The organism is Chitinivorax sp. B (genome assembly GCF_005503445.1).
GTDB lineage: Bacteria > Pseudomonadota > Gammaproteobacteria > Burkholderiales > SCOH01 > Chitinivorax.
Window position 1 is genome coordinate 57,672 of the sequence record NZ_SCOH01000017.1, and the last position, 47,686, is coordinate 105,357.

Sequence of the window (47,686 nt, forward strand, 5' to 3'; positions counted from 1 at the left end):
TGTGCTGGAAGTGGAAGCGGATGAGTTGGCAGGTACGCTGGCCAACTTATTGACTGATGGCGGTTTCCGTTTCACCTTGCGTCAGCAAATGGCTGCCCGGTTACCCCATTACAACCATCGCAGCGAACAGACTGCCGCTGAGCGGGTATCAGAGCTGGTGGCGCGCCTGGGGCAATTCCATGCGACCGAACAGCACTACGTATGGCAGCAATACCTGGAAGTGGAAGATATTGATGCCACCGGTTACCACGAGGGTGCACGGGGTGATCTGGTGGCCATGTTCACCAATACACCACGCCTGGTGCTCGATATCGGTTGTGCTGCGGGCGGTACCGGCCGGGTGCTGAAGCAGCTGTATCCGGATGCGCAGGTGTGGGGTATCGAAACCAACCGGGCGGCGGCGGAGGTGGCAGCCACCCGGCTGGACAGGGTGCTGGTCGGCAAGTTCGAGGAATTCGACCTGGAGCGCGAAGGCATCACAAAGGGCAGCCTGGATGGCGTGATTGTGGCTGACGTGCTGGAACATATGTACAACCCGTGGAAGGTGATGGAGACCCTGCGGCCATACCTGTCACCACGGGCTCAGGTCATCGCCAGTATCCCCAATGTCCGTAATCTGGCGTTGATGAACGACCTGGCCAATGGCCATTGGAAGTATGAAGCGTTGGGTTTGCTGGACATTACCCACATCCGCTTCTTTACCTATAAGGAAGTGGAACGTTTCTTCCGTGAGACCGGATACCGGGTGGTGCGCACCACCTATGGCATCGATACCCGCCTGAAGGATGTCTTCGAGCAGCATCGGGATCATTGTCCGACCAACCTCGACACGGGCAAGATGTTGTTGCGTGATGTGAGCCAGGAAGAACTGTATGAATTGTGCAGCCTGCAATTCTATGTGGTGGCCGTGCCATCGGAAGCGGCCGATGCCGATCCGGTAGCGTTGGATGCCGGACAGGTGCCGGCCTTACGCCATCAACAACTGTTGAAACAGCATACGTTATCCGTGGCGGAGGCCGAACAGTTCGAACTGCGCATGGCGCAATGGCGGGATCATCCATTGTTCCATGTGGCGGTGATTTTGACAGCCGAATCCGGTCCGCAACTGGGGCAAACCATTCAGTCGCTGGCGCAACAGGGCTATTACCGGGTAAGGATATCCATTCTCTCCGGCAGTGCAGCCCCTGCCGATTTCGTCGGCAATGAGCGCATTGAATGGTGCCAAGCGGAAGGCAGTGTCTTTGACGCGCTCAACCATTTGTTTGCACATACCGACGCGGATTGGTTGCTGGTATTGAATGCCGGCGATCAGGTGGCGCCTCACAGCTTGCTGTTTGTTGCTGAACAGGCGTATCGGCACCCGGCCTGGCGCTTGATCTATAGCGATGAAGACACCATTGGGCAGGATGGCAAGCCAGCGTTGCCTTATTTCAAACCGGATTTCAGTCCGGACTACCTGCGTGGTTATCCTTATATCGGTGCATTGGCGTGGTTGTCCAAACCAGCTTTCAATCGCATGCTGGGTTTCCAGGCTGCATTGGCAGGTGCTGAATGGTATGACCTGCAATTGCGTCTGTTGGCAGCCTTCGGACCAGATGCATTTGGACATGTGGCCGATATTCTGATCCATCGCTGGCCAAATCAACGTTTCGATGACCTCCCTACATTGCAGATCGTCAACGCCAATGCAACCGCGCTGCAAAGTCATCTGGCAGCAACCAATACTCCAGCGACGTTGGCGTTGGGCGCCGTGCCGGGTAGCTATCGATTGCGTTACCAGCTGAGCGATCACCCGCTGGTATCGATCATCATTCCAACCCTCGATAATCTGGCTTTCCTGCGTCGTTGCCTGGAAACAGTGCTGGAGCAGACCGATTATCCACGTTATGAATTGCTGATCATTGATACTGGTAGTCAGGATTCGGAAACCCTTACTTATCTGCAAGGGTTGGAGGCATTGGGTTCGGAAAGTGTTCGCGTCTATACCTTGTCGGGCCCATTCAACTTCTCGCATGTGATGAACCTGGCAGCGGCCGAAGCCCATGGTGAATACCTGCTGTTGCTGAACAATGATGTTGCCCCTTTATCGACCGATTGGCTGACCGAATTGATGGGTTACGCGGTCAGGCCCGATGTGGGTGTGGTAGGGCCGAGACTGCTCAAGCCGGATGGCACGGTGCAACAGGCTGGTTTGACATTGGGCCTGCTTGGCGCGGCCGATACTGCATTTTTCGGTATTCCGCATGATTCCAACCTGGGTTTCGGTCGTGCACAACTGGTGCAGAATGTTTCGGCCGTTTCAGGCTCTTGTCTGCTGATTCGCAAAGCAGTATTCGAGCAGGTGGGGGGCATGAATGAAGCCATCGCGATTGCCTATAACGATGTCGATTTATGCTTGCGAGTGCGCGAGCTAGGGTTACTGGTGGTGTATACGCCCTATGCGACACTACTGCATGAAGGTGGCGCTACCCTGAAGAATCCGGACCTGGCTGGTAATATTGGCACCAGGCTGGAAGCAGACCGGCGTGAACTGCATCTTCGCTGGCTGCCGCAACTGGCTCGTGATCCTTATTACAACACCAATTTGTCGCTGAACGAATATGGTGGCCAGATCGAAACCCGAGCCGGGCTGACCTGGAGCCCGCTGTCCTGGAAGCCGTTACCCCGCATTCTGGCGCACCCTGCCGATAATCAGGGCTGCGGCCACTATCGCATCATCCAGCCTTTGAGCCGCGCAGTCGATCATGGTTTGATTGAAGCGACCCATTCCTTCTCGTATTACACTCCGGTGGAGATGGAGCGCTTCGAAATCGATACCTGGTTGCTGCAACGTCAGTTGCAGCCACACCAAACTGAGATCATCCGTCAATACAAGGCATTGCATAAATGCCTGCTGGTGTTCGAGCTGGATGATCTGACCACCAATCTGCCAATGAAAAGTCTGCACCGCGAACATATCCCCAAAGACATCCGCAAGTGGCTACGTGAGGCGGTAGGGCTGTGTGATCGTTTCGTGGTGTCAACTGAACCACTGGCTGAGGCTTATCGCGATCTGAGCGCCGATATCCGGGTGGTCAAGAATGCCATCGACACGCGTCAGTGGGGTCATTTTTCACCTAAACGGCGTGTGACTGTCAAACCGCGTGTGGGTTGGGCCGGTGGGGTAAGTCATACCGGTGATCTGGAGCTGTTCGCCGGTGTGGTGGCGGCACTTGCCAATGAGGTGGACTGGGTCTTCATGGGCATGTGCCCCGACAAGCTGCGGCCGCATGTCAAGGAATTCCATCCTGGTGTGCCGATTGATCGTTACCCCACGGCATTGGCTGCGCTGAATCTGGACTTGGCGCTTGCACCACTTGAACTCAATCATTTCAACGAATGCAAAAGCAATCTTCGGTTACTGGAATACGGCATCCTGGGCTATCCTGTGATTGCAACCGATATTCTGCCGTATCAGGGCAACTTTCCGATTACGCTGGTAAAGAACCGTGACCGCGACTGGATTCATGCGATTCGTGAGCAGCTGACTGATCTGGATGCATTGGCAGCTCAGGGCGACAGGTTGCGCACCTACGTGTTGGAACATTGGACCATCGAAAAACATCTGGAAAACTGGATGTCTGCCTGGTTCAAATAATTTTTGGGGTTTTGGCTAAAGTAGTGTTAGCGAATGCCGATATTCGATTCAGAGACGTGAGCAACGTCTTATTGAACGAACTAGGCTGCACCTGAAAGGAGCACAACATGCAGGTCATCAACACGAACATTGCTTCACTGAATTCGCAGCGCAATCTATCGCGCTCGCAAGACAGTCTGGCAACCTCCCTGCAGCGCCTGTCGTCCGGTCTGCGCATTAACAGCGCAAAAGACGATGCTGCAGGTCTCGCAATTTCCGAACGTTTTACAGCCCAGATTCGTGGCCTTGACCAGGCTCGCCGCAACGCCAACGACGGTGTGTCGATTGCGCAGACCGGTGAAGGTGCGCTGGAACAAATGGGTAACATCCTGCAGCGTGTTCGCGAGCTGGCTGTTCAATCCGCCAATGCGTCGAACTCCGCCGGTGACCGTCAAGCACTGAACTCTGAAGTCACCCAACTGGTTTCGGAACTGGACCGTTTCGCGACGACCACTGAATTCAACGGACAAAAACTGTTCGATGGTTCATTCGGTTCGGCAATCTATCAGGTCGGCGCCAACGCCAACCAGACAATTACCGCGACCACGGCAAACTTCCGTACTGATCAATATGGTACTTACCAATTGGGTAACGCCACCACTGCCAACGCCGGTGCGTCCGGCACGACCAACGCAGTACAAACCGGGGCGGCGATCACCACCTCGGGTAATCTGGTGATCAACGGTTCCGATGGTTCTGCAACGGTCGCGTTGGCTGTTGATGATAGCGCCAAGACCATCGCCAGCAAGATCAACTCGCAAACCCAGACAGGGGTGCGGGCAACGGCTAAAACCGAAGCTACCTTCACTTTCGGTGCGACCGGTTCTTACTCGGTGTCGGTGTTCGGCAGCAACAGTACAGCGCAGACCATCAGCTTCAGTTTGACCTCGACCAATACCGCCGGTGGATTGTCGCAAGCAGTGCAGGCCTTCAACGACCAATCGTCGAAGACTGGTATCACAGCTCGCCTCAACAACACCAACGACGGTATCGTTCTGACGGCAGACGATGGCAGCAACGTCACCTTGGGGGCAGCAGGTACGACCTCACTGGGTGCGGGTTCGGGTACCATCCAGTTGTCGGGTGCAGCGGCTACGACTATCCTGACATCAGGTACATCGGGTGCCTTGACGGTAGCAGGTCAAGTGACACTGGATTCGTCGAAGTCCTACTCGATCAGCACCAGCGGTTCAGCCATCAACTCAGGTGTGATCGGTGCAAACTCGATTGCAGCCAGTACCACTTCGGTGTCGGCTCTGCAGAAAGTATCGAACCTGGACATCTCGACGGTGGTCAACGCCACCAACGCACTGCGCATCGTCGACAGCGCACTGGGTATCGTCAACGACCAACGAGCCAAGTTTGGTGCCTTGCAGAACCGCTTTGCGGCAACCATCTCGAATCTGCAGACTACGTCGGAAAACCTGTCGTCAGCCCGCAGCCGAATTCGCGATGCAGACTTCGCGACAGAAACCGCGAACCTGAGCCGTACACAGATTCTGCAACAAGCAGGTACCGCAATGCTGGCCCAGGCGAACCAACTACCACAACAAGTACTCCAACTGTTGCGGTAAGTCGATAGCGCTTAACATCGTCGTGCCCGGCCGGCTTGTCCGGTCGGGCTTTGTGCCGTAAAGGAGTGATAAGATGACCGTTCCTTCCGTCAGCCTACCGACTCAGGTCGGTTCGGCACAGCTGGATACGTACGCCGGCGGTGTTCGAAAGCAGGACAATGCAGCACAAACCAGCGTCAGCCAGGCCGTCAATCGTGCCAACGAACAGGCTGTGGCCGAGCAGACCAGGCGGCCCACGTCGGTCGAAGAGCTGAAAAAAGCCGCCGATAAGCTGAACAAAGTGGTCAATGTGTATGCAAGCGAGCTGAAGTTTACCGTGGACGAAGACACGGGTTTTGATGTCGTACGCGTGATCGATACCCAGTCGAAAGAGGTGATCCGTCAGATCCCCTCTGAAGAGATGCTGAAGATCGCTGAAAGTATCGAACACTTGCAAGGCTTGCTGGTACGCCAGAAGGCATGATCGTCTGCCGGCCGATCGCCGGCGACGACCCAGCATGACCGTCACTCAAGGAGATTGCCATGGCCATCGCATCCCCCGGCGTCGGCTCCGGGCTTGATATCGGCAGCATCATCTCGCAGCTGATGAAAATTGAGCAACAACCGCTTACCGCTCTCGCTAGCAAGGAAATCGGCATTCAGGCCAAACTGTCGGCCTTCGGCACCGTCAAGGGTGCGTTGTCATCCTTGCAAAGTGCGATTCGTGGCTTGGCTGATGCCGGCAAGTTCCAGGCCAGCAAGTCGGCAACCTCCTCCAGCAGTGAAACTCTTACCGCAACGGCTGCAGCCGGAGCGGCGCTGGGTAGCTACAATATCGAGGTCAGCAAGTTGGCGCAGGCGCAACGTTTGACCACTACCGGTCAGACTGCCAAAAACACCGTAATTGGTAACGGTACCTTGAGCTTCACGTTCGGCACCATTTCAGGTGGTACTTATGATGCCGACACGGGTAAGTATACCGGGGCCAGCTTTACCAGTAGCGGCAGCGCAGCCAAGACCGTTACCATTGATGCCACCAACAACAGTCTCGAAGGTATTCGTGATGCCATCAATAAGGCAGGTATCGGCGTCACGGCATCCATTGTCAATGATGGTAGCGGTACACCTTATCGTCTGACCTTGTCATCGAATAATCCGGGTGTCAGCAACAGTATCAAGATCGGTGTGACAGGTGATGCTGCGTTGCAAAACCTGTTGGCGCATGATCCGGCCGTCGATGCCGGACAGGCATTGCAGCAGACTGTCACTGCTCAGAATAGTGAGCTTAAGGTAGATGGCATTGCCATCAGCAAGCCCAGCACTACCATTACCGATGCGATTGAAGGCGTGACCCTCAATCTGTTGAAGACCAACGTCGGTACGCCGACCAAGATCACGGTTGCAACCAGCGGCAGCTCCCTCACGACTGCAGTGACTGCTTTCGTCAAAGCCTACAATGACATGAACAAGTTGCTGGATGAGATCACCGCCTATGATGCCAGTGGTGCCAAAGCCGGTGGTACGGTAGGTAAATCAGGTCCGTTGCAGGGAGATACCACAATCCGTAGTATGCAATATCGCTTGCGGCAACTGTTTGGTACAGAGATGGTTGGGGTTGATGCCTCGGTCAACTCGCTGGGCAAGGTGGGGATCGCGTTCCAGAAGGACGGGACATTGAAAGTGGATTCGGCCAAGCTGCAGTCCGCGATTGACAATAAGTTCAATGATGTGACTGCCCTGTTCGCTGCCACGGGCAACGCGACAGATAGTCTGGTCAAGTATCAGGGTTCCACCGCGTCCACCCAGGCGGGTACCTATACTATTAATGTCACCAGTTTGGCGACTCAGGGAAAATTGGTCGGAGGGGCGGTGACCAGTGGTTTGACCGTGACTGCCGGTGTGAATGACTCGTTGGCGGTGACCTTGGATGGCAAAGCTGCCACGGTGACGCTGACTGCCGGTACCTATACCAGTGTTGCCGAGCTGGCAGCCGAGGTTCAGTCCAAGGTCAACGGCAATACTGCTTTCTCAGGTAGCAAGGTGGCAATCACCGGAACTGGGGATGCGACCAGCTTTACGTTGACAGCTACATCCGATCTGTATGGAGCCAATTCAGCTTTTACGGTAAGTGGTACGGCAGCAGCCTTTTTTGGTGGTACGCCAACTGCGACCACCGGTGCCGATGTGGTGGGCACCATTGGTGGTGCGGCAGCCACGGGTAGTGGCCAGAAATTGACTTCTACGGCTGGCCCGGCAATTGGTTTGGCGGTCAATATTACCGGTGGCGCCGAGAATAGCGATCGCGGTACCATTAGCTTCTCGCGCGGTTTCGCCGCCCAGATGGATAAGTTGTTGGATGAATTCCTCGGCAGTAAAGGGGCGATTGCATCCCGTACCGAAGGCCTGAATGCATCGGTCAAGGATATCGACAAGCAGCGGGCCGCGATCAGCCGTCGCCTGGAAGATACCGAACAACGCTATCGCAAGCAGTTCACCGCACTGGATGTGATGCTGGCGAATATCAACAAGACCAGTCAATATCTGACCCAGCAGTTGGCAATGCTGAACCGTTAACCCACGCACGGCGACAACATGACCGGTTATCCACGTTCTGCAGTGCATGCTTATACCAAGCATGCACTGGAAAATGAAATCAACAGCGCCAGCCCGCACAAGCTGATTCTGATGTTGTTCGACGGCGCACTGGCATCGATTGCTCAAGCCCGGTTACATATCGAATCATCGCAGATTGCTGCCAAAGGCAATGCCATCTCCAAAGCGATTGCGATTGTGGAGGAAGGGTTGCGCCTGAGTCTGGACAAGAACGTTGGTGGTGAGCTGGCGCAGAATCTGGATGCGTTATACGAATACATTTCGCATTGCCTGCTGATGGCCAATATTCAAAACGATATTGCCATGCTGGACGAATCCAGTACGCTACTGATTCAATTGCGTGACGCTTGGCAGGCAATTGCACCTCAAGCAGGTACTAGCCCGACCGATCCTGTTCCACCCGCTCCGGATAACGGTGACCGTAACACCGCCAGCTATGGCAAGGTATGAATGCCGACGAATTACTCAGCTGTTATGCTGAGCTGCATACACTCAGTCAGGAGATGTTGCTGCATGCCCAGCAGGAACAATGGGACGAGTTGCTTGCGTTGGAGCAGGCACGCATTCCACTGTTACAGCAAATCGCTAACGTGGATCTGAGCGATTTCGACCTACCTGCGGCCACACGTGTCGCCTTGCAAGAACAGATTGCAGCCATTCTGGAGGCCGATCGGCAAACCGGCGAGCTGACCGAATCCTGGCTGAGTGAACTGAGGGGCATTTTCGCCAGTGCCAATAATGAAAGAAAGATTTCAGATACCTATCGCTAGCCACGATGTAGCTGATTGACAACGGTTGTGTCACATTGAGAAAAAGGCCTGTGCGGAGTAAGCTGAATCATGATCTGCTTTTTGATGGGTATCGGGCCGTACTTACATGGATGCCATTGTTGTTACCTGGCGTGAGCTACTGGTCGTCGGGGCCATTGTTATCGGGATATATGTTGCCGAGTGGTTCGCATTCATGCGTGCGAGCAGGCGCGCCCGTGAAAAACGTGAAACCATCATGCCCAGTCCGGCCATGCATGAGTTGCTGGGTCGTCTGGAATTGTTGGAGGCTGAAATACAGGCCTTGCGTCAGCGGGTGGACGCGCCCAAGCAGCCAACTGCAGCAGCAAAAGGGGCGGAGTTGGACAAGCCTGGCTCTCCTTATAGTCAAGCGGTGGAGCTGGCCAAGCAAGGACTAGATGCCGCTACGCTGGCCGCTCATTGCGGTATTTCCCGTGGTGAGGCGGAGCTGATCATCGCCTTACATCGGTTTGACTCGGTATGATTCACAATGATGCGCTAGGACAGCTTAATCAACTGGTCAGGCGGGTTTCGCCGACATTGATTGAGGCAAATCAGGAAAAGCCACCCGTCAGCAATGACCGGTCACAGCAGTTTGTTCCTGGTGAACGTATTCCCGCCCATGTACTGGCAGCTTTACCCAATGGGCGATTTGAAGTGCTGGTTAAAAACCAGCTACTCGATATGAATCTTCCTGGCAATGCGCAGCCCGGCGAGGCGCTGGACTTGACCTTCATTCGTGCCGAGCCGCGTCCCACCTTTGCATTGACCAAGGACATGGCCGCGCTGGTGGGTAATGGCGCTGGCGAGGTCAAATTCAGTGAAACGGCCAAGTTTCTGGGCGCCTTGCTGTCTCGAGGTGAACAATCCCCAGTTGCAAAACAAGTGGTTGATGCTTCGCCAATCATCGACACGTCGGCACCGGATACCAAGGCGATTGCGCAGACATTGAATCAGGCGGTGACACGTAGTGGGTTCTTTTATGAATCGCATCAGGCGGAGTGGGTAACTGGCCAGCGCAGCCTGCAAACCTTGCAAGATGAGCCGCAAGCTAAACTGGGCAGTGAACAGACTGTTGGGAAGGAGAGCACTGCTGCTCCGTCACGTGCTAAGGTTGAGTCTGCCTTGGTGGCACCCAGGGCCGAGCCTGCTGATGCAACCCGTGTCACTGGCCCGGCACGCGAGGCCACGCTGTTGTTACCGGATGCCAATACAATGACCGACAAAGCCAGCAGCCTGAATGGTGCGGAGCTTGCGCCTCAACTGAGGCAGATCGTGCAACAGCAACTGGGCATGCTCGATACTCGTCAGCTGATGTGGCACGGCATGGCATGGCCTAATCAGCCAATGGATTGGTCGATCGAAGAGCAATTGGCTGCTCAGCAAGGTGCAATGGAAGCCGGAGAGGATCGGGCATGGTATTCTCGCATGAAACTGAACTTGCCCAGTCTGGGTGAGGTGGTGATAGGTATCAGCCTGCGTGGTCAGGATGTCGCAGTCAACTTTCATGTGGCCAAGCCTGATACTGCAGATCGGATTCGTGAAGCCAGGGGTGAATTGAATCATCAACTGGAGGCTGCAGGGCTTCGTCTGGCTGGGAGTACAGTTGATTTGAACGACGAAGCTGATGCAAATGGATAAAGATCGTCAGCGTCAGATGGCTGTGGCTATGGCCTACCAAACCGGAATGAATGCGCCGAAGGTAGTGGCGAAAGGCCGCGGCGTGCTGGCGGAAATGATCATTGAGCGTGCACGCGAGGCCGGCGTGTTCGTACATGAGTCGCCAGAGCTGGTGTCGTTGCTGATGCAGGTTGATCTGGATCAACATATTCCACCCGAACTTTATCGTGCAGTGGCGGAGCTACTGGCCTTTATCTACTTTCTGGAGCAGGGTGGCACTGCTGATGCCCCTGTACTGTCATTGTCGGAAATGTCCTCAACTGTCGATGGCGAACCATCTGCCTGATCGCGTAGACTTCCGATTCATATTGATTTCGTTTTCCCATCCGTACTGATCCAATGGTGATAAACCATCCAGTCGCCGCCTGAGAGGTGGCACCACCCAGCTTTCTTCAATAAGGATTTCAAATGACACAACCTGTAGTCGGCTATATCGGCTTGGGCATTATGGGCCGCCCCACGGCTTTAAATCTGATCAAGGCAGGTTATGCCTTACACGTTTTCGCACGCAGGGCTGCGGCACTGGAACCACTTATTGCGGCAGGGGCCGTTGCCTACGATAGTCCGAAGGCAGTTGCGGCGGTGGCCGATATTATTTTCATCAATGTTTCCGATACGCCGGATGTGGAACAGGTATTGCTGGGTAGCGGTGGGGTGATTGAAGCAGGCAAGATGGAGCAGATTGTTGTCGATATGAGCACCATCGCACCCATTGCTGCCCGTAATATAGCTACCAAATTGGCAGCGCGGGGAATCGACCTGTTGGATGCCCCGGTGTCCGGCGGCGAGGCAGGTGCAATCGCCGGCACTTTGTCGATCATGGTTGGAGGCAAACAGACTGCCTTCGAGCGTGCCCTTCCCTTATTGCAGGTGCTGGGCAAGAATATTGTCCATGTTGGCGACAGTGGGGCGGGGCAAGTTGCCAAGGCGTGTAACCAGATCGTGGTGGCTGGCACGATTGCAGCAGTGGCCGAAGCAATGACCTTTGCCAGATGCAATCAGGTGGATGCAGGTAAAGTTCGTGAAGCTTTGATGGGTGGATTTGCAGGTAGCAAGATTCTGGAGGTGCATGGAAAGCGCATGCTGGATAATGATTTCAAGCCCGGATTCAAAAGTCGACTGCATCAGAAGGATATGCACATTGTGCTGGAGACGGCCCGCCAATTGGGTCTGGCATTGCCTATTAGCAGTCAGACGACGCAATTGATCAATGCATTGTTGGGATCGGGGGACGGCGAATTGGATTCATCTGCCATGATCAAAGTGATTGAGAGAATGTCTGGACAGTAATCTCTTGTAGTTGTTGTCACTGGCTGTCAATTCCTGGCGACTTTGAACGGGGGCGCCGTGACAGCTCTGCGTGTGCGATTTGCGGCATTACTTGAAGGTCACCGTACACACTGCAAGAAAGTGATCGGATGGAGGTAGTCGACCCTCGCGATGGGCATTGATCTTGCAACGGTTGATTTGGAATTTGGTGCTATCCACGTGAATGACACGAATGTTATAGCTCACGACGGTCATACCTGGTCCTGGATCGTTGTTCTTCTGGAATAGCCAGGTCTGGTTAGGTTGGTCGGGATTACAAGACCATTGCTGGATATTGGCGCCGTCTTTCGTACTGGCTGCCAGCACATCCATGCATAACTGGCTATGTAGGTTTTTGATGGCATGGCGCCCACTTTCAATCGTTGCTGCATTGCCAGTGCTGAATAAGGCGATGCTACTGAGTAGCCCGAAAATCGGCCACCATCTGGATGGACTGAATGGCATAGTTTTCTCCTTTGCTGAGATTGAATGCAAGGTTGCCATGGATGTATCTGACCTTGATCGGATTACGTTCTATTTTTTTGTCATAGGGATGGCAACATGGCTGAGATGTGCTGGAAAAGGACTTGCAAACTGTTGATTCATGCCACTTGAGTAGAAAATGAAAGCGTTGTTATTTAGTCGGGGGAATTTTGCCTGAATGTTTGAACTCATTCTTTACATGGAGCAATTTCAAGCAATGACGGTTGAATGTCTGGCGTGGGCGTTTGATGGCTTAAAGGCGCTAAATCTGGGTGTGAGCCGGGGTAAGCGAAAAGTGCGTTCCGGCGGTACGGAGTCAGTCGATTTTTGTTGAAATGATACTTTGATATATCTTTTGCTTTGAAAAGGCTTGGCAAGATGGCATAATGCTGTTTTACCCCCGATTAACTTTTACCTTAGAATTGAGGTCGATATCAATGCCTAGCGTCCGCGTCAAGGAAAATGAGCCATTCGAAGTGGCTCTGCGTCGTTTCAAGCGTACTGTCGAAAAAACTGGTCTGTTGACTGAGTTGCGTGCTCGTGAGTTCTACGAGAAGCCGACTGCTGAACGTAAGCGCAAACTTGCTGCGGCCGTCAAGCGTCATTACAAACGTCTGCGCAGTCAACAACTGCCGCCGAAAATGTACTGATCAGCCGCTTGAAGGCACAGAGAAAGGCCGCTAGTTGTTTAGCGGCCTTTTGTATTTTAAAGGAGAAAACAATGAGCCTGAAGCAACGCATTCAAGATGATATGAAAAATGCAATGCGCGAGAAAAACGCGCAGCGCTTGTCGGCCATCCGCCTGTTGACGGCTGCAATGAAGCAGAGGGAGGTCGATGAACGCATTGAGCTGACGGACGAACATGTCATTGCCATCATAGACAGGATGTTGAAGCAGCGCCGCGACTCAATTACTCAATTTGAGGCAGCAGGGCGGCAAGATCTGGCTGACAATGAAAAGTTTGAAATGACCGTGTTGCAAGAATACATGCCTGTTCAGCTATCAGATGCTGAGGTTGAAGCTGAGGTGGTCGCGGCAATGGCGCAGATTGGTGCGACGGGGCCCCAGGATATGGGTAAGTTGATGGGTGTGTTGAAGCCCAGGTTGGCGGGTCGTGCGGATATGACCAGGGTATCGCAACTGGTTAAGGTCAAGCTGGCGGGCTGATTCACACATTGTGGGGGTTGGCTGGTCATTGACCGCCGGAATCCGTTAGAATAGGCATATTGCGCAGCATTCTGTTGCGCAATTTTTCTTCCATTCTCATGTGGCCTGGTGTGTCCCGTATCCCTGATAGTTTCATCCAGGATTTGCTCAATCGTGTCGATATTGTCGATGTGGTGGATCGCTACGTTCCGCTCAAGAAGTCCGGCGGTGAGTATAAGGCCTGCTGTCCGTTTCACGGCGAAAAAACACCTTCATTTTATGTCAGCCCAGTCAAGCAGTTCTATCACTGCTTTGGTTGTGGTGCCAATGGCACAGTCATCACATTTCTGATGGAGCATGCTGGCCTTGGCTTTGTTGAGGCGGTAAAAGAGTTGGCTCAGGCTGTGGGTATGCAGGTCCCGCAGGAAGATGCCACCCCGGAAGAGAAGCTGGTTGCGAAAAAGCGTGCCGAAGTTGAGGCGCTGGATTTGCCTGGTGTCATGCGAGCTGCCTGCGTGTATTACCGCAATCAACTGAAGCATGCGCCACATGCCATTCAGTACTTGAAGAAGCGAGGGGTGTCCGGCGAAATTGCTGCCAAGTTTGGTCTTGGTTATGCCCCGGATGGTTGGCACGCATTGCAAGCAGCTTTTCAGGATTATGATTCCAATCCCGCGCTGATCGAATCGGGCCTAGTCAAGGAGCGAGAAGGGCGGCGGCATGATTTCTTCAATGATCGGGTGATGTTTCCGATCGTTAATCAGCGTGGTGCGATCATTGGGTTTGGTGGGCGGGTGATGGACAGGGGTGAGCCCAAGTACCTGAACTCACCAGAAACGGTGTTGTTTGAAAAGGGTCGTGAGCTTTACGGCTTGTATCAGGCTAGGCAGTCGATTCGTGATGCCGGCAAAGCGTTGGTTGTCGAAGGGTACATGGATGTCGTGTCGCTGGCTCAATATGGTGTGAGCTATGCTGTAGCGACGCTGGGTACTGCTACCACTGCGCATCACCTGCAGAAGCTGATGCGCCACACCGATCACATTGTATTTTGCTTTGATGGTGATAAGGCTGGTCGCAAGGCGGCTTGGCGGGCATTGGAAAATGCGCTGCCGCTGTTGCAGGACGACAAGCGCCTGGATTTTCTGTTTTTACCTGATGAGGAAGATCCTGATACCTATGTTCGCCATTTTGGGCGTGAGGCTTTCGAAGATCTGATGGCAAGGGATGCGCTGCCGCTGACGGCCTTTATGCTGCGTGAGCTGGCAGCTAAGTCGGACTTGCAGACTGATGAAGGGCGTGCGCGACTGATCAAGCTGGCGCAGCCATTAATTACTCAGATTCCTGCGCAGGCATTGAGCTTGATGCTGCGTAAGCGCTTTGCGGAGTTGTTGGGCATTGGTTCGGATGAATTGGATCGTCTGCTTGGGATTCGTGTTGCGCAGTCTCGTTATGGTAAGCCTAGGTCAAAGCCAGCATTGCCGCACTCTGGACGCCGTCAGGCGCCATCAATCGAGCGGAAGGTCATTGAGTGGTTTTTGCGTGCGCCAGGCTGGGCGCAGCATGTTGCATTGCCGCAGTGGGAGGGTGATCAGCCGGAGATGCAGGCGCTTTATGCGCTTTATGCTTATTTAGTAGCACACCCTGGATTGGCTAATGCCGCACAGGTCTTGGAGTGCTTTCGTGATTCCCCATATGAGGGAACGTTGCGACATGTTCTGGGGGCGGCAATGGATGAGCACGAAGGCTTTTCTGATGAAGAGGCTTGGGTTGAATTGACTGATGCTGTTTCCAGGCTTGAGAGGCGTGTCAATGAACAGCAGAGCAGGCCGTTTATGGCGGAGAAGAATTTGTCGCCAAGCAGCCTCTCTGATGAGGATAAGCAGATTTGGCGCCAGCTCTCCATGACTAAGTTGCGATCGGAAGGGTGATTTTCCCGGTCTGGTGGCATTGGATGAGTTTGATTGTTGGCGGGGTTGCCTAGTAGGTTGGGGCGTCAAAACAGCCAGATTTGGTGTCATTTTGCGAGGTTTAGATCGAAATATTAGTGTTCAATGAATCATTAACTAACAATTCGGTCTATAACTTGGATATAATCAACAGCTTTTTCAGTTTGAAAATCAGGAACGGAACCTATGGCGGCAGATCAAGAATTCGACAAGCCTGACATCCCTCAGCCCGAGAAGGAGAGCGCCCCCAGTGGTCGCGCCATGTCGCCGGCCGACGCCGAGGCACGTCGTGCTCGCCTCAAGACGTTGATTGTGCTCGGCAAAGAGCGTGGTTACCTGACCTTTGCCGAAATCAACGACCATTTGCCGGAAGACATGCTGGATGCCGAACAGATTGAAGGCATCATCAGCATGATCGCCGACATGGGCATACAGGTGTATGACGAAGCACCGGATGCCGAGCAATTGCTGATGTCTGACGCAACCCCGGCTGTTGCAGACGACGACGCCGTGGAGGAGGCTGAAGCGGCGCTATCCACGGTTGATTCCGAGTTTGGTCGCACGACTGACCCGGTACGGATGTACATGCGTGAAATGGGTACCGTTGAACTGCTGACCCGTGAGGGCGAAATCGAAATCGCCAAGCGCATTGAAGAAGGCCTCAAGCACATGATCCAGGCGATCTCGGCATGTCCGATGACGATCGCCGAGATGCTGCGCTTGGCCGATGCTGTCGAAAAAGACGAGTTGCGTGTCGATGAATTCATTGATGGTATCGTCGACCCGAATGCAGTTGAGGCAGAAGAAGCAGAATTCAAAGAGCCGAGTGACGAAGAAGAGTTGGCTGCGGCGGAAGAGGAAGAAGAGGACGAAGAAGGTGGTGGTGGCGGTGCCATGAGCGCCAACCTTGAATTGCTCAAGGCTGACATGCTGGCGAAGTTCGCCATTATTCGTCCATTGTATGAAAAGATGATCAAGGCACTGCAGAAGTCAGGGCCGGGCAGTAAGCAATATGCTGAGGTGCAGGAAGCCATTTCCGCTGAGTTGCTGAACATCCGTTTCACGGTCAAGCAAATCGAAGCAATGTGTGATGCATTGCGCAAGCAGGTTGAAGAGATCCGCAGTTACGAACGTGAGATCATGGAGATCTGTGTGAATCGCGCAGGCATGCCGCGCGAGTTGTTCATCAAGAGCTTCCCCAGCCATGAAGTAGATCATGATTGGGTGCTGGATCAGATTGGTCTCGCCAAGCCTTACAGTGAAGCCATTGACCGCCAGAAGCATGCAATTTTTGAAGCACAGAAGCGATTGTCGGTGATTCAGGATCAGGCAATGATCCCGATCAAGGAGTTGAAAGAGATCAATCGTCAGATGTCGACGGGCGAAGCCCGTGCCCGGCGTGCCAAGCGTGAAATGATCGAGGCCAACTTGCGTTTGGTGATTTCGATTGCCAAGAAATATACCAACCGTGGTTTGCAGTTCCTGGATCTGATTCAAGAAGGCAATATTGGCTTGATGAAGGCAGTGGACAAGTTTGAATACCGTCGTGGCTATAAGTTCTCGACTTACGCTACGTGGTGGATTCGCCAGGCTATTACGCGTTCGATTGCCGATCAGGCGCGCACTATCCGGATTCCAGTGCACATGATCGAGACAATCAACAAGATGAATCGTATCTCGCGCCAGATTTTGCAGGAAACAGGCCTTGAGCCCGATCCGGCTTTGCTGGCGACCAAGATGGAAATGCCGGAAGAAAAGATCCGCAAGATCATGAAGATCTCGAAAGAGCCGATTTCAATGGAAACACCGATCGGTGACGATGATGATTCTCATCTGGGTGATTTCATTGAGGATGCAGTGACGTTGGCGCCAAGTGATGCGGCTGTCTATGCTGGCTTGCGTGAGGCTACCAAGGAGGTGCTGGATACGTTGACTCCGCGTGAGGCTAAGGTACTGCGCATGCGTTTTGGTATTGAGATGAATACCGACCATACGCTGGAGGAAGTCGGCAAGCAGTTCGATGTGACCCGTGAGCGTATTCGTCAGATTGAGGCCAAGGCATTGCGTAAGCTGCGCCATCCGACACGTTCCGAGCGGTTGAAGAGCTTTCTGGATAACAACGAAAGCTCGCAATAAAGGTCTTAGGGCGCATCCAGCTTGGATTTGTCCAGAAAGCTGCTATAATAGCGGGCTTTCGGGCCTTTAGCTCAGTCGGTTAGAGCAGAGGACTCATAATCCTTTGGTCCCGGGTTCGAGTCCCGGAGGGCCCACCAAAATATAAAAAGGGGTTAGCTTTGTGCTAACCCCTTTTTATATTTGTCCTTGCCCTGAACTTGAGCAACTTCAGTTTACCTAAAATAAGGTTGGTTCATTCGTTCCACCGCAGCGGTGATCAATTGTGTTGGCAATGTCTCAGCTTCCAGTGCCAATACGGTTGCATCCAGCTGTTGCTTCAATGCCCGTGCCAACTGCAAGCCGACTTGGTCACGAGTGATAACGATGCTGCCATAGCATTCCAGTCTGTCAGTCCGGTTTTCAAAGATCAGTTCACCAATCTGCAGGCTATCAGTTTCGTTGGCAAATGGGGTGATTGCGGACATGGGATCTCCTCGCATTCAAAATTGGCTTAACATGATTTGAATCATCGTCGGCATGGCTTGCTGGGTCAGCGAGATGATTGCCAGCCACGGCTTAATCCATTCAAGAGGTAGCTTGATGGATGTCATACTTGGTTGTGCTGGTGTATTGTGGTGCGACGGACTCGCAACACCATGGTTGTTGGCATCGTGGATTGGATGCGCAAATGTTATTCAGTATTTTATGGCTGTTTATTAATACAGTCAATGCCGTTGAAGCCTTATTGGGACTGGATCTTATTGAGTATCAAACACTGCTCTTTTGGGTTTGTTCATGATGTTGGTGGCAAGCCCTTAGAGCCGCAACAAAACCCTTCTGGTGTTGTTGTGCAAACTCGTCGTACTTTCCGTACTGCTTCTGTTTGCACACCTAACCAGAACCACTTCGCTGGGTTTTGTTAGCGGCGCTTAGTAGGGGGTGTGTTGATCAGCACATGCGCCTCAATCAAGTATTTACAAGCAGATGTTGAATGGATTCTTAAGATGATTTCGTTGTTGATTACACCCGTGCCATATTGAATATACGGGCTGGACGTGCGTGTGCGGATGGTCAGTACATCGGCACTCGATGACTATCAAACCATGCTGGGGTGACATGAAGATGAAAGTCTTTCTAGATGATGAGCGTGCAACGCCGGAAGGTTGGGTGCGTGTATTCTGGCCCGACGAGGCGATTGCGCTGCTTCAGACCGGTGAGGTTGAGGAAATCAGTCTCGATCATGACTTGGGTGATGATACGCGAGGTACGGGATACGATGTCGTGATCTGGTTGGAAAATGAAGTAGCCATGCATGGATTGAAACCGCCGGTGATTCACGTTCATTCGGCCAATCCACCTGCCAGAGCACAGATGGAACAGGGCGTTTTGGCGATTCAACGTTTGGCAAATCGCTAGATGGTTGGCACGTCCGTGATAACTGAAATTAATCAGCACGTCGGTTGGAAAGGATGGCACTTGTTGTGTCATCGGTCAGAAAACCGTTCGCACTTAGTGATGCGGAGTTGTGAATTGGCACTTTATCTGGTGGCCATGTGATACATTTGCCATCATGCGTTACCATCAATGGATCATGATCATCTGGCTGGCGATCAGCCTGCCTGTCAGCACTGCTGCTGCGGGGTCATTTGGCATGTGCCAGTCCATTGGTATGGCTCAGCCTGATAATGTGGAGGCTGAGCATGGCACGCACTGCCAAGATCAACAAGCCACCAAACTGACCACTTGCGATCAATGTAATTGGTGCCAACAGGTAGCCTCGGATGACTCGGTCAGTCCGTTACCTATCTTGGGTATGGTGGCGCCTTTGGCCTTTCTCTCAATACTATTTGCCCCGGATGGGGTGCTGTTTCGGCCTTTTCGTCCCCCTTCGTTCTGATTGTAGTGGATTGGTACATCGTTGATGGCGATGTTGCCGTATCAGATTTGTGATGAATGAAGTGCTCCAATAAGCAGCTACACTGAGTTTGGGCGGCTTGTTGATACGCATGATTGAACAGATTCAGGATGATTGATGATGAAAAGACGTCGTTTTCTCACCTCGTTGGGTGGTTTGGCTACCATGGGTTTTGTTGCGCCGTGGGCAAGGGCTGTGTCGGGTGACATGGCACATGGCATGCATGCAAGCATGTCTCAAGCTGCAACCGAATTGGCCGATATCACGGCTTTACCCAAAGGCGCCTTGTTGGCAGATTTGCCACGGCTGGCCAATACAACCAAACAGGATGCTCTTTTCCGGGCTACCCTAGTTGCGGCACCGACCAAACATAAAGTGATGACAGGCACCGAAACCCAATGTTGGACCTATAACGGCAATCTGCCAGGTCCATTAATCGATGTGTTTGAGGGTGACACGGTCGAGATTTTGCTGGAAAACCGGTTACCGCAAGCAACTACCATTCATTGGCACGGCCTGCCAGTACCACCCGAGCATGACGGCAATCCGCAAGATGCAGTACCACCTGGCGAGCAACGTTGGTATCGTTTTACCTTGCCCAAAGGCAGTGCCGGTACGTACTGGTATCATCCGCACCCACATGGCACCACGCCAGAACAAGTATTCCGTGGCATGGCCGGGGTCTTCATTGTCCGTACCAAGGAGGATCCGCTGGCGGATATTCCGGAGCGGTTGTTGCTGGTATCTGATCTGAAGCTGGCCAAAGATGGCCAGATAGCGCCAAATGATACCAATGATGAGATGAACGGTCGTGAAGGGCAGTTTGTGTTGGTCAATGGACAGCACCAGCCGATATTGCGCTTCCACCAAGGTGGGCGAGAGCGTTGGCGTATCTGGAATGCCAGCAATGCTCGCTATTTACGCCTGACTTTGCCAGGGATGCGATTTGCGTTGGTCGGAACGGATGGTGGGTTGCTGGAGCACCCCATACCTAACCTCACTGAATGGTTGGTGGCACCCGCTCAACGGGTGGAGCTGATTGTGGAGGTGGGTGAGCAGCCAGGTCTGATTGATCTGACGGCGGCGGTCTATGCGCGGGGTAAGATGGGGAGTGTTCAGCCAGACCAGCCCCAGCGTTTGCTGACGGTGGATTTTGGTGCGGTCAAAGCAACAACGCTGGCACCACTGCCAACGGTGTTGCGACGTATTGAGCCGCTGGGAAGGCATCGTGCCAAAAAGCGCGTGGTCTTTTCGGAGGAGATGTCGATGGCTGACGGTCGCCACGATATGAAGTTTCTGCTGAATGGACGCCGCTACGATATGTCCCGGGTTGATCTGATCAGTCGCATCAATCAGATAGAATTGTGGGAAATTGTCAACCAGGCGGACATGGATCATCCATTCCATATCCACGGCACACAGTTTCAGGTGGTGGAAAGTGTGTTTGAAGGAAAAACGACACGGCCGGCTTATCGTGCTTGGTACGATACCGTCAACCTGCGGGCGGGTGAGATCGTACGTATCAAACTGGTACAGTCGTTCAAGGGGTTGCGTATGTTTCATTGTCATATTCTGGAGCATGAAAATGCAGGCATGATGGCCCAATTGAAGGTGATTTGATCAACCAGTCGATACGTCACAAAATGGCAGGTCCGCACTGCGGACCTGCCATTTTTGTTTTCAATGAAATTGATAGTTCAATATCCGTATTTAATTAAATATTGAATGGGTAAGTAATTTATGCGGGCAAGGTGGGATTAATTGTCAAGACCTGTGTTCGGTTCAGTCAAAATGATGTCTGTCAATTGAATGGCTGGATAGGGTGAGAATACATCGGCGCAAGTACTGTGGCGGATTACACCTGATCTTTGCCAGCAGGTTGAATGATTCGTTTCAAATGACTGGGGCATAGTAATTGTGCTTATATTTAATTGACGTACCTACTTCCTAAATAGCAAGTGCAATTGTAGAATAGACACCATGCAGATCAATCACCGATTCCATCGTTTTATTTCCTGGCTGGCCATTCTGGCTGTGCTGATGGGAGCGTTGGTACCGACAATTTCCTATGCAATGAAAACCCCATCCGCTGAATCGGGCTGGGTAGAAGTCTGCACCGCCAATGGCATGAAATGGATCAATACGGCTGGGGCGTTGGTTGATAGCCCATCTTCGCTACCTAGTGATCATCACATCAAGCATTGTCCCTATTGTAATCTGCATACTGATCAGGCTGATTTGCCCCCTGCAGCCTCCCTGTCGCTACCTGTGATGCCTTTTACCTCACTGGTACCTGATCGTTTTCTCTCCGCGCATACCACTTTGCATGCCTGGGTTGCGGTACAACCCCGTGCCCCCCCTTTCCTGACTGTCTGATTTCCCACGCAACTTGTTATTGTTGATTGCATGTTGGCCTGCGTGCTGCCGTGCGCCATTGCTTTTGATGTAACCGTCATCCGGTCATCAAGGTGGTCTGCTGCCAGCATGCAATGCACTGTGTATGAATGGATTGAAGATGCATTACCGTTTCTGCTGTCCCGATACAGGTTTGGCACGGGAAGCCGATGGCAGTCACCGTCGACAGATTGCTTGCCTGATCGGCATGGTAGTTGCGACCCAGGCTTGGGCCGCGTCTACTCAGCATCGTTCTGAAGAATCAGAAGCCATGGTGGTGACGGCCACGCGTACCCGTACACTGCTTTACACCACGCCAGCGGCAATCAGTCGACTGGACGAGGATGACTTGGCCACACGTCAGGCCCAGTCCATTGGTGACGTGTTGCAAGATATACCGGGTGTGGCTGTGGGCGGCGGTCCCCGCGTTGCGGGCCGCCTGCCATCTTTGCGTGGTTTTACGGGCAAGCAGATCACCATACTGGTCGATGGAGCCCGCATGAATGAGGCTGCAGGACTCACTACACCGGTGCTGATTGATCCTTGGTTGCTGGCCGATGCCGAAGTGTTGCGTGGGTCAGGTTCCGCGCTGTATGGCAGCGGTGGTCTGGGGGGTGTCATCTCATTGCGAACCATGACCGCACGCGAGTTACTAGGTAAAGGTCAATCATGGGGGGGCGAAATACAGCAGCAATGGGATCAGGCTGATGCCAGTCAGGTGACGCGGGCAAGGGGCTATGGCTATCGCAACGGATTGGATCTGCTGGCTGGTATCAGTCGGCGTGATTGGGGTGAGATCCGTCAGGGTGGTGGGACCCGTTTGTCGCCAAATACCGGGCATGCGGGTCAAGGTGTGATCCGCACGGGCTATGAACTGATACCGGACGGGCATATTTCGATCAACCACCGGCGTTACCAAGAACAGTCAACCCGTCCCAATAATCCGCAAGCCGATATGGCGCTTGGTAACCCGGGTTTAGTGCCAGTACAGCACAATCACATCGATCAGACCCAAACCGGCTTGGCTTGGGTGCAAAAAGATGCTCAGGGTGACCCGGTGATCACGGCACAACTTTACCGCACTATGCTTGAAACCCGTGCTGATGCGAATCCTGAGCAGTTTTTACCTGCCAGCAACAGCCTTACCCAAACAGAAGGCGTCAATCTACAATATGTATTGAAGCCGACACAGTGGCAGCCTCGGCTGAGTTTTGGCCTAGACGGGTTTCGTGATCGACAGGAGGCGGCGTTTGGCGGGCAGGACAATCCGGTCATTCCCAAGGGGGAGCAGGCCGTGATCGGGGCCTATGTTCAAGGTGCATGGCAGCCTGATTCGCGATGGTCGATGCTGACCGGCTTACGGTTGGATCGATATCGCACAAAGACTGAAGCCGGCAGTTGGCTTCAACATCAACATGTCTCACCCAAAATGACCCTCTCATACCAGCTTGCGCCGCAATGGCAAGCCTGGGGCAGCCTGGCAGAGGCTTATCGTACCCCGTCTCTCAGCGAAACCCATATGAACCTGCGTTGTGACAACTGCTTGTTCAATTTTGCGCCCAACCTGGCCTTGAAACCGGAAATCGACCGTAGCCTGGAGCTGGGTATCAACCACTGGGGGAGAGATTGGTTGCAGGCGGGGGATCGGCTGATGCTGCGAGCCAGCATGTTCCATTCCAGAACCCGGGACTTGATCAGCAATACCGTGGTAGATAGCTATAGCCGCCGCTTTCCGTTTGATGGAGAAGGACTGGTGTTCCAGTATCAGAATCAGACACGGACAGAGCGAACGGGTATCGAGGCAGCACTTTCCTGGCGTTGGGCGCCCTGGCAGGTTGATCTGGGCTACAGCCGCCTGCGGGTAAGAGATCGTCAGACACGGGCACACCTGTTTGCACCGCCAGACAAATTGGTGGCGAATATCGGATGGCAGCAAGGCGAATGGAAAGTTCACTGGCGAGCACGTTGGGTTGCGGCGCAATCCTACGACAGCATTGAAGCACGGCGAACTGTTGGATACAGCACGCAGGATTTATGGTTGCAATGGACCCCAATCAAGCTGGATGGCTTGGCGCTGTCGCTGGGCGGTACCAACCTGGGAGACAAGCGCTACGTGGTGTACCAGACCGATAACCCTAGTGCACGGACCATTGAGGCGGGGCGAGCCTGGAAGTTGGCGGCAGGTTGGATTTTCCGGTGAATGAACATGGCACAGAGAAAATGCTTGAATTTAGTAGGCTGCGTGATGTTGGGCTGGGGCATCAGTGGTACGGCTGACGCAGCCCGTACGCAGCTCATCACACTACAAGTTGAGCCACAACTGGCAGGTCAGCCAGTGATGTGTGGTGCCTCTTATCCATTGCAAGGTGCGGATGGTGTGACCGTGAGGTTTGCCGATCTGCGCCTGTTCGTGTCCGCCATCGAATTGGTGGATGTAGAGGGGAGGGCTGTGCCACTGAGATTGGAGCAGGATGGGCGCTGGCAATATCGTGATACCGTGTTGCTGGATTTTGAAGATGGTCAGGTGAGTTGTGCAAATGGATCGTCTGAACAGCATCGGGTAATCACCGGCCGGATTCAACCCGGTCGCTATCGAGGATTGCGCTTTATGCTGGGTGTGCCGGCCAGATTCAATCACCAGGATGCCACGTTGGCACCCTCCCCGTTGAACCAGACCGCATTGTTCTGGAGCTGGCAAGGCGGCTACCGCTTCATGAAACTGGAACTGGACGTTTTGCAGAATGGGCAGGTCAGCGGCTTCCCAATTCATCTGGGTAGTACGGGTTGCCAGTCGTCCAGTAATCACCAGCCGGCAACGCGTTGCCGGCAACCGAACAGGGTCCAGGTGGATTTGCCGGACTTTGACCTGGCTACCGACCGGGTCCGTATCGACCTGTCTACACTTATTGCGCACACTCGTTTGGCATCCCCAACGCCTAATACGGCACCAGGTTGCATGTCAGCACCAGATGATCCGGACTGCGACGGGGTGTTGTCCGCCTTGGGGTTGACGGGAGGGAATTCGCAACGAGTATTTGGCGTGGTGAAGCCGTGATGCGGTCTTCCTCTCGATTCATCGCGCTGGTGGCCTGTTTGGCCTTTTGTATGACGCAGGTGATGGCACAGGCAGGTTTGTCTGTGCCATCAACTTATCGCTGGCCACTGCCTGACTGGGCACCCAGGCCTGTGATACCAGCTGATAATCCGATGAGTGAGGCCAAAGTCGCGCTTGGTCGTGCACTGTTTTACGACAAGCGTCTGTCAGCCAATCAAACCCAGGCCTGTGCTAGCTGCCATTTGCCTGCCCATGGATTTGGCGATGGCTTGGCATTGGCAGTTGGCAGTACTGGCGAAGCTGGCAAGCGCAATGCCATGCCACTGGCCAATGTCGCCTACCTGCCAACACTGACTTGGGCCAATCCCAATGTCACCACGCTGGAACAGCAGATACTGACGCCATTGTTTGGTGAGCATCCGGTAGAAATGGGTATGTCGGGCAAGGAGCAGTTGCTGTTCGAGCGATTGAAGGCGGATATCGATTATCCACGGCTATTCCGGCAAGCATTTCCGGAATTGAAAGGTGATATCTCGTTGCGCACAATCACCCGTGCCATTGCAGCATTTGAGCGCACCTTGTTGTCATTTGATTCACCTTATGATCGTTACCGTTATGGCAAGCAAAATCAGGCGATCTCGACGTCTGCCAAGCGCGGTGAGCAATTGTTCTTTGGCGAACGGCTGGAGTGCTATCACTGTCATGGTGGCATGAATTTCACCGACAACCAGATTCACCGTATGCAGCCCTTGGGAGAGCGGGGATTTCACAACACCGGTTTGTACAACCAAGATGGCAAAGGGGCGTATCCCCCAGGGCATCAAGGCTTGCGCGAATTTACCCAGCAAGCTGCGGATGAAGGGAAGTTCCGTACGCCAAGTCTACGAAATGTCGCCGTCACGGCACCTTATATGCATGACGGATCGATTCCTACCCTGAAGGAAGTGATTCGCCAGCACTATGCTGTCAACGGGCGTGCCGGTGGTGGAACCGGTGCCGCCAGCCCGTTGCGTAGCCAGTTCATTCAAGGCTTTCAGATAACCGAGTCAGAAATTGCCGACCTGATTGCTTTTTTGGAAAGCCTGACGGACCCGCGTTTTTTACGGCACGCCGCACATCAAGCGCCGGCCAATCGGCCGGATTCCGGTGTTCACCCTAAGCCGAAACGGAGGTAGTTCAACCATTCATGTCTCGTTTCAGGAAATCAGCTGTTTTATCAACTTTTCAACGAGGGGCACATCATGAAAATCGTTATTGTTCGTAGACAGGAAATCACCGTACAAGGTCGCGTGGGCGCCCGTTGCGCCAGCGCTTGCCGCGTCAAGCAGTAATCTGTCGCATCGGCCGGCCTGCATATGGCATTAATGCAGGTCGGTTTTCTGCCTTCTTACCTTAATCATGTGAGCTACGCCTTATCATGCAGATCGGTTTTAACTTTACGCTGGGCGAAACCACCGCCATGGTGCAGCAATTGGTGCGGGAAGGGGCTATCGACTACGTCGAGCTACTGATCGACAACTTTTTGCATGTGCCACCAGAAGACATTGCCCGCGCGTTTGATGCACCTGTTGCATTCCACATCATGTTTTCGCGGTTTCTGGAGGCCGACGAGGCATTTCTGCATGATCTGGCCAGTCGTCTGCAGCCTTATATCCAAGTGCTCAGGCCTATGTATGTATCTGATCATATTGCATATTTCTCACATCAGGGCAGGGTGCTGTTTCACATCGGTGAAATTGAATATCTTACCGAATACGAGCATGTCCGATCACGGGTGATGCAATGGCAGGCAGCCTTGGGCTGTGTGGTGCACTTTGAAAACTATCCGTCAATTGTTGATGGCAGTCACGATGCCCCGGCTTTTTTCGAGCGCCTGATGAACGACACTGACGCTGGTACCTTGTTCGACGTATCGAATGCGATCTGCGCACAACGTAATGCCGGTCCGCCGATCAGCGACTGGGTTCGTGTGATGCGACATGCCCGCCATTTTCACGTATCGAGTTACAACACGGCATTTGTCGACCAGCGTGTCACGGTGGATTCGCATGATGGACAACTGGCTGACGATACGCTGGATAGCCTGCGTCTGTATCGGCATTTGATGGACAAGCCCGGTGCGACACTCACCTATGAACGTGATGAAAACATCGAGTACGACAGTATTCTGCAGGATCTGATAACACTTCGCACATGTTATGCCGCATCGGACAAGGTTTGAACATGATCTACCCCAGTATCACTGCCTTACCTGATCGCGCCATCACTGACCGCGAACTGTTGGACTACCTGATTGATCCATCAGCCAGGACGATGTTTCCAGTTGATAGTCGGGCTTTCGTGCGGGTCGATATCAGTTTGCGTCATTACTGGCACACGTTATTCGATGTCTGCCCGGAACTGCTCGATATTGCGGACCCGGAAGGAATGGAGATTTTTGAGCCATTTCTGGCTTGGGCTGCGACACATTCATTGAGTATGGGCTGGCATTACTACCTGTGGGTAGCCCGCTGGTTGGCACAATCGCCTTATGTCACACAACTGGACGGCACGCTCAATGAGCGCCTGATGGCAGCAGCTGCAGCTCGTTGGGCGGTACTGGATCGCAGCGCGAATGCTGGCATTGTCCTTGGGCGAACAGGGTCCGACAGTTGGATCGTTGCCTGGAAGCCGAATACCTTGACTGATGGACGTAGGGTGGAACGATTGGATGTCTGCGGGGCAGTGCCGGCACCGGTATTCGATTATGGTGTGTTTTTCGCCGCCACTGATGAATTGGATGAATTTCCGGGCTGGCAGCCTATTCCATGTTGATCAGGGTGCGCGATGGCGTGGGGTTGTCATCATGTCTGGTTTGGCGGGCGATTCTTTTTCTGACAATACTGATGACGAGGATGTATCGTGTTCCGTTCCAGTATGTCACCTAATTCAGCGTCTGCATGTTGTGTGATCGGCCGCATCGACCTCTATTGCAGATCACCGGGCATGAGGCGTGAATACCGGACTGGTGTGAGTCACTTTTCAGGAGATCGCCACGATGTCTCGTCGATATGCCGCAAGATTGATGATCCCAGTCTTATCTCTGTCGCTGACAAACCTTGTTTGCCATGCGCAATCGCCGGCGGTGCCGGCACAGCCCACCTACGGTGTGGCAATCAGTACTGACCATGCACAAAGCGTGGTGGCAGCATCAATTGAAGAGGCCAGGAAAAACAATTGGAAGATGGCGATTGCCATAGTTGATACCGGTGGGCACCTGGTGCATTTTGTCCGGATGCAGGATACCCAGATCGGGAGTATCGAGCTTTCCATCGAAAAAGCACGTACGGCAGCCCTGTTTCGGCGACCAACCAAGTCCTTTCAAGACAACATTGCTGCTGGTGGCGACGGTTGGCGGTTGTTGCGTGCACCCGGCATCACACCGCTGGAAGGTGGCATCCCCATCCTGTCTGATGGCAAGGTGATCGGTGCGATCGGTGTGTCAGGCGGGACTGGTGCACAAGATGCGCAGGTTGCCAAAGCAGGCGCCAACCCAGCTTAGTAACACTATCTTGATAGGTCGGCTGGATATCAATGATTGCTCGTACCGGTGATGGGTGCCGTGGTGAAATGGACACCCGGTCTGGATTGACCGGGCACTGGGGGATTAGCTGTGTGAAGGCGCCCGACTCAGCAATTGTCCGTGTTCCCGATACAACAGACTCAGGTATCGTTCATATTGTTTCAGCACATCGGCAATAATCTCTTGCCGCCGCAGAAAGCGGATGTCGTAGCCTTCCCGGCCATCGGCGAAGAAGGTTTGCGGTAGGTACTGCAATGGCTGTGAATCCCCCGGTAGATTGGTGGCAGACAGCACAAATGCAGGAACTGCATTTGCCACGCATTTCACGCCGTAAACGAAATCTCGTAGTGCTTGTTGTTGTACCCGCAACTGAATCTTGCCGTCTGGCTCATGAATTACACTGGCCTCCACCCCGCCTGCGGCTAGTTCTGCGACCACTGCCAGCAACGCTGGTCTGACTTCGTCAGAAATAAACGCCTGGATTTCGGTCGCTGATGATTGGTGCAGCAATTGAGCCAAGCGCATGCGCCAGTGTTGACCTGTCCAGAAGGTGGTGGCTGGTGCGAGCGGCTGTCGTTGATGCAACCGGTCAGCCTGCAAGCCGCGCAACAATCCGTAACCTAGCAACAACATGATGGCCGCGAAAGGCAATGCACTGATCAAGGTCATTGCTTGCAGCGCTTTCAGCCCACCGGTAGCCAGCAGCACCGCGGCAGTTACCCCCAGCAGGGCTGCCCAGAACAGGCGTTGCCAAATGGGTGAATCGGGTGCGCCACGGCTGGCAATGCTATCCACCACCATAGCGCCGGAATCGGCAGAAGTAATGAAAAAGGTGGCGATCAGCAAGATCGCTATGCCAGAACTGGCATTGGGGAATGGCAGGTAATCAAGAAGGCGGAACAGTAACGCATCCACATTGCCGGCCGCTGCAGTCAATGAGCCGGCTGCCTGATGCATGTCCAGCCAGATGGCACTGTTGCCGAATACCGTCATCCAGAGCAGGTTGAACAAGGTGGGCACGATCAGGACCCCGACAATGAACTCACGAATGGTGCGACCACGCGAAATGCGGGCGATGAACAGGCCGACAAATGGCGACCATGAGACCCACCAAGCCCAATATAGCAGGGTCCATCCACCAAACCAGCTTTGCTGATCGGGACCGCCATAACTGAAGGTGCGAAACGTCAACGTGACCATGCCAGAAACATATTGACCGATATTGTCGCTGAAGGCACCAAGTAGATGGCGAGTCGGGCCGGCACATAGGACAAACAGGAGCAGCGTGATTGCCAGCATCAGGTTCAGCTCACTCAGGCGGCGTACACCTTTGTCCAGCCCAGTTGCTGCAGAAAAACCAGCCAGCATCATGACTACTGCAATCAGGCCGATTTGAAAGGGAAGTGAAGTGGTATCCCAGCCTGTCAGGTCACCCAATCCGGCTGATAGCTGCAGGACGCCATAGCCCAGCGTCGTTGCAATGCCAAATACGGTGCAGACCAGTGCGAAGACATCGACAGCGTGTCCGATTGGACCATGAATTCGGTCGCCCAGTAGCGGGTAAAGGCCAGAACGCAAGGTCAGTGGTAACTGATAACGAAACCCGAAGTAGGCAAGCACCAATCCCACCAGTCCATAAATGGCCCAGGCATGCAGACCCCAATGATGAAAGGTGGTCTGCAGGGCGACCTGGGCCGCTTCAGCAGGTGTTGCCGTAGAGACGGGGGGCGACAGATAGTGCTGTAACGGTTCGGCTACCCCGAAGTACATCAATCCGATGCCCATGCCGGCAGCAAACAGCATGGCCAGCCACGATGTCAGACTGAATGCTGGTTGTGCATCGTCTGGCCCCAGTTTGATATCACCAAAGCGACTGACAGCGATGCCCAGCAGGCCAATCAAGAAGGCGGCGACTGCCAGGGTGTAAAACCAACCGAACTGAGTTGTGATGATCTGCTGTGCGTGACCAAAGAACTGTTCAGCAGTACCGGGTGATGCAATGGACCAGATCAGCATCCCGCAAATCAGCATCAGGCTGGGAATGAAAACTGGCATTGCCAGGGTGGACCGGAATGGATGGCGTGAATCCATGCTTTCCCTTTCATTGGAAAGGACGCCTCACCATAAACAAAGAAGAAACAGGGCGGGTCACACTGCCAGACGGTATCGCTTGGCAGGCAGGCCATCGAGGCGCCCAAAGGTTATGCAGGAAGTAACGACACGAGCCGGGCGCGATGTACGTGGCGAAGCACGTAGCAAGTACCGGAAAGATAGCTTAGGTGAACATGAGTAGGCCCGAAAAACGGGCACTGACAGATGGCACCATGCCGAAACGCGAAATGCAAATTTATCAGAATATGCAGATAATGTAAATAATTAATAATTGTTAATTATACTGATTTTATTGTTTAAATTTAATTTAAAATCATTGTATTGTTATTGTTTTATCTCAATAGTTTATGTGCGGTTTGTGAGGTCTTTCTTGTGGGGTTGGGTCGATAATCTCAATCAAGTGAGTTGCCTGAAAAATCATATATGGTGGACGTCTCTGTAAGAACGGGATGTCGGGTATCTTGGCTGGAAAGCATCTGGCCGGATGCTTGATGAATCTTCATGTGCATCCGACGCAGCATGTTTGCCTGTGTGCGAAGTATTAGCGACGTATTCTCGATGTTTGTAACAAGCCGAGCCCAAGTAGTGTCAAGATGTCTGTCGCAGGCACGGGTACATTGACTGGGCGCTGGGGTAATGTCATATGCACTTGGGCAGCGTAACCCAGTCGCATGCCGCTGTTTTGGTCTTCAGACCAGGAATATGACCCGCCCTGGACATAGCGTTGCTGCGGTCCTTCCCAGCAGTAGAAATCCGACGCACTATCGCCAATACCATACAGGCCCCACATATTCCCGCCTTGGTCGCAGTCGGGGTCGCCACTGGCTTCCAGGTAAAATGCGTTTGAGGCGGTGATCATTGTTCTGGCGGAGAAATCCAAATCCACGTAAACCTCAACAGACAGTGAAAGTTGACGTGGGGTCGTGTACATGGAGCCCGATTTACTGATGATTCCAAGATCAAGTGCGGTCCCGTTCCATTTTGCTGTGAAATCCACATTGTCAATTGACTTGTTGAAATCGAAATGCTGGGTAGCTGGGTTTGAAAGATTGGCACTGAATACTGTGCCATTATCAAACAGGGTGGCGCGGATCTGTACCTTGCTTATTTGAGCCCACGGAATGGTGCCATCATTTGGATCAAGGTCAGTCAAATTAATGGATGGGCTGAATGTGTTTGTTGTTTGAAATCGTAGTTGCCAAGGATTGGTTGTGCTTGGCATGGCATGGATTTGACTACTTGCTAAAAGTAACAGGCCACTTACAACCCATAATGTTTTCACTATTGATCCTTTGGTTTGAGAGACGTAAATGGGTAACCCGCAATTGTCGTGCCAGAAACGAAAGGGATTGTTTGCCAAGTCTAAACTTCCGCGCCGAGCTATACATATGGACTTTGCTGTAAAAGTAAGCGGCTCCGCCAAACGGGGGGTGTGTTGTTTGGGCAGGGCTGGCAAAAGGCAATTGTCAAGATTGATGTGGTTAAGATTAGTTAATGTTGCGTTGACCCTCCGGCAATGCGACCACCGGCATACTGCCAACCATCAACTCTTTCATGGGCGACCGAGTTGACGCTGTGCGACACCGAGGAGCGGGCCGCACAGCTGTGAATTTAACCGTTAGTCGCCTTGGTGCGATTACGGTTTCAGTTTGTCGGAGTCAAGAGCGAGGTCCGATATTTGCTTGGGTGTCTGGGAAGCCAGCACCCATTTTTTCATCCGTTTTCTCGTTGGCTGTGAGCCCAATGTATTGACGGCCATTGCAGCATTAGCTATTGCATAAAACAATACTCTGCTGGAACAATCTCCCATGGCAGCGCGCAGACAATGATCTGGCGCTTTGCCGCCCGATTGTGGTTCAAGAGATGGTTGTACATGAACGTAAAAAAACATCTGATTCTTCTGATGATGAGCTGTTGCGGCCTGGTTTGGGCTGATCAACCTCCGCCGCCCGATGAAGGGGGGCAGCGCACCCAGATCCGGGCGGCACAGCTGTATGGCTGGCGCCCAATCGACGGTGAGCATCTGCTATTGTGGACTGGCAAGGAAGAGGTCTGGCGGCTGTCTGTTGCACCTTCATGTCCATCCCTGAATCGTGCGCGCAATATCGTGGTCACGGCAGATCGTCGTCATATCAAGGTGGGTCGTGATCGAGTTCAGATTGATGATCAGGAATGCCTGATCCGTGAGTTGGCATTTCCAGAAGTGCCGGACAACAAGAAGCGCCCAGTCCCGAAAAAGGGTTACGTGGCGACTTTGTCGGTTGTCGAATCCGTGCCGGAGACCAAACCGACACCTACACAGAAGGGGCCAAAGTAAGTCATGCGGCTCTTGCTGGTCGAAGATCAAGCCGATACGGCGGAATTTGTCCTGAAAGCCCTGCGCGAAGCGGGTCATGCGGCAGATTGTGCACGAGACGGCAAGGAAGGCTTGTTCCTGGCCACTACCGAACCTTACGATGCGATCATTCTCGACCGCATGCTTCCCAAGGTGGATGGCCTGACTGTATTGCGTACCCTGCGTGCATCGGGTATTGCGGTGCCAGTGCTCATCTTGTCCGCATTGGGCGAGCTGGATGATCGTGTGGAAGGGCTGCGAGCCGGCAGTGACGACTATCTGGTCAAACCATTCTCTACTATCGAACTCTTGGCCAGGTTGGATGCGATTACCCGTCGCCAATCGCCAACCGGCGAACCTGACAATCACATGCTGCGGGTAGCTGACCTGGAATTGAACCGCTTATCTCGAGTGGTCAAACGGGGTAGTCGCACCATCGAACTGCAGCAACGCGAATATCAGCTGCTGGAGTATCTGATGCGCCATGCGGGGCAGGTTGTGACCCGCACCATGTTGTTGGAATCTGTCTGGGATTACCATTTCGACCCCGGCACCAATGTCATCGATGTTCATGTCAGCAAACTGCGCGCCAAGATTGATCACCCAGGTCAACCTGCCTTGTTGCATACTGTACGGGGTGCCGGTTATCGACTGGCTGCTGGCGTTAGCTGATCAGCTTGCCCCGCCTGCCCACGGGGTTTCATTTTCATTGCCCTCACCATGCGCATCAATCCATTCACACGTTTTGTGATTCTGCTGCCGACTTGCCTGTTGCTGGGCGTTACCTTGTTTGCCAGTGTCAGCTATCGTGAAACGCGCAATGCCATGATTGCTGAGTTCCAGGCTGCTTTGCGTGAAGAAATCACGGCATTGGAAACCATCTACCAACAGCAAGGACACAAGGCACTGATTGAGGTGGTAACCGCGCGTGCCAAAGCCAATGTCGGTGAGTCGCCCAATGAAACGGTAGCTGTCTATTTGCTGACTGATGCCAAAGGCAAGAAGTTGGCCGGTAACCTGGTTGCGTGGCCAGATACTGTACAAGCCCAGGACGAAAGCTCATTGCAGTTTGTCGATCCAATTACGGGTGATACGGTTGTTGCCGTGGTGTTTCTGCTTTATGCGGATCAACGCCTGTTGGTTGGTAGGCGCGCTTTGTTTGAACATGTAGGCCGCCACCTTTGGGAAAATTATGCTTTGCTGGTGACGGCTGTGTTGCTGGTATCGCTGATCAGCGGCTGGGCTTTTACCAGTGGGTTACGCCAACGATTGGGACGGATCAGTGCCACAGCCGAGCGGATTCGGCATGGTCACATGAATGAGCGTATTCCAGAGTCGCGTAGCGAGGACGAGATCGAACGTTTGGTACGCCAGCTCAATCGCATGCTGGATCAGGTCGAAAGCCTGATGCTTCATGCTCGTACTACATCCAGCGCCATTGCGCATGATCTGCGTCATCCAATCAGTCGACTGCGTAATGAGCTGGAACTGTTGGCAGACGAGGCCGGGGACACCCCCATGCGTGATCGGATCGAAGCACTGCAAAATAATATTGATCATATCCTGCGGGTATTTCAGGCAGTATTACGCTTGGGTCGCCTGGAGGCTGGTGCCTATACCCTACAAGTTGAAGAAACCGATCTGGCAGAGCTGGTCAGTGATGCGGTATCGCTCTACGAACCCATGGCTGAAGCACAGGGTAGGATATTGCAGTTACAAGGTGTTGCGGGCGTGACGGCGATCGATCGCGAATTGGTATTTCAAGCTGTTGCCAATTTGATTGAAAATGCCCTGACATATGGTGAAGAAGGGATTGAGGTTAGTGTCGCACACCATACCATCAGCGTGCGGGATCACGGCCCCGGCATTCCGGAGGCAGAGCGTGAACGCGTATTGCAGCCCTTTGTACGCTTGGATGACAGTCGTAGTATCTCTGGTAGCGGGCTCGGGCTAAGCCTCGTTCGAGCGATTGTGGAATCACATGGGGGGGAATTGACCCTGGAGGATGCGCAACCAGGCTTGCGGGTGATACTGACCTTCCCAACTACTGTCAATAGCTGATGGGGGTAGGTTGCTTACTCGGCGAAGTCGTTATATACACAAAGTATATGGACGTTCCCCGGTTATTTGTTGTTGAGCAGGACTGTGTGTGGTGACATGATAAGCCCATGGAAGGGTGGCTTGGCGGGTGTCCTTTGTCGATTTACGGTGCTTGGGATGCCTGAAATCGTACAGGGTCGATGTAAGCAGTTTGTCACTTTCGCGACTAAGAACCGATAACAAAGCCCAGCGAAGTGGTTCTGGTTAGGCGTGCAAACAAAGGCGGTACGAGCGTACGACGAGTTTGCACAACAACACCAGAAGGGTTTTGTTAGCGGCGCTAAGCAAAAAACATGCTGGGTTTTGTCACCATCCAGCTTGGAATCCCTCTATCCATCACGCACACTGACATGTACACGATTGTTCGCTTTTTTCTGCTGGTCGTTTTGACTATTAGTCTGCCGTTTGCCGGCAGGGCAGATGCACGCGCGGTGACAGATGCATGTCCGATGTTATCGATGGGTGCACCAGTGCAGTTGGATGCCGGCCAGGCAAGTTGTTGCAACGATCTGGCTACTGCGCAAAAAACTGGCCATCCTTGTAAGGTTGGACAGGATTGCAAAGCAGGTAGTGCCACCCAAGCCATTGAGCTGATGACTGGCTCGCCCGTTCTTGGTTCGACCCCGTTGGTTCAAACCCTCTCTCATCCTTTATCGTCGGCTGATCTGGCCGGTTGTTGGCGTCCTCCGCGTTCTCTCTGATCGTATCAAACCACTGATTCTTCGCCCAGGCGAAGGGTTCTGTCATGCGTGCTTGTCGCACGCATGGGTAACGATCGGAGTCATCCATGTTTTCCCGTTCTATATGGCCAATTCTTTGCGGATTGGCTGGGCTCGCACACGCCGAGCCATTGACCTTCCAGGCTGCCCTTGGATTGGCTGAACAACAATCGCCGGCATTGGCAGCCCGATACGCCCGCATTCGGGCGATGCAGTCACAAGTGATCAGTGCGGATGCCTTACCTGATCCCAAGCTGATCGTGGGTATCGACAATCTTCCCATCTCCGGTGCCGATGCATGGCGGTTGAATCGCGATTTCATGACCATGCAGAAAATTGGGGTGATGCAAGAAGTCCCCAATGCGGACAAACGCCGGGCACGCGCCGCCATGGCAACTGCCGATGTTGCGCTGACTCTGGCCGAAAGCCGAGTTGAGCAGCAAAAGGTACGCATTGCCACGGCACGGGCGTGGCTGACGCGGTACTACCTTGAACAACGTCAGGCCCTGTTTACCGAATTACGGCAAGAGAACACCTTGTTGACTGAGGCGGTCCATACGCAAATTGCAGCGGGTCGCGGCGGGATCGCCGATGCAGTGGCGCCCCAACTAGAGGCCGCACAACTGGCGGATCAAGCGGAGCTGTTGCAGCGCGATGTCGCCAAGGCAACGGCCGAACTCCGCCGCTGGCTCGGTACTGCGGCTGATGAGTCGTTAGCGGGCACTCCACCCGTGCTGCCTATCGACCCCTTGCATTTTCGGCAACAGTTGCATGCTCACCCCGATTTGCAGGTGTTCGAGCCGGCTCGCCAAAAAGCCTTGGCAGAAGTACGTGAAACGCGCGCCACCAAACAGTCCGATTGGGGTGTGGAATTCGCTTATCAGCGGCGGGGCCCGCAGTTCGGGGACATGATCTCGTTGCAGGTCAGCTTTGACTTACCTCTGTTCAGTAAGACACGTCAGGATCCGCGCATTGCAGCCAAAGCTCAGCAAGTCACCCAACTGGATGGCGAGCGGGAAGCCATGCTACGCAGTCATCGTACCGACCTGGACAATGATCTGGCTGACTATGCCAGCGTGAATCGTCAATTGGTGCGAGCCCAACAGACCTTTTTACCATTGGCCCAGCAAAAGGTCGACCTGCAACTCGCCAGCTATCGGGCTGGCAAGGCCGAGCTGAGCAATGTGCTGACGGCGCGGCGCGAGTTGACTGAACAGCGGATGAAGGTGATTGAGCTGATACTGCAACAGCAGCTGGTGGCCAGCAAACTCTATTTCAGCTATGGGGAGGGCGCACCATGAACAACAAGCTCATACAGATAGCCCTACTGATGACTGTGATCTGTGCCGCGGGCGGTACTGGTTACTGGTTGGCCCAAAGCCAAGCCAGAGATAGGGTGGGGGGAGGCAAGTCGCCGACCGAAACAGCAACACAAGGGCAAGATCGCCCAGTACGTTACTGGTATGACCCAATGGTGCCAAACCAGCATTTCGACAAACCGGGTAAATCCCCGTTCATGGATATGCAATTGGTGCCGAAATATGCCGACGAAGGCGGCGAGGCTGCCACCGTCAAGGTAGATGCCCGAATCATGCAGAACCTGGGTATACGGCTGGCCAAAGTGGAGCGTACCCAGCTGGCACCGTCGATCGATGTGGCAGCCAGCGTGGCCTTCAATGACCGGGATGTGGCCATGGTGCAAGCGCGTAGTAACGGCTTTGTCGAACGCGTGTATGGGCGGGCTCCGGGTGATGTGGTCGTGGCTGGCGCCCCGTTGGCTGATGTGCTGATACCCGAATGGACTGCTGCACAAACTGAGTTCCTGGCGTTGGCACGCTATGGCGACAAGGCCTTGGTGGAGGCAGCCCGTCAGCGGCTGCGCTTGACAGGGATGCCCGCTGGTCTGATCGCGCAAGTTGAACGTTCCGGACAGGTTCATGCGGTCACTACCCTGAGCACACCGATTGACGGGGTGATTCAAACGCTGGAAGTACGGGCGGGCATGACACTGAATGCCGGGATGACCCTGGCCAAAGTCAACGGGTTGTCTTCGGTTTGGGTAGAAGCTGCTGTACCGGAGATACTGGCGGGTCAGCTTCAGGTGGGTCAGGTCGCAGACGTGCAATTGACGGCCTACCCTGGCGAAAGGGTGCAAGGCAAGGTCATTGCAATCTTGCCGGAAGTCAATATTGATAACCGTACACTGCGAGTGCGGGTCGAATTGGCCAACCCAAAGACACGTTTCAAGCCAGGTATGTATGCCCAGTTACGCTTGGCTGCGGGCGCTGGCCAAGCGACGTTGCTGGTGCCCTCGGAAGCGGTGATCCGTACCGGTTTGCGCAATGTGGTGATGACCGCATTGGATGGTGGCCGTTTCCAACCGGTTGAGGTTGAGTTGGGACGCGAAATCGGTGGCAAGACCGAGGTGCTGCAAGGCTTGCAGGAAGGACAGCAAGTGGTGGCTTCAGGCCAATTCTTGATCGATTCGGAAGCGAGCTTGAGTGGTGTCATGGCTCGTCTGAGCAAGGCGGACGATGAGAGTAGGTCAGTGCCAGTCGATCAGCCACGTCACCATGGTATCGGCCGGATCGAGGCCTTGTCGGACAAGGAAATCACGTTGTCCCATGAAGCGATTCCATCCGTAGGCTGGGGGGCCATGACCATGCCGTTCAAGCTGGTCAAGCCTGGCCTGGCACAGGGGCTCAAGGTTGGTGATCGGGTCAAGTTCGATTTCACAGCACAGGATGATCGCTTTGTCATTCAGCAATTCAGCCAACCGGGAGCGCAGCCATGATCGAAAAACTGATCCGCTGGTCGGTCGCCAACCGCTTCCTGGTATTGCTGGCAACCTTATTCGTAGCGGCTTGCGGTGTATGGGCCGTCAAAACCGCGCCAGTCGATGCGCTACCTGACCTTTCTGACGTACAGGTCATCATTCGCACCAGCTATCCCGGCCAGGCGCCGCAGTTGGTGGAGAACCAGGTTACCTATCCGCTGGCTACCACCATGCTGTCGGTACCTGGCGCCAAGATCGTGCGTGGCTTTTCCTTTTTTGGTGATAGCTTCGTCTATGTGTTGTTCGACGATGGGACGGATTTGTATTGGGCTCGTTCGCGTGTTTTGGAATACCTGAATCAGGTACAAGGACGGCTGCCCAGTACGGCCAAGGCATCACTCGGCCCAGATGCCACCGGTGTTGGCTGGATTTACGAATACGCCTTGGTTGATCGCAGTGGCCAGCATGACCTAAGCCAGTTGCGCAGCTTGCAAGACTGGTTTTTGAAGTTTGAATTGAAGAGCCTGCTCAATGTCTCCGAGGTGGCCACGGTTGGCGGCATGGTGCGTCAGTATCAAGTTGTGCTGGATCCGCTGAAGCTGGTTGCCTATCGCATTCCGCAAGGCAAGGTGATCGAGGCGATTCGCCGTGCCAATCAGGAGACTGGCGGTGCCGTGCTGGAATTGGCTGAGACGGAGTACATGGTACGCGCATCCGGTTATCTGAAGACACTGGATGACTTTCGTGCGATTCCGCTTGGGGTCAATCAGGCCGGTGTGTCGGTGACGCTGGGCGATGTGGCCACGGTGCAACTTGGACCGGAGATGCGCCGGGGCATTGCTGAGTTGAATGGGCAGGGTGAAACGGTGGGTGGCGTGGTGATCCTGCGAAGCGGCAAAAACGCACGCGAGACCATCGCCGCGGTCAAGGCAAAACTTCTGGAACTGAAGAAGAGCTTGCCACCCGGTATTGAAATCGTCACCACCTATGACCGTAGTCAACTGATCGATCGTGCCATCGATAACCTGACCCATAAATTGATTGAGGAATTCATCGTTGTTGCCGTGGTGTGTGCCGTGTTTCTGTGGCACCTGCGTTCAGCACTGGTGGCCATCATCTCACTACCACTGGGTATCATGGCGGCCTTTGTGGTGATGCGCTATCAGGGGGTGAACGCCAACATCATGTCGTTGGGTGGCATAGCCATTGCCGTCGGCGCCATGGTCGATGCGGCAGTGGTGATGATCGAGAATGCCCACAAGCACGTGGAAGCCTGGAAGCATCAACACCCGGATCAGGCATTGACGGGGGAGGCTCACTGGCATGTGATGACCGAAGCGGCCGTTGAGGTGGGACCAGCGCTGTTCTTTTCGTTGATGATCATCACCCTCAGCTTTATCCCGGTCTTTACGCTAGAGGCCCAGGAGGGGCGACTATTCGGGCCATTGGCATTTACCAAAACCTACGCCATGGCGGCGGCAGCTGGTTTAGCCGTAACCTTGATCCCGGTGCTGATGGGTTACTGGATTCGCGGCCACATTCCCGATGAGCAACGCAATCCACTCAACCGCGTACTGATTCGCCTGTATCGACCGGTACTGGATTGGGTACTCCGTCGACCCAAAGCAACCGTCACCATCGCCATGTTGGCGCTTGTGACGACCGCTTGGCCAATTAGCCAGTTGGGCGGCGAATTCATGCCACCCCTGAATGAAGGTGACCTGCTGTATATGCCATCGGCCTTACCAGGCTTGTCTACGGCCAAGGCGGGTGAGTTGTTGCAGCAGACCGACCGGTTGATCAAAACTATCCCAGAGGTGGCCAGTGTGTTCGGCAAGGCCGGCCGTGCCGAAACAGCTACCGATCCTGCACCGATGGAGATGTTCGAAACTACCATCCAGTTCAAGCCGCGTGAGCAGTGGCGACCCGGCATGACTCCTGAGAAGCTGGTCGACGAGTTGGATCGTGTGGTTAAGGTACCTGGCTTGTCGAATATCTGGGTACCGCCCATTCGCAACCGGATCGATATGTTGGCCACCGGTATCAAGAGTCCGATCGGGGTCAAGGTCAGTGGTACCAATCTTACTGAGATCGACCACGTCAGCCGTGAGGTGGAACGGGTCGCCAAGACCGTCCCTGGCGTCAGCTCTGCCTTGGCGGAACGATTGACCGGGGGGCGCTATCTCGATATCGACATTGATCGCCTGGCCGCCGCGCGTTATGGGCTGAACATTGCCGACGTGCAATCGATCGTGGCGTCCAGCATTGGCGGCGAAAACATTGGCGAAACCGTATCAGGGCTGGCACGTTATCCGATCAATGTACGTTACCCACGCGAAATCCGTGATTCGCTCGAACGATTGCGGCAGTTGCCCATCCTCACCGAAATGGGGGCACAAATTACCTTGGGGACCGTGGCCCAGATCCGGGTAACGGAAGGCCCGCCCATGCTGAAGAGCGAAAATGCTCGACCTTCCGGCTGGGTGTATGTGGATGTCCGTGGTCGTGACCTGTCCTCAACTGTGATGGACTTACGCCGCGCCGTGACCGAACAGGTGAAGCTGGTACCGGGAGTCAGTATTGCCTATTCAGGTCAGTTTGAGTTTCTGGAGCGGGCCAATGCCCGGCTCAAACTGGTGGTGCCTGCCACGTTGTTGATTATCTTTGTGTTGCTCTACCTGACGTTCCGGCGCTTCGATGAGGCGATACTGATCATGGCAACATTACCCTTCGCGCTGGTTGGGGGTATCTGGTTTCTCTACCTGCAAAGTTACAACCTATCGGTTGCCACGGGTGTTGGTTTCATCGCCCTGGCGGGTGTCTCTGCCGAGTTTGGCGTGGTGATGTTGTTGTACCTGAAACAGGCTGTCGCAGAGCGTGAAGACAAAGGTCTGCAGTTGACGGTAGATATCCTTGATGAAGCTATCCGTGACGGGGCGGTATTGCGGGTTCGACCCAAGGCCATGACGGTAGCCGTCATTTTGGGCGGCCTGTTGCCAATTCTGTGGGGGAGTGGCACTGGGTCTGAAGTGATGAGTCGCATCGCCGCACCCATGGTGGGTGGCATGGTGACTGCGCCATTGCTATCGATGCTGGTGATTCCAGCAATCTATCGATTGATGAGACAAGCAGAGGAGAAATCTTCACGTTGACCAGGCATGCAACCTACGCGTTTTCAGCTAGATGGAAGTAGGTGATACCGGTCATTCGATACTGTGTTGGCAGGATCGAAATGACCGGTTTTTACTTGCTCTGTTGTCGTCGTCAAACAGTCAGGGGGTGCGGCAGGCTGTTTGTTGTAACACATTTCAACCTAAGCCAATGCTGTGGCCATTCTGCGCCACATTGTTTGTAGCGTGCTGGCGGATGATGTACCAGTACCTGCACCATACCATAGCTATGGAGCCAACTTTGCAGGAATGGCCTACAGAAAAGTTGTCCGGCTGGGACATCTGATCGGTACATCAAAAGGCGCTGCCTCTACAGACGTGATGTATACAGCCAGATGCTGCAGTGAGCTTGGTTGATTCCTCAAGCAACCACCTGTTTAATTCTGAAATTTCCTTTACCCACCTTTATCAGATTTCCACCTGACGGTTTGATGCTGATTCAACTTGGTAAGTCTAATGTAACGTGAGGCATCATTAAGTTACCACGCTGCCTGCACAATTTCTCAATCGATAGTCCAGCCCGTGCAAGGTGTCTTCTGGATTCGGTTCCCATTAAGAGCCGCTAATAAAACCCTTCTGGTGTTGCTGTGCAAACTTGTCGTACTCAAGTACTGCCTTCGTTTGCACACCTAACCAGAATCACTTCGCTGGGTTTTGTTAGCGGCGCTAAGTATGTGTACCTAGATTGTGCGCTACTTCATCTTTCCTATCATTCAAACTCACTTATTGTTGGGTTACCTGTCGAAACGTGGCCACGTTATCTTGACTGTCATCATGACAAATAGAATTTTGCTTGAATGGTTGAGCGGTTTTCAATGACCTATTGAACTAATTGTAAGTGAGCTGGTCGCCTTACTGATTCGTAGTAGATCTTGTTGTAAGTGGTAGGTCTTATCGGATTTTTAAAGTGGTTTGATTTTATTTTCATGTGGTTTTTCATTAAAAAATAACCTTACTTTCATTCTGGAAATTATTAAGCTGTTGATGTAAATGGTAAAATGACGTCAGGATTTGCCTGCGTTAATAGGGTTGTATTTGTTGTGGTTATTACATTACTTAATTCGGATTTTGTTGTGTTCGAAACTGCGTGATAGCATTCTTTCAAGCTTCCTTTTTGCCGGATATCGGGCATTGGTTCAGTCAGTGCTCACGGAAAGCTAGGCTGTAGCAGTACTTCATCTGATGAAATTCAATGCTCATGGCTTTCTATTTTCAGGCGCTCATTTTTGGAGATATTTAATCAGTTTCGTAAATAAGTATATTTGAAATATGAGAATTTGTGATTTCCACTGGATGTTGATGGTGATCGCAAGAGAATTTGTGAAATATTCTGGTGCTAACATTGTGATTATGGCTTATTGATTCATATAAAACTCCATTTAGCTCAAGTGCTTGATGTGGATTTCAGTGCTGTTGCTACCTGTGTGAGATGGCCTGTTCCAAAGGTGGTTGTTTCATGAGGCAATGGCGAATGATCAAACGGATTTAATTGCCTTTAAATGAACACGACTCCTACGCATAAATATTCCCTCTCGGTAGCGCAGCAAGAGATTCTTTTCCATCAAATGCGGTTTCCTGATTCGCCCATGTATAACATAGGTGGATACGTTGAAATCCGCCAGGAAATTGACTTTGAGAAAATGGCTGCTGCGTTTGGCAGCAGTATTCTAGAGAATTGTCAGCTGCATGTTCGGATTGACCTTGCTGGTGGTGATTCCGTTCAGCAATTGCCACTGGAAAATAAGCACGTGGCGTTTCAATTGATTGACATGAGTGATCAGTTGGAAGCGGACGTTGCTGCAAGGCAATGGTTGCAAATTTGTTTTACCCAAGCTTTTTCACTGGAGGAAGGGCCGCTTTATCGAGCTGGCTTGATCAGGCTGGCACCTGATCGTTATTGGTATTACACCGTTGCCCATCACATCATCATAGATGGCTGGGGGTTTACCAATTGGCTGAAATGCGTGTTCGGCCATTATATGGGTTCATCACCTGCTGAGATTCGGGCTGCTGGCCAATCGATACGGGAGGAGCGTGCGGCGACTGACATGTCGCTGGCGCAATCCGCGCGTTTCTGGCAGCAGGAGCTGGGCTCGCTGCCTGCGTTGTTGTGCTCACGTCGGAGTGGGGTGCAGATGTCCGATGGGGCACGTTGCAGTGCGCGTATCGTGGCACCGCTGTCGCCCGAGCTGGTGGTTGGGTTGCGACGAGTGTGTGCAACCAGTGGGGTGACCGAATTCTCATTGTTTCTGGCGTTGCTCCATGCATATTTTGCCCGAATCGAAGGCCGCCACGACACGTTGTTTGGTATTCCAGTCCACAACCGGCGTAATGCACAGCAAAAGCAAGCGGTGAACATGGCGATGCAGGTTGGCCCATTGCTGGTTCGGGCCGAGCCAGAACAATCTGTGGTGTCGATTGCAGCCGATATCGCGCGTACTCTGCGTCGAAGCTATCGCCACATTGATTATCCGCTCAGTCGTCTTCATCGGGATTTGGGCGAGCAGATGATATCAAGGCCATTCCTGTTCGATGTCAATTTCAACTACCAGAAACTTGATTTTGATTTTTCGATATTGGGGCTTGATGCCGATACGCATTTCCTGCCGAATGGTCATGAACAGACACCATTGACCCTGACGGTCTGCGATTATGGTGCGGATCAGGGTGTGCAGATTCAGATCGATTATCACCAGCAATATTTCGATGCCGATTCAGTCGCTACATTGGCCAGTGTCTACTTGCAGCTGCTTGCCGAGACAGTGGCAGATCCAGTGCGCTCACTGGGTTCGCTGAATCTGGTTTCGGCAGAAATGGCGCAATGCTTGCAAGCCTGGAATGCCAATACGGCAGTGTACCCAGGGCAGTATTGTCTGCACGAACTGTTCGAACAGCAGGTGCGGAAGACGCCTGATGCGATAGCAGTATTGCATGCCGGCACATCGGTGAGCTATCGGGAGCTTGATCAGCGCGCGACTCGCCTTGCACATGCGCTTATCCAGCAGGGCGTGGGACCAGACAGGTTGGTGGCAGTCTGCCTGGCTCGCGGAGTCGATCTGCTGGTGGGTTTGTTGGCGGTGCTGAAATCTGGTGGTGCCTATGTACCGCTGGACCCACACCATCCGGCCGAGCGATTGGTCAATATGCTGGAGGATGCGAAGCCGACGTTGATCCTGACCCAGGCTGCCTTTGAGGATCATTTTGCTGGAACAGGCGTGCCGATACAGGTATTGGACGCCAATGACCTTGCAGTTGTACAGCACGCTGACGATGGGTTGCCGATGGTGTCGTGCAAGGTCGATTCCCGTCATCTTGCCTACGTCATTTTTACCTCCGGCTCAACGGGTAAGCCGAAAGGGGTCATGATCGAGCATCGCAGCGTGGCCAATCTGTTATCTGCGATGCAGCGTCTGTTGAACATGGATGCCAACCAACGGATGGTTGCGCTGACGACGATCTCCTTCGATATCGCCGGGCTGGAGTTGTTTCTGCCATTGATCAGCGGCGCAGCGGTTGTGGTCGCGGATCATGAAACCAGTAGTGATCCTGCGGCGTTGGCGCGGTTGATTACCGATACAGGGGCGAAGCTGGTGCAAGCGACGCCAGCCACCTGGAGCATGCTGCTGGACAATGGCTGGACTGGTGACCCCAAGCTGACATTGCTGTGTGGTGGGGAGGCTTTGTCCGCTCATTTGGCCACGCGTTTGCTGGCTGTTGCCGGTGCGGTATGGAATGTCTATGGGCCGACGGAAACCACGATTTGGTCGACTGCACATCAGGTGAGCGCGGCGTCGCTGATTGACGTTGCCCACGTGACCATTGGCCGCCCGCTTGCCAATACCAGCATTCATATCGTCGATAGTGCCGGGCAGCCGGTGCCGATCGGGGCTGTGGGGGAATTGCTGATTGGTGGTGATGGTGTGGCACGTGGCTATCTGAACCAACCTGACCTGACCGCTGCCCGTTTCATCGCTGATCCTTTCAGTCATGATGCTGATGCGCGGCTGTATCGCACCGGTGATTTGGGGCGGTGGCGTGCGGATGGCTCGATTGAGTTCCTGGGGCGAAATGACCATCAGGTGAAGTTGCGTGGCTTCCGCATTGAGTTGGGGGAGATCGAGGTGCAGCTGGCTGCCCATCCGGCACTGCAGGATGCGGTTGTGATTGCGTGGGAAGGCATGGCTGGCCCACAGCTTGCTGCCTATTATCGACTGCGGCCAGGGATGGATGAGCCGGGGGGGATGTCGCTACATCAACATCTGGCCAAGCGGTTACCAGCCTATATGTTGCCCAGTAGCTACATGCAATTGGACAGCTGGCCAATGACACCGAATGGCAAGCTTGATCGCAAGGCACTACCTGTGCCGAGCCAAGATATGGGCAGTCAGCTGCAGTATGAGGCGCCGCTTGGGGAGCGGGAGCAACAGATTGCAGCGGTTTGGGCCTCGTTGTTGCAGCAAGAGCGCATTGGCCGTCACGACAGTTTTTTCATGCTGGGTGGGCACTCATTGTTGGCTGTGCAGGCTGTATCACGGTTGAGACAAGTCCTTGCCCTGGATGTGACCTTGAAAAGCCTGTTCAGCAGTGCCAGTCTGGCCGATTTTGCTGCGAACCTGTCAGCCGTGCCGGCTGTCGTCCAATCCCCTGTTCCACGTACCTCGCGTGATGGTGTATTGCCGCTATCGTTTGCACAGCAACGTTTATGGTTTCTTGACCAGTTAGAAGGGGCGGGTCGGGCTTATCTGATGGCAGGTGGCTTGCGCCTTCAAGGCCAACTGGATTGTGCTGCCTTGCAACTCGCGCTGGATGAGTTGGTGGCACGTCACGAGTCGTTACGCACCCGTTTCACCTTGGTTGATGGCCAACCGGTCCAGGATATTCTCGCTGAACACAGTGGCTTCAGATTGCTGCATGGCGATCTGCAAGGACACCCCGAACAAACAGCCGAGTTCCAGCGCATCGCTGCACTGGAAGCCGAGACTGCTTTCGATCTTGAGGCTGGTCCATTGGTCCGTGGCCAGTTACTGCGGTTGGCTGACGATGATCATGTATTGCTGGTGACCATGCATCACATCGTCTCCGACGGATGGTCGATGGGGGTGTTCATTGATGAATTGAGCCGGTTGTATGCCAGACATTGCCATCATGATATCAATGTATTGCCGGCATTGGCCGTGCAGTACGCTGACTATGCCGTTTGGCAACGGCACTGGCTGCAAGGGGAGGTGCTGTATCAGCAGGCGACTTATTGGCAACAAACATTGCAAGGTGCGCCCGGATTGTTGGAGCTGCCGACGGATCGTCGTCGTCCCGATATACAGGTATATGAGGGGGCAGCGGTCGAGCTGACACTTGATCGGGCATTGACCACGCGCCTGAAAGCACTGTCGAAACGTCACCAGACCACCTTATATACAACGCTACTGACCGGCTGGGCGATATTGTTGGCTCGACTGTCCGGGCAGGCGGATGTTGTCATTGGCAGTCCGGTTGCCAATCGTCACCGGGCCGAACTGGAGCCATTGATCGGCCTGTTCGCCAACACGTTGGCGCTGAGAGTCGATACCAGTGGTTCACCTACTGTTGCCGAGTTGCTGGCCAGGGCGACGACACAGGTGCTGGATGCACAGGCACATCAGGACCTACCTTTCGATCAAGTGGTCGAGTTGTTGAACCCACCACGTAACTTGTCCCATACGCCACTGTTCCAGGTGATGTTCTCGTGGCAAAACACCCCAGCCAGTCAGCCTCAACTGCCAGGGCTGATGGCGACCCTGCTCAAGGCGCCTTTGACGACTGCGCAGTTCGATCTCTCCCTCAATTTAGGGGAGGGCGATGGGGTCATCGTTGGGGAGCTCGAATATGCAACGTCGCTTTTCGAGCAGGCCACGATCGTGTCATACCTTGAACACTGGCAATGTTTGCTGGCGGCCATGTGTGACAATGAATTGTCGACAATCGATACATTACCGCTGCTATCAACACGCCAGTGGCAGCAACTGAGCCGATTTGCCGGCGATGCAGCGATTGTCGAGGTGACAGAACTGCTGCCGGCGCGGTTTGGGCGACTGGCAGCCCAGTATCCCGACCTGCCGGCGGTGGTGGATGCAGACCAGCAGCTCAGCTATGCCGAGCTGGAGGCACAATCGAACCGGCTGGCGCACTACCTGCTGCAACAAGGCGTCCAGGCCGAGCAGTTCGTGGCCTTCTGCGTCACCCGCAGCATCCTGCTGCCGGTG

Annotated in this window: 38 protein-coding genes and 1 tRNA gene (1 of these 39 running past the window's edge); 35 read left to right on the forward strand and 4 right to left on the reverse strand. The window is 53.7% G+C overall.

The window, feature by feature from the left end; translation table 11 throughout:
* The 10 genes from FFS57_RS12215 to FFS57_RS12260 form a co-directional block, all read left to right on the forward strand.
* Positions 1 to 3,637 carry the 3' portion of a glycosyltransferase gene (locus tag FFS57_RS12215; protein ID WP_137938077.1) on the forward strand. 1,106 nt of this gene lie to the left of the window's left edge, so only the last 3,637 of its 4,743 coding nucleotides appear in the window; the start codon falls outside the window, past its left edge; it ends in the stop codon at positions 3,635 to 3,637.
* 107 nt (positions 3,638 to 3,744) lie between these two features.
* Positions 3,745 to 5,250, forward strand: coding sequence for a flagellin N-terminal helical domain-containing protein (locus FFS57_RS12220; protein ID WP_137938078.1), 1,506 nt, complete (start codon positions 3,745 to 3,747; stop codon positions 5,248 to 5,250).
* Between the two features lie 73 nt (positions 5,251 to 5,323).
* The gene (locus FFS57_RS12225; protein WP_137938079.1) at positions 5,324 to 5,713 is read left to right on the forward strand and encodes a flagellar protein FlaG; all 390 of its coding nucleotides are present in this window, start codon (positions 5,324 to 5,326) and stop codon (positions 5,711 to 5,713) included.
* A gap of 59 nt (positions 5,714 to 5,772) precedes the next feature.
* On the forward strand, positions 5,773 to 7,803 hold the full coding sequence (fliD, locus tag FFS57_RS12230) for a flagellar filament capping protein FliD (protein WP_137938080.1): 2,031 nt from the start codon (positions 5,773 to 5,775) through the stop codon (positions 7,801 to 7,803).
* A gap of 18 nt (positions 7,804 to 7,821) precedes the next feature.
* A complete protein-coding gene (gene fliS / locus FFS57_RS12235) occupies positions 7,822 to 8,292 on the forward strand; it encodes a flagellar export chaperone FliS (protein WP_137938081.1) in 471 nt (156 codons plus the stop codon).
* A complete protein-coding gene (gene fliT, locus FFS57_RS12240) occupies positions 8,289 to 8,612 on the forward strand; it encodes a flagellar protein FliT (RefSeq protein ID WP_137938082.1) in 324 nt (107 codons plus the stop codon). Before fliS ends, fliT begins: the two co-directional genes overlap by 4 nt.
* A 106-nt stretch (positions 8,613 to 8,718) precedes the next feature.
* Positions 8,719 to 9,114 carry a DUF2802 domain-containing protein gene (locus FFS57_RS12245; protein WP_137938083.1) on the forward strand — a complete coding sequence of 132 codons (396 nt, stop codon included), beginning with the start codon at positions 8,719 to 8,721 and terminating at the stop codon, positions 9,112 to 9,114.
* Positions 9,111 to 10,271: a flagellar hook-length control protein FliK gene (gene fliK / locus FFS57_RS12250; RefSeq protein ID WP_137938084.1), complete on the forward strand. Its 1,161-nt coding sequence runs from the start codon at positions 9,111 to 9,113 to the stop codon at positions 10,269 to 10,271. Before FFS57_RS12245 ends, fliK begins: the two co-directional genes overlap by 4 nt.
* Positions 10,264 to 10,596, forward strand: coding sequence for an EscU/YscU/HrcU family type III secretion system export apparatus switch protein (locus FFS57_RS12255; RefSeq protein WP_137938085.1), 333 nt, complete (start codon positions 10,264 to 10,266; stop codon positions 10,594 to 10,596). The genes fliK and FFS57_RS12255 overlap by 8 nt, the downstream gene beginning before the upstream one ends.
* Positions 10,597 to 10,718: 122 nt before the next feature.
* On the forward strand, positions 10,719 to 11,600 hold the full coding sequence (locus tag FFS57_RS12260) for a 2-hydroxy-3-oxopropionate reductase (protein ID WP_137938086.1): 882 nt from the start codon (positions 10,719 to 10,721) through the stop codon (positions 11,598 to 11,600).
* 87 nt (positions 11,601 to 11,687) lie between these two features.
* Here FFS57_RS12260 and FFS57_RS12265 read toward each other — a convergent pair whose 3' ends face one another.
* Positions 11,688 to 12,083, reverse strand: a complete 396-nt coding sequence (locus tag FFS57_RS12265) for an RICIN domain-containing protein (RefSeq protein WP_171013884.1) — start codon at positions 12,081 to 12,083, stop codon at positions 11,688 to 11,690.
* A gap of 196 nt (positions 12,084 to 12,279) precedes the next feature.
* Here FFS57_RS12265 and FFS57_RS25220 point away from each other — a divergent pair, with 196 nt between their 5' ends.
* The 6 genes from FFS57_RS25220 (at position 12,280) to FFS57_RS12290 (ending at position 17,467) form a co-directional block, all read left to right on the forward strand.
* Entirely contained in the window at positions 12,280 to 12,435 is a 156-nt protein-coding gene (locus tag FFS57_RS25220; protein WP_171013886.1) for a hypothetical protein, read from the forward strand.
* Between the two features lie 103 nt (positions 12,436 to 12,538).
* Positions 12,539 to 12,751: a 30S ribosomal protein S21 gene (gene rpsU / locus FFS57_RS12270; protein WP_137938088.1), complete on the forward strand. Its 213-nt coding sequence runs from the start codon at positions 12,539 to 12,541 to the stop codon at positions 12,749 to 12,751.
* Positions 12,752 to 12,822: 71 nt separating this feature from the next.
* Positions 12,823 to 13,269, forward strand: a complete 447-nt coding sequence (locus FFS57_RS12275; RefSeq protein ID WP_137938089.1) for a GatB/YqeY domain-containing protein — start codon at positions 12,823 to 12,825, stop codon at positions 13,267 to 13,269.
* A gap of 110 nt (positions 13,270 to 13,379) precedes the next feature.
* A complete protein-coding gene (dnaG, locus tag FFS57_RS12280; protein WP_249383983.1) occupies positions 13,380 to 15,176 on the forward strand; it encodes a DNA primase in 1,797 nt (598 codons plus the stop codon).
* Between the two features lie 204 nt (positions 15,177 to 15,380).
* On the forward strand, positions 15,381 to 17,330 hold the full coding sequence (gene rpoD / locus FFS57_RS12285) for an RNA polymerase sigma factor RpoD (protein WP_137938090.1): 1,950 nt from the start codon (positions 15,381 to 15,383) through the stop codon (positions 17,328 to 17,330).
* Between the two features lie 60 nt (positions 17,331 to 17,390).
* A tRNA-Ile gene (locus FFS57_RS12290) sits at positions 17,391 to 17,467 on the forward strand.
* A gap of 75 nt (positions 17,468 to 17,542) precedes the next feature.
* Here the strand turns inward: FFS57_RS12290 and FFS57_RS12295 are convergent.
* Positions 17,543 to 17,794, reverse strand: a complete 252-nt coding sequence (locus FFS57_RS12295; protein ID WP_137938091.1) for a hypothetical protein — start codon at positions 17,792 to 17,794, stop codon at positions 17,543 to 17,545.
* 637 nt (positions 17,795 to 18,431) lie between these two features.
* Here FFS57_RS12295 and FFS57_RS12300 point away from each other — a divergent pair.
* From FFS57_RS12300 to FFS57_RS12350, 11 genes are all read left to right on the forward strand, one after another.
* On the forward strand, positions 18,432 to 18,725 hold the full coding sequence (locus FFS57_RS12300) for a cyclic-phosphate processing receiver domain-containing protein (RefSeq protein WP_137938115.1): 294 nt from the start codon (positions 18,432 to 18,434) through the stop codon (positions 18,723 to 18,725).
* Positions 18,726 to 18,900: 175 nt separating this feature from the next.
* Positions 18,901 to 19,206 (forward strand): hypothetical protein, encoded by a 306-nt coding sequence (locus tag FFS57_RS12305; protein ID WP_137938092.1) that lies wholly within the window; start codon positions 18,901 to 18,903, stop codon positions 19,204 to 19,206.
* A gap of 138 nt (positions 19,207 to 19,344) precedes the next feature.
* Positions 19,345 to 20,844, forward strand: a complete 1,500-nt coding sequence (locus FFS57_RS12310) for a multicopper oxidase family protein (protein ID WP_137938116.1) — start codon at positions 19,345 to 19,347, stop codon at positions 20,842 to 20,844.
* A 360-nt stretch (positions 20,845 to 21,204) separates the two neighbouring features.
* Positions 21,205 to 21,600 carry a DUF2946 domain-containing protein gene (locus FFS57_RS12315; protein WP_137938093.1) on the forward strand — a complete coding sequence of 132 codons (396 nt, stop codon included), beginning with the start codon at positions 21,205 to 21,207 and terminating at the stop codon, positions 21,598 to 21,600.
* Positions 21,601 to 21,739: 139 nt separating this feature from the next.
* On the forward strand, positions 21,740 to 23,818 hold the full coding sequence (locus FFS57_RS12320; protein ID WP_171013888.1) for a TonB-dependent receptor domain-containing protein: 2,079 nt from the start codon (positions 21,740 to 21,742) through the stop codon (positions 23,816 to 23,818).
* Between the two features lie 6 nt (positions 23,819 to 23,824).
* Positions 23,825 to 24,673 carry an MbnP family copper-binding protein gene (locus FFS57_RS12325; protein ID WP_171013890.1) on the forward strand — a complete coding sequence of 283 codons (849 nt, stop codon included), beginning with the start codon at positions 23,825 to 23,827 and terminating at the stop codon, positions 24,671 to 24,673.
* Positions 24,673 to 25,848 (forward strand): methanobactin export MATE transporter MbnM, encoded by a 1,176-nt coding sequence (locus FFS57_RS12330; protein ID WP_137938096.1) that lies wholly within the window; start codon positions 24,673 to 24,675, stop codon positions 25,846 to 25,848. Before FFS57_RS12325 ends, FFS57_RS12330 begins: the two co-directional genes overlap by 1 nt.
* Before the next feature lie 66 nt (positions 25,849 to 25,914).
* Positions 25,915 to 26,004, forward strand: coding sequence for a methanobactin (gene mbnA / locus FFS57_RS12335; RefSeq protein ID WP_137938097.1), 90 nt, complete (start codon positions 25,915 to 25,917; stop codon positions 26,002 to 26,004).
* Positions 26,005 to 26,090: 86 nt separating this feature from the next.
* Entirely contained in the window at positions 26,091 to 26,894 is an 804-nt protein-coding gene (gene mbnB / locus FFS57_RS12340) for a methanobactin biosynthesis protein MbnB (protein ID WP_137938098.1), read from the forward strand.
* A 2-nt stretch (positions 26,895 to 26,896) separates the two neighbouring features.
* Positions 26,897 to 27,487, forward strand: a complete 591-nt coding sequence (gene mbnC, locus FFS57_RS12345; RefSeq protein ID WP_171013892.1) for a methanobactin biosynthesis protein MbnC — start codon at positions 26,897 to 26,899, stop codon at positions 27,485 to 27,487.
* Positions 27,488 to 27,710: 223 nt separating this feature from the next.
* A complete protein-coding gene (locus FFS57_RS12350) occupies positions 27,711 to 28,214 on the forward strand; it encodes a GlcG/HbpS family heme-binding protein (RefSeq protein WP_137938100.1) in 504 nt (167 codons plus the stop codon).
* 105 nt (positions 28,215 to 28,319) lie between these two features.
* On the opposite strand, the gene FFS57_RS12355 is transcribed toward FFS57_RS12350, so the two are convergent.
* Together FFS57_RS12355 and FFS57_RS12360 are read right to left on the reverse strand one after the other, a co-directional pair.
* On the reverse strand, positions 28,320 to 30,326 hold the full coding sequence (locus tag FFS57_RS12355; RefSeq protein ID WP_137938101.1) for a BCCT family transporter: 2,007 nt from the start codon (positions 30,324 to 30,326) through the stop codon (positions 28,320 to 28,322).
* A gap of 562 nt (positions 30,327 to 30,888) precedes the next feature.
* Complete coding sequence (locus tag FFS57_RS12360; protein WP_137938102.1) at positions 30,889 to 31,629, reverse strand: hypothetical protein; 741 nt, start codon at positions 31,627 to 31,629, stop codon at positions 30,889 to 30,891.
* A gap of 591 nt (positions 31,630 to 32,220) precedes the next feature.
* On the opposite strand from FFS57_RS12360, the gene FFS57_RS12365 reads away from it, so the two are divergent.
* The 8 genes from FFS57_RS12365 to FFS57_RS12400 all read left to right on the forward strand — a co-directional run.
* Entirely contained in the window at positions 32,221 to 32,664 is a 444-nt protein-coding gene (locus FFS57_RS12365) for a DUF6491 family protein (RefSeq protein WP_137938103.1), read from the forward strand.
* A 3-nt stretch (positions 32,665 to 32,667) separates the two neighbouring features.
* On the forward strand, positions 32,668 to 33,354 hold the full coding sequence (locus FFS57_RS12370) for a response regulator transcription factor (RefSeq protein ID WP_137938104.1): 687 nt from the start codon (positions 32,668 to 32,670) through the stop codon (positions 33,352 to 33,354).
* 48 nt (positions 33,355 to 33,402) lie between these two features.
* A complete protein-coding gene (locus FFS57_RS12375) occupies positions 33,403 to 34,743 on the forward strand; it encodes a HAMP domain-containing sensor histidine kinase (protein WP_137938105.1) in 1,341 nt (446 codons plus the stop codon).
* Positions 34,744 to 35,075: 332 nt separating this feature from the next.
* Positions 35,076 to 35,483, forward strand: coding sequence for a hypothetical protein (locus FFS57_RS12380; RefSeq protein WP_137938106.1), 408 nt, complete (start codon positions 35,076 to 35,078; stop codon positions 35,481 to 35,483).
* An 86-nt stretch (positions 35,484 to 35,569) separates the two neighbouring features.
* The gene (locus FFS57_RS12385) at positions 35,570 to 36,802 is read left to right on the forward strand and encodes a TolC family protein (protein ID WP_137938107.1); all 1,233 of its coding nucleotides are present in this window, start codon (positions 35,570 to 35,572) and stop codon (positions 36,800 to 36,802) included.
* Positions 36,799 to 38,295, forward strand: a complete 1,497-nt coding sequence (locus tag FFS57_RS12390; RefSeq protein ID WP_137938108.1) for an efflux RND transporter periplasmic adaptor subunit — start codon at positions 36,799 to 36,801, stop codon at positions 38,293 to 38,295. The genes FFS57_RS12385 and FFS57_RS12390 overlap by 4 nt, the downstream gene beginning before the upstream one ends.
* The gene (locus FFS57_RS12395) at positions 38,292 to 41,429 is read left to right on the forward strand and encodes an efflux RND transporter permease subunit (RefSeq protein ID WP_137938109.1); all 3,138 of its coding nucleotides are present in this window, start codon (positions 38,292 to 38,294) and stop codon (positions 41,427 to 41,429) included. The genes FFS57_RS12390 and FFS57_RS12395 overlap by 4 nt, the downstream gene beginning before the upstream one ends.
* 1,517 nt (positions 41,430 to 42,946) lie before the next feature.
* Positions 42,947 to 47,686 (forward strand): non-ribosomal peptide synthetase (locus FFS57_RS12400; protein ID WP_137938110.1); only part of this gene is annotated, 4,740 nt, incomplete at its 3' end.

Bases quoted from the DNA above. Each gene is read 5' to 3' on its own strand.
- FFS57_RS12220 (WP_137938078.1), top strand. From the start codon at position 3,745: ATGCAGGTCATCAACACGAACATTGCTTCACTGAATTCGCAGCGCAAT.
- FFS57_RS12225 (WP_137938079.1), top strand. From the start codon at position 5,324: ATGACCGTTCCTTCCGTCAGCCTACCGACTCAGGTCGGTTCGGCACAG.
- fliD (WP_137938080.1), top strand. From the start codon at position 5,773: ATGGCCATCGCATCCCCCGGCGTCGGCTCCGGGCTTGATATCGGCAGC.
- fliS (WP_137938081.1), top strand. From the start codon at position 7,822: ATGACCGGTTATCCACGTTCTGCAGTGCATGCTTATACCAAGCATGCA.
- fliT (WP_137938082.1), top strand. From the start codon at position 8,289: ATGAATGCCGACGAATTACTCAGCTGTTATGCTGAGCTGCATACACTC.
- FFS57_RS12245 (WP_137938083.1), top strand. From the start codon at position 8,719: ATGGATGCCATTGTTGTTACCTGGCGTGAGCTACTGGTCGTCGGGGCC.
- fliK (WP_137938084.1), top strand. From the start codon at position 9,111: ATGATTCACAATGATGCGCTAGGACAGCTTAATCAACTGGTCAGGCGG.
- FFS57_RS12255 (WP_137938085.1), top strand. From the start codon at position 10,264: ATGGATAAAGATCGTCAGCGTCAGATGGCTGTGGCTATGGCCTACCAA.
- FFS57_RS12260 (WP_137938086.1), top strand. From the start codon at position 10,719: ATGACACAACCTGTAGTCGGCTATATCGGCTTGGGCATTATGGGCCGC.
- FFS57_RS12265 (WP_171013884.1), bottom strand. From the start codon at position 12,083: ATGCCATTCAGTCCATCCAGATGGTGGCCGATTTTCGGGCTACTCAGT.
- FFS57_RS25220 (WP_171013886.1), top strand. From the start codon at position 12,280: ATGTTTGAACTCATTCTTTACATGGAGCAATTTCAAGCAATGACGGTT.
- rpsU (WP_137938088.1), top strand. From the start codon at position 12,539: ATGCCTAGCGTCCGCGTCAAGGAAAATGAGCCATTCGAAGTGGCTCTG.
- FFS57_RS12275 (WP_137938089.1), top strand. From the start codon at position 12,823: ATGAGCCTGAAGCAACGCATTCAAGATGATATGAAAAATGCAATGCGC.
- rpoD (WP_137938090.1), top strand. From the start codon at position 15,381: ATGGCGGCAGATCAAGAATTCGACAAGCCTGACATCCCTCAGCCCGAG.
- FFS57_RS12295 (WP_137938091.1), bottom strand. From the start codon at position 17,794: ATGTCCGCAATCACCCCATTTGCCAACGAAACTGATAGCCTGCAGATT.
- FFS57_RS12300 (WP_137938115.1), top strand. From the start codon at position 18,432: ATGAAAGTCTTTCTAGATGATGAGCGTGCAACGCCGGAAGGTTGGGTG.
- FFS57_RS12305 (WP_137938092.1), top strand. From the start codon at position 18,901: ATGATCATCTGGCTGGCGATCAGCCTGCCTGTCAGCACTGCTGCTGCG.
- FFS57_RS12310 (WP_137938116.1), top strand. From the start codon at position 19,345: ATGAAAAGACGTCGTTTTCTCACCTCGTTGGGTGGTTTGGCTACCATG.
- FFS57_RS12315 (WP_137938093.1), top strand. From the start codon at position 21,205: ATGCAGATCAATCACCGATTCCATCGTTTTATTTCCTGGCTGGCCATT.
- FFS57_RS12320 (WP_171013888.1), top strand. From the start codon at position 21,740: ATGCATTACCGTTTCTGCTGTCCCGATACAGGTTTGGCACGGGAAGCC.
- FFS57_RS12325 (WP_171013890.1), top strand. From the start codon at position 23,825: ATGGCACAGAGAAAATGCTTGAATTTAGTAGGCTGCGTGATGTTGGGC.
- FFS57_RS12330 (WP_137938096.1), top strand. From the start codon at position 24,673: ATGCGGTCTTCCTCTCGATTCATCGCGCTGGTGGCCTGTTTGGCCTTT.
- mbnA (WP_137938097.1), top strand. From the start codon at position 25,915: ATGAAAATCGTTATTGTTCGTAGACAGGAAATCACCGTACAAGGTCGC.
- mbnB (WP_137938098.1), top strand. From the start codon at position 26,091: ATGCAGATCGGTTTTAACTTTACGCTGGGCGAAACCACCGCCATGGTG.
- mbnC (WP_171013892.1), top strand. From the start codon at position 26,897: ATGATCTACCCCAGTATCACTGCCTTACCTGATCGCGCCATCACTGAC.
- FFS57_RS12350 (WP_137938100.1), top strand. From the start codon at position 27,711: ATGTCTCGTCGATATGCCGCAAGATTGATGATCCCAGTCTTATCTCTG.
- FFS57_RS12355 (WP_137938101.1), bottom strand. From the start codon at position 30,326: ATGGATTCACGCCATCCATTCCGGTCCACCCTGGCAATGCCAGTTTTC.
- FFS57_RS12365 (WP_137938103.1), top strand. From the start codon at position 32,221: ATGAACGTAAAAAAACATCTGATTCTTCTGATGATGAGCTGTTGCGGC.
- FFS57_RS12370 (WP_137938104.1), top strand. From the start codon at position 32,668: ATGCGGCTCTTGCTGGTCGAAGATCAAGCCGATACGGCGGAATTTGTC.
- FFS57_RS12375 (WP_137938105.1), top strand. From the start codon at position 33,403: ATGCGCATCAATCCATTCACACGTTTTGTGATTCTGCTGCCGACTTGC.
- FFS57_RS12380 (WP_137938106.1), top strand. From the start codon at position 35,076: ATGCTGGGTTTTGTCACCATCCAGCTTGGAATCCCTCTATCCATCACG.
- FFS57_RS12385 (WP_137938107.1), top strand. From the start codon at position 35,570: ATGTTTTCCCGTTCTATATGGCCAATTCTTTGCGGATTGGCTGGGCTC.
- FFS57_RS12390 (WP_137938108.1), top strand. From the start codon at position 36,799: ATGAACAACAAGCTCATACAGATAGCCCTACTGATGACTGTGATCTGT.
- FFS57_RS12395 (WP_137938109.1), top strand. From the start codon at position 38,292: ATGATCGAAAAACTGATCCGCTGGTCGGTCGCCAACCGCTTCCTGGTA.